Raw genomic sequence first — 55646 nt, forward strand, 5'->3', positions numbered from 1 at the left:
TGCAGACGCAATTGAAGCGTCCACTCCCGAACGGCATAGGCGATAAGATGGCTTTGCTTACCGAGTTGAAGCGGCATCGCATACTTAGCTACACAGCAGAATTCTCAATTTCGGACGAAGATGCGCTGCTCGCTATCCGGCCAACCATCTTGGGCATAGTGTCTAACGACTCGCTAGCTGTTGCTCTCGAAACAGGAGGCATTGTTGACCAAGAAACTTCTATAGAGGAGTTAGAACAATGAAGCTCGACCATTTGGTGCTTGTGAACTGGGGGCAGATGCAGCCCGGCAACTACGAGCTGGGCAACATGACGCTACTCTCTGGCTCAACAGGGGCGGGCAAGTCGACGATGCTCGATGGACTCCAAACCATCATGACGGCAGCCTATCAAGGTATCGTGGCCTACAACCCTGGCCAAGAGGAAGTCCAGCAAAATCATCGCCGTGGCAAGTCAAAACGCACCCTTGAATCTTTCGTGGTTGGAGCCGAGTACAGCCTCTTTTCTCGACCGGCAGGTGCTCAGGGCTACCTCGCTGCGGTTTTTCGTCCGGGGCCTGAGGACGGGGCGGCTAAGATGTTTACTGCACTTGTAGCAGCTTCGGCGCGCGTGGACGGCTCAGGAGAGCGGCGAGGCGCGAAGCTGGAGCGTCTCGTACTGGTTATCGTCGAGGATGTTGCACTGTCGGTTGAACAGTTCTTTGAAGATATGGACCAAGGCATCTGTGTGCCGGTTGAAGACATCGTTAAGCGCTTGACTGCTAAGTATCCCAAAGTTATTACCTACGATGACCATAAGCGCGACTACCTCTGCGGCCTGTATGGACGATTCCGCGGGCGTATCTCCATTCCTTGGGAAGAGGCACAAAACGCGGCCCGGGCATGGTCACAATCGATTGCCTACAAGCCCATTGGTTCAGTTCACGACTTGGTACGCGATGATATTCTGGAGTTCGATGGCAAACAGCTGCAGGAGAGCATCGCTCGCATCAGTGACCTGATGTGTCAGGTGACAAATCTGAAGGTTGAAGGTAAGCGCATTGAAGTGACCGTCACTCGACTTCGCGAAATAAAGGAAGACATCGTCAAGACGACTGTTGCCTTCGAAGAGCAGGTTCAATTTGACTTGCTCCTGGCCAAATTGCAGCTGGCCGCGGACGAAGAGCGCATCGTATCAGAGCGGGAGAAAATCTCGGAAGACAGCACATTGGTCGAGCAGTGCAAGCTGAAGGCCAATACCGAAGGGCAGTTGAAGCATAACGTTGATAGCAGCCGCATTGAAATTGCCGCTAAGTTGAGCGGCATCCCGGCCCACACCGAGAAGGAGACTTTGGACGAGCGTCTTGAACGGGCGACTTCGGCCGCCCGCGGCAAACTTTCCGAATTACAGGTAGGACTCCTAGGCGCTGCACATATCAAGAATGCCGGCGACACTATCGTCAAAAGGCCAGTGCCGGAGCAGTTCCCGAAGCTCCTTGCAGCTGTGGATGCCGTGGGCAAGGCTCTCGCCGCAACCAATGTAGACAGGCTGGATGGATTGCTCAACGCCGTAGCAGATGCGAACCGAGACAACCTTCTATCCATCGAGAAGCTGCTTCAGCTCGCTCCTGCGTTTGACGGCATCGAAGCCGGTCTGGGCCAACTGTACAACTCGCTGGTCGGAACTGAGGACAGTGTACTCATGGCTGTTGCCGCCGAATCTGAATCGCTTGGGCTGCGCATCGAGACAGCGAAGAAAGCCCGCGGCGAGTTGGCCGAACGCAAACAGCGCCTTGCGGCTGGTGCTGGTAACTACAACCGCGACACCATCATAGCGCTTGAGCGCATCCGGGAGCGACTGCCTGACGCGGGCGTCCAAGTGTTGTGTGACCTCGTCGAGCCGGTGTCCGAGGAGTGGCAAGGCGCCATTGAGGGCTACATGGACGGCGCTCGCTTCAACCTCATAGTCAAACCGGATTGGGAAGCTCGTACGATAGAATTCTTGCAGTCTTGGGGTTCCCGGTCGAAGGTTGTTCAAGGCAAGCGGTGCCTAGACCGGGCGGACCTGTCGCGCGTACCCGGTAACTCAATCATTCACGAGTTGCGTACTGACCATCCTATTGCTCGGGCCTACCTCATTGAGCAGTTTGGCTCTGTTGTGAAGGTTTCGGACGCTGAAGAACTCCGGCAGACGTTGCGTGGTGTTACTAAGGATGGCAAAGGCAGCGGTGCAATGACTATGTTTATTTGCGAACGTCGAGACTTCGTCCTAGGTCGAAAGGCACGAGAGCGGGCGTTGCAGGACACTACTAAAAAGCTCGGCGATGCCGACAAGGAAATCGATGTTCTGGATTCCTCGAAAGACATTCTAGAGGGGGTCCGTAAATTGTTAGCAGGGCTGAGGGAACCAACATTCGATGCAACTCCTTTGGCTCTTTATGCTGGTGACCTTGATGCCACCAGACGGTCGCTTTCGCAGCTCGATTTGACTGAGGTCGAACAACTGCGGTCAGAACTTACTAAACTGGAAAATGCCATAGATAAGCACGACGAGCAAATCGAATTAGCCAAAGAGGCCGCCACGCTAGCTGAGCAGCGCATCAAGGCTGCAAAAGAAATGATTGAAAGTATCAACGCAGGTAGGGATGCTCGATTACAAGAACGTGATAAACAGATTTCCCGCCTGAAACAAATCTGCGAAGCCAACACGGAAAAGACATACACCGTGATGGCCCAAGAGGTCGACGACCTCATTACCTCGCAAACGTACGATGTTCCCGCTGTGCGTACTCGGCTAAGTCATCTGCGCACCCAACCAGACAAGCTTTTGGGCGACGTGCGTGAGAGGCTTGCGGAGTACAACGCTGCTGTTCAGACAGACGAACGATTTCAGTCCGCGCTGCCGCACCTGACAGATGCAACGTCCTTCGACCCCTACTATGGTCCCTTGGTCATCCTTGGCCGCTCAGTTAGTACGCTTCATAACGAGCTCGAAAGCATCGGCCTGTATAACAACCGCGTTAAGGTTGAGGAGGCAGAACGCTCCTTCCACGACGTCTTTACCAAGCAGTTCTGTGTTGAAATCAAAAGCAAGGTCGACGAAGGCGTACGCATGCTGCGTCAGTTGAACATTGAGCTTGAGAAGCTGAAGTTCGGTACAGACCGTTTCAACATCGACTGGTCGAAGTGGGAACCCGAGTTCCAGGAATATTATGGCTTCTTCACCGCTGTCGCCGAGTTGGCGGATTCACCAGAAACAGTTGATTTGTTTGGTGAAACGGAGCTTTCTCCCAAGCATATTGAAGTCCGTGACCGCCTAGTCAAGCTACTCCTAGACCAAGACCATGACAGAGCTGGGCGTGAATTGCTGCGAATCGCGGACTACCGCAACTACCGACGCTACGAAATCTGGAATGACTCGGACAGCGGCGGCCGCATCGCTCTGTCGACATGGGGCACGGGTTCTGGTGGCCAGCTGGAGACACCTGCGTACATTGTTCGTGCCGCCGTCGTAACCAATCGCCTGCGCCTTTTCGAGAAGGGAGCAAGCTTGAAGTTGCTTGTAAGCGACGAATCCTTCTCTCGCATGGACGAGTCGCGCGCACGTGCCGTCCTACGGTATCTGCGAGACAGCATGGGGTTGCAGCTGATTAGCGCCATGCCGACCAAGCATGTCGGCGCATTGCGCCCCGAGTTCGACCGCGAGTTCAGTTTCAGCCGCATGAATGTTCCAGACAATGGTGAAATTGATTTCGTATCAGAGTGCGACGAGCGTATTTATAAAAAGGACCGCATGCGTGAAGTTTGGGAGGCTCAGCGTCAAGATGTCCGCGAACAAGCCAAGCAGCTATTTGAGGCGGCTGAGCTTGAAGCACTAATGGGCGAGGCAAAGTGATGGACCAACCGCGTGGGGTGGAATCGGCACCCGTTCAGCAGCTTTTGAACTTGCTTGTAGACCGACTCGATTCAGCTGAGCAGCGAGGAAGTGCTGGCGTTAAGTCTATTGCCCTTGGCGAGCGAACTTGGCCAGCTCTTTATATGGCTCATCGTGAGTCCGAGAAAGAAAACCTGTGGGAGCATATTATCGAGTTGAGCTGTTGGGGCTGGCTCGTAGTTAAGCCGGAAGTTGCTACCCGCTCGCGGTCGGGTTATGCCGATTCACCGCGTGTTACCGTTGCGAACATTTTAGAGGTGCGAAAAGCCGTTGGTCGTTCAACCCGAATCAAGTCAGCGGTAGAGCGCTGGCGCGAAGCGGTGCGTGAAGGACTTCATGGCACTGATGAGGTCAAGGCCGCAGTGTCTGAGTTTTGTATTGATATGCCCGACCGCTCAATGGCCGAAGTTGTTGAGCGATTGAATGTGCTCCCCTCGCTTGTTGGTAAGGAATTATTGCTTCGCGAGGTGTCCTCTCAGCTGTTCTGGGGTATGTCTAAGGTCTTGGACAAGCGGCAAGGGCTTGTAGCTGCTGTATTAGGTGTAGATGAATGCCCCTTTCCAGAGTCTCCAATTCAGTTGCAGGTGTTTCTGCCTGAATCGGGCTACCATGGGGTGCTTTTCATCGAGAACCTCATGTGCTTCGAACGCGCCATTCGCTCTAAAAGTTCGGCTTTCGACGGACTAGCACTGGTCTACGCATCAGGCTACAAAGGCGGCGCTCAACGGCTTCGAACGCATGATGGTTGCTCACTCTTTTACTCGACGCGTGGTGGTTTCAGACAAGACCTTCGAGCGAGCTTCGAAGCTTGGCTGTTTAGCAAGGATGTTATTCCTGCCTTTTTCTGGGGGGACCTTGATTGGTCCGGCATGCGTATTCTGTCTGTTATGCGCACAACTTTTCTCGAACTTGCGGCTTGGGAGCCAGGTTATTGCCAAATGTTGGCTGCTCTCATAGGAGGAAATGGACATGCACCAGAAGCAGCTGACAAGCAAGGACAAAAGGCGCTAGATTTTTCTGGTTGTTTCTACGCGGATACCTATCTGTTACCAGCGCTACATTCCTACAAGAAGTTCGTGGACCAAGAGCAAATCAGGTTCTAGTAACTGACTAAACCCGTGTAACTGCAGGTCGTATCTAATATTCAACAGCCGGTGTACCCGCAGTTTTACTTTGTCTGATGCTGAAAACGAGTCAGTATGTCGATTGTTCCCGGCGATAGCTTGTGAGCTGCACCTGCCGGATTTCCTGCATGAAAGGCCAGGGCGGCGGCATCGTCTCCGGCGACTGGATTGCCGTCGGCTTCGGCAAGAAAAACTTGGTGAATCGTGGTGTTAGATTCGTGCTCAAACACAAATCGTAAGGATGTCGCTATGAGACTCGTTTCTTCATACAGCTCTCTGGCCGCAGCCATAATCGCTAATTCGCCACGTTCAATGTTGCCCCCGGGCAGTAAAGCAATGCCGCTATGAGTGAACGTTAACAGAACCGCATTATCTCGCAGCAAAATCACTGTAGCGCGCTGGCGCTTGGGCTTATTTTTTAAAGCTGTAGTCATGTTTTTCCTTTGGTGCTTATAGAGCATGTTGTTGTCATTGTTGGGTATCTGACGGATAGATATGCAGCTCTAGCAACCGTTGAGCGAGGCGAAAATTCGTTTGGAACTTGCGAATCCAAAAAGTGAACGCTACGTTGAAACACTGGGTACATTCTCGCCCAATTAGATGTGAATTTTAAGGACATTTTGCTTATCCGCTAAGTGCTAGCTCCGCTCGGCCCTATTTATGAAAGGGTATTGAAAGGAGTTGGCGAAATGTTACCTTCCTCGGTATATCTAGCAGCAGCGTTAAATTTCTGGTTTGTAGCGTATAGGTGTGAGCTGACTAGGGACTTCAATGCTCTGAACTTCAAGCGCAGCCAGACAGGAAAACAGGAATGCTGCGGTAAATTTCTTTCGGTTGATTTTCCGGTTTATCTGGTCCGGCGTTTCTTCGATGCCAAATTGCTTAAGCAAGCTAGACAGTTTTTTGAAACTCACTTTCCTTCTTTTCATCTCCGCGCGAAGCAGTTCATACGCACGGTCTTCCCAAGGCTGGAGTGCTGCCTCCGGCCGCAGAGCAACGGCTTTCATTGGCCGAACATCTCGCACGTCGTCACTCATTATCTGTATCCATCTGACCCATTCTCACTATTTTCAGTCATTAGCGACCGATTTGTAAATCATGTAGCCACCGCAACACTAGACGTCTTTATCACCTTTAATTTGTTGATAAAGAAATGTTGAGCAAAGAAGAAATTACTGAGCTTTTTGATAAGCTCGGTATCCCCGACAAAAGCCGTACCTTGGCTTTAAAGGCACGGATTGAAGCGCCAGTGCGCGATGTCAAATCGTATGCTGGTAATGTCATCACCATACTTTCAAGTCGCAAAATGGGCTGTGAGATTGCGACAGAAAGCAGGCACATCGAGTTTGCAGCAGCGGTTGACCATGAGTTTGATAGTGACGTCTTGGAGTATTACGCCCAGCCTGCTGAACTTAAACTCGAATTGATTGATACAGCCACTGGCGAAATCAAAAGCATAAAGCATACGCCGGACTTTTTGGTTATCACTGAAGACGGCCTCACTTTTGAGGAGTGGAAATCTGAAGCAAAACTGATACGTTTAGCTGAAAAATATCCATATCGTTACAGCCAGACTGCGGATGGCGACTGGTATTCCCCTCAGATTGAACAACAGCTTGCCGAACTAGGTTTTCACTATCGCATACGAAGCGAAAAGTCGATTCCACGCCGCCGCGTTGAAAACTTGTTGCATCTCGCGGACTACTTTCATCCTGGTTGCGAACCCCCAGATGAACATGAGTCTGCTCGTTTGCTTGCGGCACTTCGCGAGCATGGCTCACTTTATTTTAGTGAGCTGCTCTCTGCTCCGTTTTGCTTTTCTGCTGATTTACTCAATAAAGCGATAGCGGACCATTTAGTCGCGGCAGATTTAGATAATGAAAAAATAGCGGATATACGTCATTTTCGCTTATATCGCGACAATACATACCGGGACTTTTGTTGCGGCCAAGTTGCGCATCGAAATGTTTTGGGTATTGAACATTTTGTGCTCGATATCAAACCTGGCCTGCGGTTTGAATTTGACGGTAAACAGCTAACGATTGTATTGGCTGGTGAACAAGAATTGGTTTGCCAGAGTCATGACGGTCAAAAATGTAATTTATCCCGTGAGTGGCTGTTCGATGCTTTTGAGCGCGGAGCCGTTAAGACGATTTCTGACCCCGCGAATAGTCTGCTGGATGTCAGTCGCTTTTCCGAAGAAGAGCTCAAATGTGCTTTGCAACGACAAGCAATTTTGCAAAACGGTGTCGTCTCTCAGTACGCTAGCGAGAGAACTAAATTTCGTTGGAGAGCTAAGCAAGACGAAGTTGCTGCAAATGGCGGAAACGAAATACTCGCGCTTGTTCCAAATACAGCTGCGCGTGGGAATCGAAGCGCGCGATTGTCAGATGAGCAACTAAGCACGATACAAAGTGTAATTGAGCAAGACTGGCGTAATAATCGCGCCATCAATTTCAAAGCATGTCATCGAATATTAATCGATATCTGCAATCAAAAAGGGATTCAACCTCCATCATATCCAACTTTAATTTCTTTCATCAAAAGTGAAGAAACGAATCAAGATGTTCGAGTTCGCCACGGAAAACGAATGGCAACCCAACAAAGTGAATTTGTATCGACACTTATGTTAGATACGCCCATTCACGGAAGTCGAGCATTTCAGTACGTACACATTGACCATACGCAGCTAGATATCGAATTGATTTCTAGCCGGACCGGCAAGCCGCTTGGTCGGCCCTGGTTATCCTTTGCGATTGATGCATTCTCACGGCGCATTGTTGGGTTTTATCTAACCTTTGACCCACCGTCATACGTTTCAGTGATGATGATTGTTCGAGATATGGTTCGTCGTCATAACAGACTGCCTGAATTTATCGTCGTAGATAATGGCAAAGATTTTGCGTCCGATGCATTTGAATCTTTTTTGATGATTATGGGGGTGCATTTGCGCTTTCGTCCCGCAGGGCAACCCCGCTTTGGTTCAGTGCTCGAGCGAATTTTCGGCCGTATTCATACCGAATATATTCATAACTTGGCGGGTAATACGAAAGCAACAAAAAATGTTCGTATGACAACGGGCAAGCATTTGCCGGTCAATTTTGCTGAATGGACTCTTGAGTGCATGTACTTTGGCGTTGAGCACTGGTCTATGCAGTTTTACGACCAGGAAACCCATCCTGCTACAGGACTTTCTCCACGTGAAGCCTTTCAAAAAAGCTTGCACGAAAGTGGTGCTCGGCCTCAGCGCCATATCTCATTCAATCAAGATTTTTTGATTGCAACTTGTCCGCCTGTTGACCGGAAAGGTACGCGCTCAGTGAATCGGCAGACAGGTGTAAAAGTGAATCATTTGCTGTATTGGCATCCGATTTTTCGTGACCCCAAAGTTGCGGGGCAACAGTTTCTCGTGAAAGTCGACCCTTGGGATGCGGCAACTGTTTTTGTCCGAGTAAATGGGGCGTGGGTTCAAGCGACTTGCCGAATGTTGTCTGACCTGCGCCAACTTACTCATGCAGAGTGCGCAGCATTGAGCGAAGAATTCACTCAACGACATAGCACTAACTTCACTAATTCTGCTGCTGCACATCGCCTACGTGAATTCATGCAGGTTTTTACACCCGAAGGTGCACTGGCTGATGCGATGGAACGTCAGAGCGAAAACGCTAGTCTGTATGGCGCTTTGGAATTTGGCGGTGTCCAGCCGCAGAAAAATCACACCCTAACTCGCTCAATTGGCAGTTCTTCATCATTAAAAACAACTAATCAGGCTGGCACCGAGATGCCAGCGTTCGAGACGCGCTCTGACTCATACGACGACCTGCCTGATTTTGACTCACTATAAGAATAATCATTATGCAACCCACTCTTTCTAAAATTTCCAATCCAGCGATTCAACTTCAGCAGTTGCGAATCAAGCATAGTCGAATCGACGAAGTGCTGACTGAAGTAGACACCCTTATTTATCCGGGTAACCAAGACAGTATTTTGGTCATTGGGCCAACGGGCGTTGGCAAAACTATGCTGGCAAAACATATGCGCGATTCGGCTATTCAGGCCGCAGCAAACGAGATGCAGGCTGATGCAGGGCATATTCCTGCAGTGTATGTTGAAGCACCGGCTTCGGGTGAAAAGGAATTTCCCTGGCGCCTCTTTTTCCAGCGAATTCTGGCTCAATTGGAAGGGGATGTGAATTTGCCCAAGGTGCATTATGGGATTGACGCGGTAAGTGGCCGATTGGTTAAGCCTCGTGGCCAACCCATTAATTCCTTGGCGGCTTTGCGTACTTCCGTTGAACGAGCTCTGAAAGAGCGAGGCACTCGTTTTTTAGTTATTGATGAGGCTGCCCACATTATTCGTCAGTCGAGTAATCAGCGACTTTGCGTTCAGCTTGATACGTTGAAATCACTTACAAACGCCTGCGGTACACAAATTGTGCTAGTTGGAAGCTATGACTTGTATCCATTAGTTTCACTGTCAGCACAGCTTGCTCGACGTTTGCATGTATTACATTTTGAGCGCTATCGTAAGGACTCCGATGCCGATATTCGTGCTTTCAAGGCATGCATTCGTAGTTTTGAAAGAACTTTGCCAGATTTATGGGAAGGGAAACTCTTACCCCATGCTGATGCTCTTCAAGAAAATACTCTGGGTTGTATCGGAACGTTAAGTTCGGTTTTGACCCGGGCTGCTGTGTTGGCACAACAAGCTGGCAAATGGTCTGATGACATTTTGCGTCGAGCACTTCTTACTGAAGCGCAGCATAAGCAAATATTGTCTGAGACTCTCGACGGTGAAATGGCAATTAACCCAAGTTTGACTCGTACTTTTGCAGAAGTAAAACCTAAGCAATTCGATAAACGGAGTGCCGCATGATGTTAGCTAATCCACGCTCAACCTTGCATGCACTCCGGCCAATCGGCGTCGGTAGTGCTGACATTGAAAGCTTAACAAGTTATCTGTGCCGGTTGGCTGTTTCACACAGCGTTTCGTTGTCATCATTGGCGAAATTAATAGCTGATACGATTCAAGAAACGCTCAGAGAAGATTTTGACTGGCATGAGCGGCAACTTTCGGGGATTAGCTCAACAGCACAAAGTTGGGCGAGTGCAATTTCCATGTTGACCGGTGTTGGCGCGCTTGACAGGTTGACACTCAATACTTGGGCGCAAGTTATTCCAGCCAAGGGATTGATTGCTAAGAAAGTGCAGTGGTGTCCTGATTGTTTCCGTGATGATATCAAGGATGGCCATACGCCATACTATCGTCTGAGCTGGCAAATTGGTGCCGTAACAGTATGCGACAAGCACCATCGACCATTGATTTCAGCTTGCCCAGACTGCGGTCGTGTTAATCAACGTTATAAAGCTTGCTACGTGGTCCCCGGCTGGTGTTCTCACTGCGGATGTAGCTTGGCTGAGCATGACGCACAAGATTTAGGAACAACCAACGAAGTTAAGCCAGAGGCAATGTGGATTGCTCGTCAAATTGGCTTGTTATTAGAACGCCAATCAAGTCAGCAGCATACCCCATGCCTAGCAACAGTACGGGAGAATATTCGTACGATTGTTGCAGGGCTCGACCATGGTATTGGTGCGAATTTTGCGAAACGAATTGGAGTGAGCAAATCAGCTGTTCACTATTGGCTCAGTGATGGAGGGCTACCCACGCTGAATCACTTGCTACAAATAACAGCACATGCCGGCGTTTCTTTGCCAGATTTGTTAACTGAACCATTAAAAAACTGGACGCCACCTATTGCCCACCCGCAAATAGCATTAGACCTTGTCCATATGAACAAAGAACGGGAGTCGGCGCGAGTTTTGGACTGGGAGAAAATAAAAGCGGAATTAATGGCTTTTGCTCGTTTACCGGTTCCAATCAGTGTTGCTGAAGCGGGGAGACGGCTGGCAATTGATGACCGATACTTATATCTACAGGCCAATCGAGAGGCGCGTGTGCTTGGTGAGCGTTGGAAACAGTATGTTGTCAGAAGAAAGCACTTGGCAATGCTTGAAATAAAACCAACGCTAGAATCAGCATGCCGTGAAATTATCGAAGAAGGCCGCTCCATTAATCTTCGCGAAATCGAGCGAAAAGTACCGCATGAAATTCTAATGAGAGTTGAGCATCTCTATGATGTTCTGAATGAGGTAAAGGAAGGGTTGGGCGTGAGCTGACGCCAACAGCACTTAAAGTAAAAAAGCCGACTCTATGTCGGCTTTTTTGTTGCTTACCCTAACTAGTAGCTATCTTCGGTGGTATCACATTTTTACAATAAAGCATAATGTGGCACTTCGAAGAATAAAGCATAAAGTGGCATTACTGCCACTTTATGCTTTACGCCACATGAATAATCAGGGCTTTTTTATTGAGTATTGGTGGAGGTGGGGGGAGTTGAACCCCCGTCCAGAAGCACTCTACAGTGAGTTCTACATGCTTAGTCTAGCCATTTGGATTTAACACTGAGTCACGCCGACCGACAGGCTTGAACAGTGCGAGTTACCTTAAGTTTAACCCCCGGCCAAGTAACCCGACCTGAGGCGATCCCATCTAAATGACTCTACTGCTGGTTTGACCCAGCCCGCCCGATGGGCCTTGCGGTGTAGAGTCTAGCTTAAGCAGCTAGAGCGTAAGTTTCGTCGTTTGCGACTATTTTGGTTCAGTGTTTTACGGGTAGTCTGAGAACCCGGCATGCCCCCATCCGCTTTGCAACCCCTGTCGAAACCATGGCACCCCCGGTTCGAGGTCTTCATGCGGCATGAAGAAAATGGATTGTAACCCGAATTAGTCTAAATGAGCCAGCAATTCCAGCGGATGCGCGATGGCCAGATCGGCGCCCCAGGCTTCGGGCTGGTCGGTAGCGCTGATGTAGCCATAGCGCGCCAGTACGGTGGTCATACCCACTTTGCGGCCCGCTTCGATATCGCGCTCGGCATCGCCCACATACAGGCATTCGGCTGGATCTAGCCCTAACTCGGCCGCGGCATGCAGCATGGGTTTGGCATCAGGCTTGGGTATGCCTACGGTATCCCCGGAAACGCAGGTCTGCGGCGGGATAGGGAGGGGGAGTAATTCCACCAGCGGATCGGTAAAGCGCATTGGCTTGTTGGTGATAATGCCCCAGGCCAGCCCACGAGCATGAATGCCCTCGATCAGTTCGCGTATGCCGTCAAACAGCGTGGTTTGCCCGCAGAGGTCTTGCTCGTAGTGATCGAGAAAGCGCGCGCGTAATTCGGCAAAGCGCGCATCGGCGGGCGTTACGCCAAAACCCAGCTCCAGAAGGCCGCGAGCGCCGTGGCTGGCCAGTGGGCGAATGGCGCTGTAGGGCTGGGCGCTAATGCCTTCTTCGGCCAGCAGGCGGTTTAGTGCGGCGCCCAGATCGGGGGCGGTGTCGGCCAGCGTGCCATCCAGATCGAACAACACGCCACGTATCGGTTTAGACATGGGCTTTCCTTGTGGCCACCAGATAGTTCACATCGGTATCGTCGCCCAGTTTGTATACATCGGTGAGCGGGTTGTAGCTCATGCCGGTGAGGGCCACGGTATCAAGGCCGGCCGTGCGCGTCATGCGCGCCAGCTCCGATGGTTTGAGGAATTTGCTGTATTCATGCGTGCCGCGCGGCAGCATATTCAGTACATACTCAGCGCCCACGACGGCCAGCAAATACGCTTTCGGGTTGCGATTGATGGTAGAGAAAAACACCCAGCCGCCCGGCTTGACCAAGCGGGCGCAGGCGGCAACCACGCTGGCTGGCGAGGGCACGTGCTCCAGCATTTCCATGCAGGTGACCACATCAAAGCTTTCCGGGCACTCTTCGGCCAGCGCTTCCACTGGCACTTTGCGGTAATTGAGCGTCAGGCCGCTGTCGGCGCCGTGCTCTAGGAGGTGCAGCTTGGCGACTTTCAGCGATTTATCGGCCAGATCAATGCCGGTGACGTCGGCGCCATGCTCGGCCATGCCTTCCGATAAAATGCCGCCGCCGCAACCCACGTCCAGAATCTTCAGCCCCGCCAGCTCGGCATTTTGCCCGGCGTGTTGGGCAATAAAGCCCAGCCGCAGCGGGTTGATGTCGTGCAGCGGTTTGAATTCGCTGGTTTTGTCCCACCATTTGTGGGCCAGCGCAGAAAACTTGGCGATTTCTGCTTCGTCAACATTGATGTGTTCGGTGGTTTGCTCTGGGGTATTGCTCACAATGCTAATCCTTATAAGGTCTACGCGCGTATACCTGCGCTAATCTTGCTTTGCCATTGTCGTGCTTTGGCCTGAACTTGCGCCAGATTCAAACTTTGGTGCTGGCCGTGGCGATACACGGCGCGGCCAGCAATCCAGACATCGCTCACCTGCTGGCGATCGGCGGCGTACACCAGATGCGAGACCGGATCGTAACATGGCTGGGTGCCCACCGCGGAAAGATCCACGGCGATCAGATCAGCTTGTTTGCCAACTTCCAGCGAGCCCAGCCGATCTTCCTGCTGCAAGGCGCGGGCGCCATTGAGCGTGGCCATTTCCAGTGCCTGCCAGGCCGGAATCGCTTCCGGATCGCCGCTTTGCCCTTTGGCCAGCAAGGCCGCCAGCCGCAACTCGGCCAGCATATCGAGTTTATTGTTGCTGGCTGCGCCATCGGTGCCAATGCCCACATTCACACCGGCCGCCAGCTGCGCCTGAATTCGTGCCAGCCCCGAGGCGAGCTTTAGATTGCTGGCCGGGTTGTGCGCAATATGCACGCCTTTTTTTGCCAAGAGCGCGATCTCGCTATCGGTGGTGTGCACCATGTGGGCCGCTACCAGCGGGCTATCCAAGAGGCCCAGCCCGGCTAACCGCTCTAGCGGGCGCACGCCGTATTCTTTCTGGCTGGTGTTAATTTCATCCAGTGTTTCGTGGATATGGCAGTGAATGCCGAGATTAAGTTCATCCGCGAGGGTGATTACGCGCTGGAAGGTGGCATCGCTGACCGTGTAGGGCGCATGCGGTGCGAGGGTGAATTGCAGCAGTTTTTCGCCGGTAAATTCGGCCTGGCTTTTTAATGCTTTGCCAATGTAATCATCGGCATTGCTGGCATAGGGGGTGGGGAACTCGAGAATCGAGCAGCCTATGGTCATGCGAAAACCGCTGGCCAGTGCTGCGCGGGCCACGGCGCTGTGATGGAAATACATGTCATTACAGCTGGTGGTGCCGCCGGCAATCATCTCGGCAATCGCCAGCTGCGTGCCATCAAACACAAAATCATCGCTGACATGCGCGCCTTCGGCCGGCCAGATGTGTTCTTGCAGCCAGCGCATCAGTGGCAAATCATCGGCATAACCGCGCAATAGCGTCATGGCCGAGTGGGCGTGCAGATTAATCAGCCCGGGTAGCAGTGCATGTTGGGGTAATTCGTGGTGGCGCGCCGCGGGATAGGCGGCAATGGCTTGTTCGCGCGGCAAAATGGCGCTGATTCGTTCATCAGTGATGACCAATGCATGCTCGGTCAGTACGGTGTGGCGGGGAACTACCGGAATTAGCCAGCGCGGAAAGAGGATATCGGTCGCCATGATGAGCTCGAAAAAGCAGATGGCTTATTTTATCAGGCTGGCAGAGGGCCTGAAATGCAAAAAGCCGACCAATCGGTCGGCTTTTCGCTAATTCGGAAAATTCCGAATTATTTAGCAGCTTCAGAAGCAGCAGAAGCTTCAGGAGCAGCAGCAGCTTCAGAAGCAGCAGAAGCTTCAGCAGCTGGAGCAGAAGCTTCAGCAGCAGGAGCAGAAGCTTCAACTACAGCAGAAGCAGCTTCAGTAGCTTCTTCTTTTTTGCCACAAGCAGACAGAGCAACAGCCAACAGAGCAGCAACGAGCAGAGATTGTTTCATTTTAAAATCCTTTTCGAAAAGATTAACTAAAAAGTTTCGGTAACCGGCCAATTGGCCAATCGCCTAAATTCACTTCGGCGTGAGGTGTTTCACAACCAACGCTGCGAATTCTAATCAGCTCGTCGGTAAATTGCTAGTGCTGCAAGCGGCTTTTGGCCTTAAAAATGCAATGTAAACTGCTACTCCGTGTAACGCCGTGTACATCCTTATAAATCAAGACGTTGAGACGCACTAATCGGTAAGGATTGCGCCCAGAGTGTGGCAAAAAGTTGGCTCAATTGAGTGGCATATTGGCGCTGACTACCCCATTCGCCCCGAAACCAGTCGTAATGATGGCGTTCCAGATAATGTAAATGATCGGCAATCAGCCAGCCTTTTGGCTGATGGCGTAACTCGGCGGGAATTAAGCGCACTTCAATTAAATGCGCAAATCGTTCGGCCAGCTGTGTAAAGCGCGGGCAGCCGGTGCGCAGATAATCTTCGCGGGCCAGCAGCAGTTGCAGCCGCCCCGGCGAGGGCTGGGTGAAAAAGCGGCATAAGCGCTGCTGGTTGGCCGCGCTGCCTAGCCCCATCTCGCTGGCATTGTTCTCGCTGATTTGCAGGGTATGGCTGGCCAGATCAAATAATTGATCGATCCCGGCTTGATACCCTGCTCGGGTATCAAAGCGTTCGCGCTGCGCTGCCGTGTCAGTCATAGTTGGCGGGGGCCAGATAGCCGTATTCGTGATAGGTATATAAGACTTCGAGCAAAGCCTCGTCGTATTCATCGGCAGGCAAGCTGCGCTGATCGGCCAGCGCGCGCAGCTGCGCGAGCTCGGTGGCGCCGAGGCTGGCTAGTTCATCGGCTTCCAATGCTTCGCCATTCAGATAAATGCCTTGCTCGTTGTAGAGCATTTGTGATTTCAGATTCAGCGCCACCCCGTGGCTAGCCACGGCGGCGACAAAATCGTCGTACTCGAGCGGGGCGCTGTGCTGGTCAAAAAACACATGCGGCTTGGGCTCGGAGAAATAGCGGCCGATAAAATCCTGCACCATGTGTTCATCCCAGCGGATTTGCGTGAGCATCTGCTGGATGCGGGCGGTAAATTGTGCATCAATCTGCGCCGGGGTAGTGGTGACTTGCGCGTCGGGGTCGCTGTACATGCCATCGAGGCACAATTCATCCTGCAGGTATTCCAGAAACTTGCTGGCGATTTCCTGGGTTTTCGGGGCGCGGAACCCCACCGAATAAGTCATGCCCGGCTCAAGGGCAACGCCATAGTGCGCATATTTGGGGGGCAGATACAGCATATCGCCATGTTCCAGTATCCATTCCTGCTCAGGGTTGAATTCTTTCAGGACCCGGATTGGGGCGTCTTCGATAAAGCCCATCGCGTCGTCGCTGGAAATTTGCCAACGTTTTCTGCCACCCACCTGCAACAAAAATACATCATAAGAATCATAATGCGGGCCGACTGTGCCGCCGGGTGGGGCGTAGGAGATCATCACGTCATCCAGCCGGGCATAAGGCAGGAAATTAAACTGGTATAAAAACTTGGCGATGTGCGGCACCTGATGGTTCACATCTTGTACCAAGATGGTCCAGTCGGTTTCGGGCAAACGCTTGAGGCGGCTGGGGCTAAACGGGCCGCGCTCGAGCGTCCAGCGGCCGTTTTGCTGGGTAATCAGCCGCGATTCGATGTCGTCGCGCTGGGCAAATTCGCTTAAGCGGGCAAAATCGATCAGCTCGGGAAAGCGATCCCAGGCCTGGCGAATCAGCAGCGGTTTTTTTTGCCAATATTCGGCCAGAAAGGTTTCAGGGCTGATTCCGCCGAGCAGCGGGGCATGGAAAGCTGTTTTACGCATCGCGAGTGACTATAAAGAAAACCATAACAAAGACTATTATCGCACCGACTGGAGAATTCATGCTGAATGCCGGAGACCTGGCACCGGACTTTGCCTTGCCGGATGCCGCCATGGACATGGTGCAATTGAGCCAGTTTCGTGGCCAGCGCAATGTCGTGTTGTACTTTTTTAACAAAGATCACACCCCGGGCGGCATTGTCGAGGCGGTGGAGTTTTCCGATCGGGTTGACGCATTTGCGCAATACCAGACGATTATTCTCGGGGTTAGCTCGGATGACTGTCTGTCGCACGACAGCTTTATCGATGAGCAAGGTTTGGCGTTTGATCTGCTGGCCGACACCGAGCTGGAAGTCAGCCGTCTGTATCATGCCGTGCACGAATGGGAAGCGCAGGGCATGGTAAGATACGGCATTGAGCGCTCTACCTTTGTGATCGATCATGCTGGCGTGATCCGCCACGCACTGTATCACGTATCGCCCAAAGGCCATGCGGCCGAAATACTAAATCTTGTCAAACAGCTAGGATAATCCAACTATGCAAATCGCTAAAAATTCCGTTGTTACACTGCACTATCAGATGTTCGACGCAGAGGGCAACCAACTGGACAAAACCGAAGAGCCGATTGCATATCTGCATGGCGGTTATGACAATATCCTGCCGCTGGTTGAAGAAGCGCTGCACGGCAAAACCACCGGTGATCTGGTGGAAGTGAGCATGTCGGCTGACGACGCTTTCGGCGAATTCGACCCAGAACTCGTACGCGACGAAGAGAAAGATCAGTTCCCACCTGAAGTATCCGTGGGCATGATGTTTGAAGCAGATGATCCAGAAACCGGCGAAATCATTCTGTTCCGCGTGACTGAAATCGAAGGCAACCGCGTGACTGTGGATGGCAACCACCCATTTGCCGGCATGAACATCGTGTTCAAAGCCCAGGTGACTGATGTGCGTGAAGCCAGCGCTGAAGAAATCGCGCACGGTCACGTGCACGGCGAACACGGCCACCACCATTAATCTGTGCTAGCGATGGCAGCATGGCTGTCATCTCTGCGCGGTAATATTTACGGCGATCTCTTTAGGTCGCCGTTTTTCATGCCCTGCCAAGCTGGCGTTTTCGCAGTTGTTGCAAACTTGCAACCGCCTGTCATGTAAGTTTAATGTGAGCACAGCTGAGCCAAGTCCCGCTTTGCTTGGTTTGCCGGCCTACCCACCACCGCTGGTCCGCTAGCACATCGCGCGCCTGTTGCACTAGTCCCCCACTTTCCCCTAGTATTTGTGCCAACAAGGTGAGCTCAACACAAGATGTTGTGTTTCCCCACAAACTATACACAGACTTATACACAAGGATCCGTGCATGTACGCTACGCTTGAAAGTACCCCAGCCAGCCGCAACGAGAATGCCGAAGTACCGGCGCTGTCGCACGATGCTGCGCAGTACGCCAACTACAAGATTATCCGTCGCAATGGCGCGGTGGTGCCTTTTGAGCCCACCAAGATCACCGTGGCGCTAACCAAGGCCTTTATCGCCGTACAGGGTAGCCATGCCGCTTCCAGCGCGGCGGTGCGTGAGCTGGTGGCACGTCTGACGGATGCTGCGGTCAGCGCGCTGATGCGCCGCAAGCCCGATGGTGGCGCGATCCATATCGAAGACATCCAGGATCAGGTTGAGCTGGCGCTGATGCGCTCGGGCGAACACGACGTGGCGCGTGCCTATGTACTGTATCGCAATGAGCGTCAGCGCGAGCGCGCGGCCGCCCGCCAGGATCAGCCAGCCGAGCAGCAACACGCGATCAATGTGCAATACGAAGATGGCTCTAGCCGCCCGCTGGATATCAGCAAGCTCAAAGCGCTGATCGCTTCTGCGTGTACGGGCCTGGAAGCCTACACCGACCAAGAACAAATCTTGGCCGAAACCCTGAAAAACCTCTACGACGGCGTACCAGCCGAAGAGCTGCGCAAATCGACCGTATTGGCGGCGCGTACCTTCCTGGAAGTCGACCCAGCCTACACCCAAGTTACCGCCCGTCTGGTGCTGCACAGCCTGCGCCGCGAAGTGCTGGGCGAAGAGGTGAGCCACGAAGAGATGGCCACCCGCTACGCCGAGTATTTCCCGCGCTATGTGAAAAAAGGCATCGATGCCGAGCTGCTGGATGAAAAACTGGCCCAGTTCAATCTGGAAAAACTCGCGGCCGCGCTGGATCATAACCGCGATTACCAGTTCGGTTACCTCGGCCTGCAAACCCTGTACGACCGCTATTTCCTGCATATCGAAGATCGCCGCATCGAATTGCCGCAAATCTTCTTTATGCGCGTGGCCATGGGCCTGGCGCTGAACGAAATCAATCGTGAAGAGCGCGCCATCGAATTCTACAACGTGTTGTCGAGCTTCGACTTTATGAGCTCAACCCCGACGCTGTTCAACTCGGGTACCCGTCACAGCCAGATGTCGAGCTGCTACCTGACCACCGTACCGGATGATCTGGATGGCATTTTCGAAGCACTGAAAGAAAACGCCTTGCTGTCGAAATTCGCCGGTGGCTTGGGCAATGACTGGACCAACGTCCGCGCGATGGGCAGCCACATCAAGGGCACCAATGGCAAGTCACAAGGCGTGGTGCCATTCCTGAAAGTGGTGAACGACACTGCCGTGGCCGTAAACCAGGGTGGTAAACGTAAAGGCGCCGTGTGTGCCTACCTGGAAACCTGGCACGCCGACATCGAAGAATTCCTCGAGCTGCGTAAAAACACCGGTGATGATCGTCGCCGTACCCACGACATGAATTCAGCCAACTGGATTCCTGATCTGTTTATGAAACGCGTGATGGAAGGCGGCGAGTGGACTTTGTTCAGCCCATCCGAAGCCAGCGATCTGCACGATAAAGTCGGCAAAGCCTTTGAAACCGCCTACCTGAACTACGAAGCCAAAGCGGCCCGTGGTGAAATGCGCGTGGCGAAGAAAATCCCGGCGCTGACGCTGTGGCGCAAAATGCTGACCATGCTGTTCGAAACCGGCCACCCATGGATCACCTTCAAAGACCCATGCAATATTCGCAGCCCGCAGCAACACGTTGGCGTCGTGCATTCGTCGAATCTATGTACCGAAATCACCCTGAACACCAACGACGAAGAAATCGCCGTATGTAATCTGGGCTCGATCAATCTGTACAACCACCTGAAAAATGGTCAGCTCGATGCCGAGAAACTGTCGCGCACGGTGAAAACCGCGATGCGCATGCTCGACAACGTGATCGACATTAACTTCTACCCGGTGCGCAAAGCGCGCAATGCCAATCTGAAACACCGTCCGGTGGGTCTGGGCATTATGGGCTTCCAGGATTGCCTGCACGCCCTGCGCGTACCGTATGCCTCAGAGGCGGCGGTGGAATTTGCCGATCTGTCGATGGAAACCGTGGCCTACCACGCTTACTGGGCCTCAACCGAGCTGGCGCAAGAGCGCGGCACTTACGGTAGCTACAAAGGCAGTCTGTGGGATCGTGGCATCTTGCCGCAAGACTCATTGCGCCTGCTGGAAGAAGAGCGCGGCGGCTATCTGGAAGTGGATCGCAGCTCGCGGCTGGATTGGACCATGCTGCGCGACCGCATTGCCGCCTACGGCATGCGCAACTCGAACTGCCTGGCCATCGCGCCAACTGCCACCATTTCCAACATCATTGGCGTGGATGCGTGTATCGAGCCGACTTACCAGAATCTGTACGTGAAATCGAATCTGTCGGGCGAATTCACCGTCATCAACGAACACCTGGTGCGCGATCTGAAAGCACGTGGCCTGTGGGATGAAGTGATGGTGTCGGATTTGAAATACTTCGATGGCTCGGTGCAGCGCATTGATCGTATTCCGCACGATCTGAAAGAGCTGTATGCCACCGCCTTCGAGATGGATCCGAAATGGCTGGTGGAAGCCGCTTCACGTCGCCAGAAATGGATCGACCAAGCGCAATCTCTGAACATCTACATGGCCGGCGCTTCAGGTAAAAAACTGGACGAGCTGTATAAACTCGCCTGGACGCGTGGCCTGAAAACCACTTACTACCTGCGCACGCTGGCAGCTACTTCGGCCGAGAAATCGACCGGCCGTGGCGGTGAGCTCAACGCCGTACCGGTGGATGGTGGCTACAACGCTGCTGCAGCAGCCCAAGCGGCGATTGCGGCCGCTGCAGTGGCGGATGCTACGCCAGCGACCGATGCGAAGTTCTGCTCGATTGATAATCCGGATTGCGAGGCTTGCCAGTAATCAGCTGATTTAAGTGGATACCCGCAAGGGTATTCACTTGAAGCATTGATACGCTGTTTGTTTGGTAGGTATACCCATCGTCATCTGTAAAGGTGACGATATTTGAGATCATTGAAACAGTGATTTCAAATATCGTGAGATGAAGATCTTCGGCAAGTTGCAAGCGCAGTGGCTGCGATTGCTTGGCGTAGTCGCCTTCCGCGGGGGACGTACTTTCTTTGCGTCGCCAAAGAAAGTACGCAAAGAAAGGCGACCCGGGCGAAAAGCGCTCCGCGCTGCCCTTGCTTCGTCGTGAGCCAAACGATGCAACTGTTTGTCTCTCTCCTTGCTGCGGTTTTCGCTACACGGGGATAAAAGCCCCAGCGCAATCAGCGCGGTACTGCCGTAGGGTGGCGTAGGACGTAACCCACCATTTGATGCTTGGTGGGTATGTTGCTGTAGCCTTTGTATTGATTTGCTTCAATGAATATACCCCGGTGCCGCATAGCGGTGCCGATATTTAAGACGGTTCGGTGAGGCGTTTTAAATATCGGTGATCCCGATTTTAAATTTATGCAAAAGTCGCCTAGCAAGGCAGTTTGTCGCAGCCTGTACAAGTCGTACGGCCAGACAAAGTAACGCAGCTAGGTGAGTTTTGTTTTAACAGATAGGAATGATTGTGACCCAACACCCGCTCGACCTTCTCATCGCTCGCCTGCCTAAGGCTGAGCTGCATCTGCATATCGAAGGCTCGCTCGAGCCCGAGATGATGTTTGCGCTGGCGCAGCGCAATGGCGTGGCTTTGCCTTACGCCGATGTGGCGGCGGTGCGGGCGGCGTATGAGTTTGATAGCCTGCAATCCTTCCTCGATCTTTACTATGCGGGCGCCTCGGTGCTGCTTACCGAGCAAGATTTTTACGATCTGACTTGGGCCTACCTTGAAAAAGCCCACGCCGATCAGATCGTGCACACCGAAATTTTCTTCGACCCGCAAACCCACACCGCGCGCGGCATTGATTTTGCCGTGCCGCTCGCAGGCATCCGCCGCGCTTTGCGCGATGGCGAAGCCAAGCTTGGCATGAGCTTCAAGCTGATCATGTGTTTCCTGCGTCATCTGTCGGAAGCCGATGGCTTCGCCACGCTGGCGCAGGCCGAGCCGTATCTCGATCAAATCGACGGTGTCGGGCTGGATTCCAGCGAAATGGGCCACCCGCCCAGCAAATTTGCGCGGCTGTTTGCCCGTTGCGCCGAGCTGGGCTTGCCCGCCGTGGCGCATGCCGGCGAAGAAGGCCCCGCCAGCTATATCTGGGAAGCGCTCGATCTGCTCAAATCACGTCGCATCGATCACGGTGTGCGCTGCACCGAAGACCCGGCGCTAGTGGCGCGCCTGGCCGCCGAGCAAGTGCCGCTCACCGTCTGCCCGCTATCAAATTTAAAACTCTGCGTGGTCACCGATCTGGCGCAACACAATCTGCGCCAGCTCTTGCAAGCCGGCCTGTGCGCGATGGTGAATTCGGATGATCCGGCCTATTTTGGCGGCTATCTCAATCAGAATTTCTACGCCTGTCGGCAGGCGCTGCAACTGAGCGCCGACGAAATTGTCCAACTGGTGCGCAATAGTTTCGCCGCCAGCTGGTTGCCCGCGGCGCAACAAGCGCACTGGCAAGCCCAAATTACCCAAGTGCTGGCCGACCATCAGGCCGCCCACGCTTGAACCGGAAATGGCCGCCATGTTCAAACTCTGCCAACGTCTATCCCTCATCGCGCTGCTGGCCATGCTGACGGCCTGCGCCAATCTGGCCGCGCCCAAGGTGAATCTGGTGCAAGATGGCCAGCTGCAGCCGCCGGCCGGGCAGGGGATTGCCGTGCTGGCTTTTACCGCCCAGAGCTTTGATCGCGATACCGCCGAAGCCCGCCTGCAGCTCGATGGCCCCGCCGGCCGCCAATGGCTGCAGCTGCGCTTGGTCACCGACTTTATCCGCGCCCCCGGCCAGCAGAGCAACCCGAGTGGCCGGCTGTTTGTGCTGCCGCTGCCCGCCGGTGAATATCGCCTCGCCAATATCTACGGCAGCTGGCGCCGGCCCGGTAATAGCTTTGATTTATTCGGCAACTGGGAAAACGTCTTTGTGCCGCTCGATCAGCGCTTTACCGTCCGCGCGGGCGAAGTGCAATACCTGGGCGAAATTCACCTGCAGATGAATTACCAATCCACGGTCGATTACCGGCAGGATTTCGCCCGCGACCAATACGAATTGCAGCAACGCCATGGCGTGAGCCGCACCGAGAATATCCGCCAGCAGCCGCTGGCCAAGCCCTAAACCTGATTCCTCCACCGCATGCGCAGCCCTCGCTGCCACTCGGTACCGAATCAACCGTAATGAACAGCAATCAACAATAGTCAGAACAGAAAGGAACCACGATGCTCAGCTTTGACGACGCCATCACCACCCGCACCGCCAGCGGCCAAGCCCCAGCCCAAGGCGGCCAGCCTGTACCGGCCCGCATCACCGCCGACGACAAACGAGTGATCAACGGCACCACCGACGTGAACCAACTGGTGCCGTTCAAGCACAAATGGGCGTGGGAAAAATACCTAGCCCAGTGTGCTAACCACTGGATGCCGCAAGAAGTAAACATGCAGCGCGACATCGAGCAATGGAAAACCGGCCAGCTCACCGAAGACGAAATGCGCATCGTGAAGCGCAACCTCGGCTTCTTTGTCACCGCCGACTCGCTCGCCGCCAATAACATCGTCTTGGGCACCTATCGCCAGATCACCTCACCCGAATGCCGCCAGTTCCTGCTGCGCCAAGCCTTCGATGAGGCCATCCACACCCACGCCTACCAATACATCGTGGAATCGCTGGGTCTGGACGAAGGCGAAGTGTTCAACGCCTACAACGAAGTGAAATCGATCCGCGACAAAGATCATTTCCTGATGCCTTTCATCGACGTACTGACCGATCCGGCCTTCAAAACCGGCTCGCTCGAAACCGATCAACAGCTGCTGCGCTCGATCATTGTCTTTGCCTGCATCATGGAAGGCCTGTTCTTCTATGTCGGCTTCGTACAAATCCTGGCGCTGGGCCGCCAAAACAAAATGACCGGCGCCGCCGAGCAATATCAATACATCCTGCGCGATGAATCGATGCACTGCAATTTCGGTATCGACCTCATCAACACCATCAAGCTGGAAAACCCGCTGCTGTGGACTGAGCCATTCAAGCAAGAAATCTACGGCCTGTTCCAAAAAGCCGTCGATCTGGAATACGCCTACGCCGAAGACACCATGCCACGCGGTGTATTGGGCCTGAATGCCAGCCAGTTTAAAGAATACCTGCGCTTTATCGCCAACCGTCGTTTGGTGCAGATTGGTCTGAACGAGCTGTTCCCGGGCGCGAATAATCCATTCCCATGGATGTCTGAGATGATCGACTTGAAGAAAGAGAAGAATTTCTTTGAGACTCGGGTGACGGAGTATCAGACTGGTGGGGCGTTGAGCTGGGATTAACAAAGAAAGGTCGCTGAAATGCGGCCTTTTTTATTGGAGTTTATATGAGTAAGCAAATAAGAAGCGTGAAAAGTATTCGTGAGCTTGTTGGTGAGGAAAAAGGATTTCGGATTGCTATAGAAATAGAGGGAAATGAAGAGGGAGTGATTAAGGCTGGATTTGAAACTAGCTTTACCCTTGGTGATGCAATAGTACCTGCTAAATTGGGAAAGTTTACTGCATTTAATGCCGATGGCCGCGAGGTTGTAAGAAAAGACCTTCCAAAAGAAAGTGTTTCAAGAATGGTTTGGGGGGCAAGTAGGGATTGGCATGGAAATATCCATACAGGGCTAAGACGACGAACTTTCGAAATGTACCCTCGTGAGTGGGAAGCCGCACCTGAAGAGCATTTTTATATCGCAGGTGATGGTGCTAAGAAATATGTCGTATCGAGGGGGCTAAGCTTTTCGAAAAATAGTGAGCAAGAAGTATTGTTCTTGGTAAATCTATTTTTAGAAACGTTTGGGGATTACATCGTACTTGATGAGAAGCTGGCAAATTTTAATGGTGTTAAGATTAAAAAATTAAATTGGGCAATACTCCCTGAAGGTGAGCATCCATTTGAAAGGGTCGAGTCCTTTGTTGATAAAATTGCTTCTGATATGTCAGACGGTGACAAAAAGGTTGTGGGATATAGAATCTCGACAATATTGAGCCATAAACCAGATTTTGTTGCTGTTGGACGCGGTGGGTTTCATGGCTATGTTGTTATGGGATTCGCTAAAAAAAATTTGTTTGTATTAGAGAGCCCAATTTTTGGAAACGCTACTTATGTTTTTGATGGTGAATGGGAAGATGTTTCCAAGTTAACCAAGAAACAAATCCTTACCAATCAATTGCATAAATTCCGTTTTGTCCATAGCTCAAAATGGCGAGCAGACATTCGGCAAATTTTAATGTAACCGTGTAGGGCTGTGGGGTACCGCTCATATTGTCACAGGGAAACACCAGGGTAAAAGCGAGCGCAAACCCAATGAATTCGCGGCTTAGTAGCCTATTTCGGGTGCGCTCAGCGAAATGCTTAGATTTGCGAAATAATGAACAGCAAGCATAAAAAAATTGCGCAAACATTGTCATTTTGTGCGCAAAATCGGCGCTGCTTTGCTCAGCGACTGGACAATCCCAGTATTCATCATTAGCCGCCACTCCGGTGCATCCAAAGGCCGCATTGCAGGCGTTGGTATAGGGCGAGGCTTGGTTAGGGGCGTGAACGCACTTCAGGCGGCGTTCTGCGCGCAATTCCAGCTTTAGAATTGCAAGACCCAAGATAGTTTCTACTTGTTTTTCGTTCATACTGGCTTGCTCCCTTGCGTGAAAAGCATACCAGTTTGCCAAGAAAATAAGGTAAAACCTCTATTTATAGCTGACGTATGGCAAAGATCAACCTAATTGTTTTTCAAGCTCCAAAATTTGTTCTTCCGTAAGATTTCCCTTCATTCCCTTCATTCCCTTCGCTACGCCTAAGTTGTAGATTAGCAAAGCAATTTCAGCCTTCATCGCCGGATCATAGTTTGGGTTTCGTGCGTACATCTTCTCTGTTAAACGCACCGCAACCTTAAATAGCGCAGGGTCTACAGCGCCGCCTGCCGCTATGTCAGGCTGTTGTATCGGCTCACCACGTTGATCTGCTGGCTCGCCTTGTTGGCTGGCCTGACGCGCCAGATAACGCTCAGGTATTTCATATACCTTTCGCCGTCCGCCAATCCCAATTCGATCTTCGCAGTACCAACCCTCACGATCAGCGCGCTCAATCACTTTGCCTTTTGATCCAGGAAGGCCAGGCAGCTTCATTTTTGCAATATCTGCGGCTGAATACAGCGTTCTCATCGGAACAGTTACTCCATGCAAAGCGTTCCGCTCGTGGAACACTTAAAAGCACAAAACATTTTGCTTTAAAAAACAAAGCCTTGTGCAAATTCAAATCAGAAAAACGACAAAGCGAAAGCGTTCCATTTGACGGAACACTTAATATGCACTCATCTTCTAACGAACGAGGCAAGCAAAAATGACAAATAAAGTCATCGGCCAAGACTGGCATCGCGCCGACATCATTGCGGCACTGCATAAGCGCGGCCATAGCATGCGTGCGTTGGCCATCGCCAATGGATACAGCCCGACATCACTTAAAAATGTCATGGATCGCTCATGGCCAAAGGTTGAGCGCATCGTTGCCGAGGCAATTGGTTGCGAACCCGCGCAAATCTGGCCGAGCCGATATGCCCCCGTTAAATCAGTAGCTGAGGTGCTGGCTGAAGTGAATCGAGATCTGCATATATCGGCACAGTTTAATGCAGTTAGCGCGATTAATGGCATAAAACAATCACCCATCTGTGAAGTTTCCCACGTGAATTAAGGTGATTGCAGTTTAGGGCGTGGCACTTAGTGCGGCCAGAAGTGGATTACTCGGAGCAAAAAACATGGCAGTGAGTAAACGAAATTGGAAACGTAAACGGCCTGAAACATTGCAGGATGCGTTCAATTTGTGCTGCGAATATGCACTGGAAGTAAAACGCCGTCCTGCAAAGCAAATGTGGGATTTGATGGCGACAACTCAGCAAACATACTCTCGCTGGGTCTCAGAAGGCGTGATGCCGACCAACCGAATCCTTCAGTTTGAACACCTGTGTGGCATCCATTTTGTTAGCGATTACCTCACGCTAGCAGGTGGTCGGATGCCCATTGAACTGCCGACAGGCCGTAAGGCGGATCAGGTAGAAATTAGTGATTTGCAGACACAGCAGGCCAATGCAATGGCTTTGCTGATTCGCTTTTATCAGGGTCGGGCTGCTTTAGATGAAACGCTAGAGTCGCTCGATGAAGTGTTGCGAGGTTTTACGTTCCATCGCGCCAATGTACTGAAAACGGCTGAGCCAGAGCTGGATATGTTTGCTGAGGAACAGGTATGAAACCCGCAGCAATCAAAACCCACTATAGCGCCAGTGAGTTGGCCGCGATGAAGCTGGCAGGTTTGCCAGCAAGTAAGGGGAAGGTGCTTGCTAAAGCTGAACGTGAATTATGGCCGGTGGTCGAAGTAAAAGGGATTGGAGGAACTCGTCGCGAGTACGCCCCTCCGGTCGCGATCATGGCGCAGATTCGTGAACGTGCGATGCAGGGTGTTATCGACGACTCTCAGTCTTTGCCAGTACCTGCGGCATTGAAACCGATTGCTGCTGAACCATCAACCAGCAAAGCACTGGTGGCGAATGATGTTGAATTGCCTTTAACCAGCGCAGAGCAGCTGCAGGCCGATTGTCGCAAAGGCGTTTTATTAGCTATCAAGCGTGTCATGGCAGGCTGTGGCGTTGGCAAAGAAGCCGCGATCAGCGCGGTACGTGTTGAGGCAATGAAAGAACCGAATGGCACGTTGGCGCGCATGTTCGCAGGTGCCGAGGATGTACGTGGCCGCAAAAATGACGGTACGGTGGCATCCAGCCGCACGATCAAGCGCTGGTTTGATCTGGAAAAAACAGGCTCAACAGCAGCAAAAAAACGTGCCAAAGACATGACGATCCCGACTTGGGCTGCGCAGTTTTTCGCATGCTGGCGGCCAAAACAAGGGCAAACCGTAGCTGCCGCCTACAAGATATTCGAAGAGGAGTGGGCAGAGGGCGAAATTCCATCTGAGCATGCAGTGCGCCGCTTCCTGAAAAAGCTGCCGCCTGAAATGTTGTATCGCCTGCAGCACAGCGGTGCGGCCTTGAAGGCCAAGATGCCTTACGTTGACCGCGACTGGACGGTATTTGATACCGGCGAATGCTGGGTTGGCGATGGTCACGGCATGAAGATGAAAGTGGCACACCCCGACCACGGTCAACCGATCAAGCCTGAAGTCACTTTGGTGATGGATGCGCGTAGCCGCAAGGTGGTGGGCTGGTCAGTGAGTTTTGCTGAGAACGTGCTGGCTGTCGCTGATGCAATCCGCCACGGCGCGACAAATCACCCGCTGCCACTGATTTATTACTCAGATAACGGCGCTGGTGAGACAGGAAAAATGTTGGATGCACCCGTGGTCGGTATGTTTGGCCGATTGGGAATTGACCACCAAACCGGTATTCCAGGCAACCCGCAAGGCCGTGGTTTGATTGAGCGCTTGTGGCAAACGCTGACCATTCCGCTGGCGCGCAAATTTCCTACTTTTCATGGCTCTGGCACTGATCAAGAGACTTTGCGCTTGGCAACTCGCGATATTACCCGCGCCCTGAATGCAGCAAAAAACAGCGATGAAGTGAGCAAAATCCCGCATCTGGTGAGCTGGCGTGACTTTATTGCTGCTCTTGAAGAAGCGATTGCGGATTACAACGCCAATCACCGTCACAGCGCATTGCCAAAGCGTAATGGTCGGCATTTAACGCCCAATGAGTTCTGGCTGGCTAATCCGCCAAAAGCTGGCGTAGTGATTGAAGAAGCTGAACTGCGTGAATTGTTCCGTCCGCACGTTATTCGTACCGCACGGCGCGGCAAGGTGCCTTTGTGGAACAACAGTTACTTCAGCAAAGAGCTGATGCTGGTTGATGGGCAGGAAGTACAGGTTGGCTATGACATTCACGACGCAGAACGTGTGGTGATTCGTACTTTAGAAGGCGAGTTTATTTGTGAAGCCGAGTTTGAAGGTAACAAGGTCGATGCCTTCCCTGTGCCATTCATCGACAAGCTGCGTGATGCACGTGCTGACGGCATTGTGAAGCGCGCCGAGAAGAAAATCAGTCTGGCCGAGGCCGAAAGACGCCCTGCGCTGGAAGTTCAGCAAACCATCGAAATACCAGGCATGCGTGTGATGACTCGCAGCCAACTGCATGAACAGGCCGCAGAACTGGCGGTGATTGATGTGCAAGCACTGCCACCAGTGTCAGCGCAAAGAACTTGGGAAGATTGGTCGGCCAGCGAGCGGTATGCCGCCTGGTGCGAGATTGATCAACGAATCAGAGAGGGGAAACCAATTAGCGACGACGAAGCAACAAAACACCGGATGTACCAACGTTCGCCGCAATGGCAAGTGCAGCACGACATGCACTGCACAACAAACGCGGACGAGCTGCAACTCGCCCGTGCTTGAAAGCAATTACCAACCACAACAACGATAAGGATTAGATCAAATGAGTACCCCAACCGTCAATCACGAACTTGAAGCTGCAGGTTTAGCGCAGATCGGCAACCTGACTTTGGTACAGGAAGCTTTGATGAGCGCCGTAGGCCGTCACTCTGGCCTGCCTGGTCTGGTGTGTTTCTATGGCCCTTCTGGCTGGGGGAAAAGCGTGAGCGCCAATGTGGTCGCCAATCGCACCCGCGCTCGCTATGTGCAAGCCAAGTCAGTCTGGACGAAAAAGCACTTTCTGAAGGCGGTGCTGTTTGAGATGGGGATTAAACCGGCTGGCACCGTCGCAGAAATGCTCGATCAGGCGGCAGAAGAAATGGCAGCCAGTCAGCGTCCGCTGATTGTGGATGAGATGGATCACCTCGTTGATAAGAATGCAGTTGAGGTGGTGCGCGACCTTTACGAAGCGAGCCATGCGCCGATTCTGCTGATCGGTGAAGAGCAGCTGCCACACAAGCTCAAACGCTGGGAGCGGTTCCATGGTCGCGTATTGGCTTGGGTGCCAGCACAGCCGGTTGACTTGAGTGATGCCCGCGCCTTGCGCTCGGTCTACAGCAATGACATTGAAATTGCTGACGATTTACTCAATAAGACGCTGGAAGCCGCACACGGCTCAGTACGTCGGGTCGCGGTGAATCTGAACAATATCCGCAAAGTCGCGCTGGAACTGGGGCGTGAATCAATGGATTTGAAGGCTTGGGGAAGTCGGCCTCTGTTTACTGGCGATGCGCCAAAACGGAGAGTGTAACGATGGGTGCGAAACGCAGTTATCGCGCAGCAAAACGCATGGAAAGCGCTGGTGGCCGTGGTTCCTTTCAGCGTATTTGGGAAGCCATTCGAGCACGGCGCGAGGATTTCACTCCCTTTTTGCTGCACAGCGATTCGGGTGTTGCAGCGGGCACGATTGGTAACTACCTCAGTGCCTTGCGCCGTGGCGGGTATATCGAACGACTAAATCAACGCCATAAAGCGGCAGATCAACAGCATTTCAAGCTGGTCAAGGATTGCGGGATTGAATATCCGCGCCTGAATGCAAATGGCACTCCAAACCTGCGGGAGCTGGGTACCGAGGCGATTTGGCGCACGATGCGGATCATTGGCGAATTTAGCGTTAGAGAACTAACCAATTTTGCCAGCACACCAGAGCGGCCACTGTCGCAGGATACCGTGAAGCTGTATGTGCGGCACATGGTGCATGCGGGCTATGTGGTGCGTACATCGGCTGGTCGGTACCGCATTGTGCTGGCCAAGTATTCCGGCCCACGTCCGCCCGTTGTTGGTAAGGCCAGCTATGTCTATGACCCGAACCTGGACAAGGTTGTTTGGGAGGAAAGCGTTAATCATGTCGACCTATGACAAATCTCGCGAATTAGCCAAAAAGTATGCCGATGAACATGGCTTTACAGCGCTCGGCAAATTGATTGGCTACAGCCGTCCTACTGTCAGCTTGTTTGTGCGTGGGCTTTATCCAGGTGATGCCGCTGCAGTGAGCAAGGCTGTACTGAAAAAGCTCAATACCGTGGTTTGCCCGCACTTACGCCGTGATATCGGTCTGCCAGAGTGCCAGGCAACCTCGTCTAGCCGAGCACCCATGCATAACCCAATGAAACTGCAGCACTGGCGCACTTGCCAACGCTGCCCAAAGAAGTCGGAGGTGGTATGAGTGCCAGAGATTGTTTACCGCAAGGGGCTACATTGTTGGCCGATACCGAGCGCGTAGTACCAGTGATGCGCTGGTGTATTCAACAAGGTGGCATGGTGTTGCAGCAAAACGCAGGGTATCGCAGTCGGCCATCGGTACTGATCCAGGCATCGAAATCCAGCCACCTGATTAAGCAATTGAAAGAGGCTGGCGCTGAAACTGTCGGGCACCAGTATGGAGTTAAAGGGCGAGAAAACTTGTGGCAGGCGGTCATTGATGAATGCCTGATTCAATGGTGGGAACCGGAGGTGATCTGATGAAAGTGCTTAATGACAATTTTGTGCAAAAACTCGGTCAAGTCAACGACGTGATCCGCCGCCTGCGCCAAGCGGGGGTGACCACCTTGGCCAATGATTTTGGCGGCCAAAGCTGGGGGCTACTGGTTGACACCCGCCCACCCGAAACCGTGGTGCCAGTCAGCATTGCCAAACGAGCTGGGAAGCCGGTGACTTTTATGAACGGCGTGCAGCTGAAGTGGGGTGAGCAATGATCCCTACTGGACTAGATACATGGCGGCAATATCGCGCTGAAACCGAGCGGGCCTTGATGACGGTCTATCGACCCGAGTTGGAAAAGCGCCGCGAAGCGCGGCATGGCATTGAAGATTTGGAATACACCCGCCGTAGCCGAGAGGTTTGGGAAATCGCAGAACAATTGGATCGGAGCATCCCACGTGCGTGATTTGCCCAACCACGTCAAAGCCGAACTAGCGGCAGCAGTAGAAACGATGGTGGCGCAGGGTGTTGACCGGCTAATCGCCCGTCAGAAAGTTTGGCAGAACTACCAGAACGAATTGGTGGCCATTGCCGAGACCATGCCCAGCGTCGCAGATCGTGCGGTGCCAGAGCTGCCACCACCCAAGCAAGACTGGCGAGGCCAGCAAGATTTATCTCGCCACGGTAACAAACCTTTATTCCGGCCTCGTGCCGATAGCGGCGAGCAGTATTGGACGCCAGAGCGCAAGGCCAAAAGCCAAAGCGAGCTGGATAAGGTGAAGCAATTACTCAGGATGAAGTTATGAAACAAGAAAATTTTATGGAAGACGCCAAGGGTCGCTTGGTGCCAATGGACATGATTAAGCCAGTCGATTTGCAGCGCAATGAATTGGTGCTGGAAATCGTCGCTAAAGCGCAAAAGGTCAGCGAGACCTTGGCCCAGTTCAAGAAAGAAGTATTTGACGATATCCAGGCATTCGCTGAGCTGTCAGCCGAACGCTACGAAGCCAAAGTGGGCGGCCAGAAAGGCAATCTGACGCTGACTAGCTTTGATGGACGCTACAAAGTCATGCGTGCAATCAGCGATACGTTGACCTTTGATGAAGGCTTGCAAGCCTCCAAATCGCTAATCGACGAATGCGTGCACGAATGGACAGAAGGCGCTCGCAGCGAGATCCGCGCACTGATCAATGACGCGTTTAACGTCGATCAGAAAGGCAAGATTAGCACGGGGCGCATTTTGAGCCTGCGCCGTTTGGATATTACCGATGAGAAATGGCAGCGCGCCATGAAAGCACTATCTGACTCAGTCACGGTGCAGTGCTCCAAGTCTTATGTGCGCGTGTATGAACGGGTCGGCAATACCAGCGAATACCGTTCAATTCCGCTTGATGTGTCGGGGGTGTGAAATGGCTGATATTTCAGTCAGTTGCACACGTTGCAGAAATAAACACCTTGAATCAGAGCGCATTCAGGTGCCAGCGAAGAATGGGATGTCACATCTTGTATGTCCAAGATGTAAATGCCGATCCTACTTTGATTTGACCCCATTTTCTGCATGGTGCTTTGCAAGTGGCTTGATCGAGTTTGGTCTTGAGGAAGATAAGCCGGATGGCGCAATTATTATTGCAAGAGGTGAAAAATCAAGCATCAAGGCGGTTGTTGATTGCCTAGCTCGACATGGTAAAGGTGAGAGCGCTGGAAAATTACTCGTGCCAGGTGTACCAGAAGCTGTTGATCAACATTCTGGTATGGATGCTTTGATTGATTGGCTTAAATGGTGCGCGAAAGGAAATGGCCATAAAGGTCGTTTTGGCGTCGAATTTTGTAGTGGGGTGTGACATTAAGCCCGACGTAGCCCGTAACAACCGCATGCGGCTGGCGTTAATCAGCCGTAAATCGAAACCCAATTTTAACGCCAAGGAGCTAGACCATGAACAAACCAGAACTCATTCAACTGATTGCAGCCAATGCCGACTTGACCCAGCGCCAAGCAGAGGATGCGCTGAACGCATTGACCAGCGCAGTGCTTGAAACAGTGCGGGCCGGTAACGAGATCCGCATTCCTGATCTGGGCAAATTCAGTGTGGATCAAAAACCAGCTCGCCCTGGTCGTAATCCACGCACCGGCGAAACCATCCAGATCGAAGCCAAGCGCGCCGTTAAGTTTACCGCCGCTAAGGCGCTAAAAGACTGGGCGAATCGCTAGGTTTACAGCGTATAGCGGCTTGCCTGCAGGTCGCTATGCGAAGTGAATCTGGCCAGATGCTTCTCCCAACATTTTAACGGAGCTGAAGATGGATAAGGCAACAGCGATCAGCAAGATCAGGAAGTGTCTGGCGCTTTCAAAGAGCGCCAATGAGCATGAAGCCGCTGCTGCGCTGAAGATGGCGCAAAAACTAATGGCTGAATTCGGCGTGGACGATGAAACCCTGCTGGCAGCAGAGGCTGCCGAAGCAAAAGCCAGGGCGAGTGCTAAGAAAGACCCCTCGAAGTGGGAAACGAACTTGGCACATATTGTTTCGGATGCATTTGGCTGCAAGCTGATATTTACCATGAGCTCAACCGGTGGTTTTTGGGGGTTCATCGGTTGCGGCGCCTCGGCAGAGATTGCGCAGTATGCATTTGAAGTCCTGCTTAGGCAGGTAAAGAAAGAGCGTGCAGCCTTCACAAAAACCGAATGTAAGCGTCTGAAGGCAATTAACAAAACCCGCCGCGCTGATTTGTTCTGCGAAGCATGGGTTTATTCGGTTTCTCGGCAGGTTCATAAGTTCGCAGGAACAGACGCCACCGTCGCCGCAATCGATGCGTTTATTGCCCAAAAATATGGTGAAAAACTCAAAGAGTCGGAGGTAAAAGATCGCAATAAAGATCGCAAGTTAAAAGATAAAGATTGGGATGCAATTGATGCCGGAATGCAGGCAGGTAAAAAGGCCCAACTGAATCACGGTGTCGGCAGCCAAGCAGGCGCGCAAGCGCTGCTGGCTTAAGGGGGCGATATGCTTTGGTTTAGAAATCTACAGATTTACCGTTTGGCCGCCGATCATGCGCTGACTGCCGATCTAATTGACGCCGAGTTGGCCAAGCGCCCATTTGTGCCATGCGGCAGCATGGACATGGACTCGTGCGGCTGGATTGCTCCTGCCAGGTTTGCGCAGGACAGCTTTGCATTTGCCCGTCAAAACGCCGTGCTGGTTTGTCTCAAATCAGAAGAGAAAGTGCTGCCCGCCGCAGTGATCAAGGACGAGCTGGATTATCGCGTCGAACAAATCGAATCGGCAGAAAACCGCAAGTGCGGCCGTAAAGAGCAGCGTGAATTGAAAGATCGAATTGTCGAAGAGCTGACCCCGCGAGCCTTTACCCGTTCCCGTGTGCGGCGTGCTTTGCTTGATCTGGAAAATGGGCTGGTGATTGTTGATTCGGCCAGTGCGGCCAATGCCGAGTTCTTGCTTTCAACCCTGCGTGAAACGCTGGGCAGTTTGCCAACTCGCTTGGTCGAAACTGAGATCAGCCCTGCTGTGGCCATGACCGATTGGTTGTACGGCGCAATCCCTGATGAATTCTCACTCGGTCAAGCTGCCGAATTAAAAGCACCAGGTGATGAAGGAGCAATTGCGCGCTTTAAACGTCAGGTGATGGATTGCAAAGAGGTCAGCGAGCACCTGAAGGTCGGCAAGATCGTCACTGGCCTCAGTTTGGCCTTCGGCGAACGCCTGACCTTCACGCTGACCGAGTCGCTGGAAATCAAATCGCTGGCGATGCTGGATGTCTTGAAAGACGAGCTGAAAGATATGGATGCCGAAACGCAGGATGACTTGTTTGAATCGCAATTTGCGCTGCTGATTGGTGAGTTGCGTGGGTTTATTCCCGCTTTGCTTGATTCCTTGGGGGGTGAACGAAATCCGTAACCTTAAGCATGTCTGATTCCCTGCCTGTAGCCCGTTAGCCATAGCGGGTTATGGAGAGTGAATCTACCGAGACTGAAAATGCTAGATAAAGCCCAACTTGCAAAAATCCACATCGCCAAGAAAGAGCTGGCGATGGACGATGCGACCTATCGCGCCATGCTGCAGAACGTGGCTGGCGTGGATTCGGCCTCCAAGCTCACTGTGCCGATGGCCATGAAGGTGCTCGCGCACCTGCAAAGCTGCGGTTTCAAACCCAAGGCTAATCCAAAGCATGGCAAGAAACCGACTAAGCCTGCTGCTGGCAAGGCCGCGCTGATGAGCAAGATCGAAGCCTTGTTGGCTGAGCGTGGTTATCCCTGGGAATACCTTACCCGCGCTAGCAAGTCTGGCCAGAGCATGGTTCAGCGGATTTGCAAAGTAGATGCGCTTGAATTTGCCACGGCGGAAGGCCTGGGCAAACTGGTGGCTGCGCTGAGCTATGACCTGCAACGTAACGGACGGAAAGCATCGTGATTACCATCGACCAAATCCACCAAGCTGACGTGCAACTACTGCCATCCAGTGTGCAAGAGCTGGTGCGGGTTATCGGCCTAACCGCCGCCCTGAAGTTGGTTGAGCTGCATGGAGGGACGAGCATATTAATTCCCCAAGGTAAAAAGCGTGCAGGTCAAATCGCTTATGAGGCGCTCGCAGAAATCATTGGGTATAAGGAAATGGCGCTGCTGGCCGAGCATTACCGTGGTGACGATGTGCTTTATATCCCTAGTTGCAAAGCGGCGGTACGTGCGGTACGCAATCGTCTGATCCGGTCAGACTTTGATGCGTACACCGGCGAAGAAAGTGCTAATCGCGCTGTGATGAAGCTGGCGCGTGATCATCATCTCAGTGACCGTCGCGTGTGGGAAATTTTGAAAGAAGTTGATCTGGTACGTGTGGAGCAAGTCAGCTTGTTTTAAGATTTGGCCTATCAATCATAAAGGCCTCATCATGAAACAAATAATACTTCCCGCTATTTTGGCTACGGCGCTTATCGGTTGTGGAAATTCTCAAGAAACGGAGCAACTAAGAAATTCGCTTTCTGATTCTCAGGCTCAGAACCAAACACTGCAGAATGAACTAAACCAATTCAAGGCCGCAAAAGAACCCCACGAACAAAAAGCGATGGAGGCTTTCTATACCACGTTGCGTAATACGACTACGTGGGATGAGTTTCCAGATAAACCTGCAATTGCAGGATATGAACAGGCAAAACGTACGCTGGCTACGATTGCGCTAGTCAAAGGAACGATGAAAGAAGCTGCAGCTAAACCTGAAACGCTGCAAACGTTTATCGGTGTTCTGAGAACCATGGAGCAGGCATGGCCAGAACGGTTTAGTGAAGATGGGAAAAAAATCCATGATGTCCTTTGGGCTTGTCGAGATGCTGTGATGTTGTCTCGGTTAACGCTTGAAGGTGTATCTGATTCACGAACTAATGATGTCGTGCGGCTCGCATCCATCCAGACTGATGCCGTTAGCCGTTGCTCCATGGGCTTGGCGCTGATGGCAAAAAGTGAAAAATAGTCTTTCGACTACCCATACCTAGTAAAGCCAATCTAGCAACCCACTGAACCCCATCCCCCCGATCACCACGCGCGCGCGAGCTGAAAATGACAGGCATCTACCAAGGAGCCTGTCATGCCCAGTCGCAAAATCGAAGACCTCCATCCTGATTTGCAGCCCATTTGCCGCGAGTTTTTACGACGCTGTGCAGCAGCAGGCCTCAATATCCTGATTACTGGCACTTATCGCAGCAATGCTGAGCAGGACGTGATGTATGCCCAAGGGCGAACTACGCCTGGGCCAATCATTACTCGCGCTAAAGGTGGTCAGTCAGCGCATAACTTCACCATCAACGGTCAGCCAGCAGCACGTGCATTCGATATTGTTCCCGTCAAAAAAGGCGCGGCAGTTTGGGATAGCGATGACCCGCTGTGGCAAAAAGCAGGCCAAATTGGCATGGATTTAGGCCTGAATTGGTATGGCCGTCCAGGTGCACCATTCCGTGAGTTCCCGCATTTTGAATTAAAGGCGGGCTAATCATGCGATTAATGCTTTCAATGGCTGCCGCAATGTTGGGTGCTTTGCCACAGATCTCAGTTTCTTATGGAGACTACCAGGGCAATATCAAAGCCAAAGACTCCCCTCAGCCTCATCGCCACAGCGGTGTACGCGCAGCTCGTCGTCATGCTGCTAAACGTCGCAATCAACGTCGGGGGCGAAAATGAAACTCTCCGATCTGATTACTGATGCCCAGGGCGAGCGCCTATCTCACTCCAAAATCTGGGCCAATGTGGCCTGCGCTGCTGGCACTGCTGTGTTTATCAAGCAAGGCTGGGCTGGCACGCTGACTGCTGATGTCTGGTTTGTGTATCTGGGCGTGGTGGGCGGTTACGCCGTGGCTCGCCGCTGGCTCGCGAATAAGGGGGCTGCGCAATGAGTTATCCACAACTGATTTGGCTTGCGCTCAACGGTATAGCGCTTGGCATTGCGCTGAGCGAACACGGCAAGCCTAAAACCGGCAAACACAGTTTCTGGAGCACCTTGATTGCTGTTGGCTTGGGCTATTGGATCGTCAGCGCTGGCGGCTTTTTTAGCGGGGGCCACTGATGAACTTGCTTGATCTTCTTCTCAATCGCTGGACTAGAACCATTGTTCTCGCAGTGAGTTGTGCTTGTGTCGGTGCTTATCACGGCTATCAATGGGGCCGCGCTCACGGCGATACCTTATTGGCCGCCCAGGACAAGAAACACTCAGAGCAAATGCTGACCCAGCTGCAGGCGCGTGAGTCTGATCTCAAAACAGCGATCCAGATCCGCGACGATTTAACACAAGCATTGTCGCTGGCCAACGCCGACTTGGCCGAGCAGCGCGTGCAACTTGCAAGGAAAGTACCTCATGTCACAACTGTTTACCGTTCCGCGCCGGATGCTGCGCCTCAGCCTTTGCCTGCTTGCGTGTTCACTACTGGCTTCGTGCGCGAGTGGAACTCAGCTCTCGGATTGCCCGAAGCCGGTAGCACCGCCGAAGGCGCTGACCAGCAAACCAGCAAAACCGAAAGCACTGACGGCCTCGACGCCAGCACCGTCACCCAGGCCGACATCCTCTCCAATCACATCGACAACGCCATCCGTTGCCGTGCCATTGAAAACCAATTGACAGGCTTGATTGATTGGCACCGGAGCCAGCCATGACGGACATCTTTGATCGGGCCAGCGATCTGGAGCAGTGGCAGCGTGATAAAGCGATTGCCATTGCCCGCGAGCAAGTTGAGTCGACGGTAACTTCGCTGGGTTGCCACGATTGTGGTGAGCCTATACCAGAGGCGCGCCGCAATGCTCAGCGACACTGTACGCGCTGTGTGCCTTGCCAAACAAAATATGAAAAAGGGAGAGCCTGATGGGCGACGTAAACAATAGCGATTTGGCAATGATGTTGGGTCGCCTGGAAGGCAAGCTTGATATGGTGCTGGCGAATCAGGAGCGCTTGAATGGTCGCGTTGATGATGTAGAAACGCGCCTGCGCCACGTTGAAGTTCAGGCTGCCAAGTCGGGTGCGATTGGTGGTGGCATTGCTGCCGTAGGAACAGCTATTGCAATCAAAATGCTTGAGCGAGTGTTTATGTAATGGCGCACCCAAAGGAAACCCGCGACAAATTACGCCGACTCTTTATTTTTGACCAGCAACCCATCGAAACGGCAGCCTTGCAATGCAATGTGCCAATTGGTACTGCACGGCGCTGGAAAAGTGATGCGCTGGCTGATGGTGATGACTGGGACAAGCTGCGTGCTGCACAGACCTTAGCTGGTGGCAGTATGGAAGAGCTGGCGCGGCAAATGTTGGCGGGTTTCTTGCTGCAATATCAGACCGCGATGGAGTCGTTAAACGCTAACGATAGCGAAGAAAAATTAACGGCCATGGCGCGGGTCAACATGCTGGCTAGCCTGGCAGACTCATACAACAAGACGGTGGCCGCCAGCCGCCGTGTCTTGCCAGAGACCAGCCAACTGGCGACGGCGATGGAAGTTGTCCAGGCGCTGGCCGGATTTATCCGTGATCGCTATCCGCAGCATGCCGCTGCCTTTATTGATGTGCTTGAGCCATTTGGCGAAGAATTAGCGAAGCGTTATGGCTAAAAATAAGCGCGATTTCCTCAAAGACTTAGCTTCACTCGCCGCCGATCTACGCCGCACCATTGAAGCTGAGGTGTGCGGCTTTGACCCAAGCCCAGCAGCAATTGCCGAGCGCCGCCTCAAGGTATTTGATCCGGTCAATGGCTTTGCATTTCTTGTTGAGAACTACTTCCCACACTACGTGAAGTTTCCAGAGCGTAGTCAGTTGCATGAGTATCTATTTACGCGCTTGCCGCAAATTGTGGCGAGCGATAAAAGTGAAACCGATGCAATTGCCGCCCCACGTGGAGAGGCCAAATCAACGCTGGTTTCGCAGTTATTTGTCATCTGGTGCGATATCACTGGGCGCAAGAAATATCCTGTGATTGCGATGGATAGTATCGACCAGGCATATCCGATGCTTGAGGCGATCAAAGCTGAGTTGGAGTTTAATCCCCGCCTGATAATGGACTTCCCTGAAGCCACTGGCCAAGGCCGTGTGTGGCAGGCCGGTACCATCGTGACTCGCAACGATGTAAAGATTCAGGTCGCTGGTTCGGGTAAAAAGCTGCGCGGTTTACGGCATGGCCCGCACCGGCCTGATCTGGCCGTGCTGGACGATATCGAAAATGATGAGCAAGTCCGTAACCCTGATCAGCGCGACAAACTGCAAGCATGGCTGACTAAAACCGTGCTGCCATTGGGTGGCGCTGCAGCCAAGTTTGACGTGGTCTATATCGGTACGATTTTGCATTACGACTCGGTACTAAGCCGAACGCTGAACAACAAGCTGTGGAAGTCGGCGCGCTTTAAGGCTGTGCTGCGCTGGCCAGATCGCATGGACTTGTGGGAACGCTGGGAAGAGCTGCTGCGCAATGATGGCGAAGATGTAGCCGATGCCTTCTATGCCGCGAAGAAAGCGGCGATGGATGAAGGATCAGTGGTGTCCTGGTCGGCACGTCCGATTGAAAAGCTGATGAAAATCCGTGCGCGTGATGGTCACTCTGCTTTTGACTCCGAGTACCAGAATGATCCAGTGGCTGGTGATGCTGCGCCTTTTGCGACATGCATCCAGTTCTGGGTCAACCGGCTTGCTGATTGGATTTTCTACGGCGCGTGTGATCCATCCTTGGGTAAGAAAGGCGCGAGCCGTGACCCGTCAGCACTCTTAGTCGGTGGTTTCAATCGCAGTACTGGCGTGCTTGATGTCGTTGAAGCCGCTATCCGTAAGCGCCTGCCGGACAAAATTATTAGCGATGTGATCAGCATGCAGCGTGAGTATCGCTGCCTGCTGTGGGTGGTGGAGTCGGTGCAGTTTCAAGAGTTCTTGCGTACCGAGTTGGTCAAGCGAGCCGCAATCGCAGGAATTCCTGTGCCTGCTCGCGCCATTATTCCGAGCACTGACAAGCTGCTGCGCATTGAAAGTCTGCAACCGCACATGGTCAATGGGCTGATTCGGCTTCACCCCAGCCAAACCACCTTGCTGGATCAGTTGCGACACTTCCCGATGGCCGATCACGACGACGGCCCTGATGCCTTGCAAATGCTGTGGATGGCCGCGACGACTGGTTTTGGCCAAATTGATTTTACACCTGTGCAACACCACTCCAGTTTTGGTGGTGGCGGTGCTTGGTAAATAAAGAGTGACAAATATGCCGAAAATTTTAGATCAGTATGGAAACCCCATTGAGCAAGCCGTGTTGCGAGAAGCGCAATCGGCCAAGCTAACCCATACTCCGCGTGAATTTGCGCAGCATCCGGCCAAAGGATTAACGCCACCACGCCTGGCGCAAATTCTTGAAATGGCTGAAATGGGCAATCTGGCTGCACAAGCCGATTTGTTTTGTGATATCGAAGAAAAAGATGCGCATGTGTTTGCCGAAATGAGTAAACGCAAGCGAGCTTTGCTGACTTTGGACTGGCGTGTTGAGCCGCCACGCAATGCCACGCCTGCCGAGAAAAAACAGGCCGAGCAAGTGCAGGAATGGCTGCTGGACATTGCAGACTTTGAAGATGTGCTGTTGGATTGCCTGGATGGGATCGGGCATGGCTTCTCTGCATTGGAGATTGATTGGCAGCGGCTTGGCAGTACCTGGCATCCACAAAGCCTGACGCACCGGCCGCAACGCTGGTTTCAAACGTTGCTGCATGATGGTAATGCTTTGCGCTTGCGTGATGGTTCTTTGGAAGGTGCTGAGCTGTGGCCATTTGGCTGGGTAATTCACAAACACAAAGCAAAAAGTGGCTATCTGACCCGTGCTGGCCTGCATCGCGTCTTGGCGTGGCCGTACCTGTTTAAGAATTACAGCGTGCGTGATTTGGCTGAGTTTCTTGAAATTTACGGCTTGCCATTGCGACTCGGTAAATACCCTAGTGGTGCGACCGAAGCTGAAAAATCGACTTTGCTCCAAGCCGTGGCGAGTATTGGCCATAATGCTGCAGGCATCATTCCAGAAGGGATGGTGATTGAATTTGTTGAGGCTGCCAAAGGAAGTTCAGACCCATTTCAAGCCATGATGGATTGGTGCGAGAAGTCGCAGTCGAAAGCCATTCTCGGCGGTACGCTCACCAGCCAGGCCGATGGTAAAACCAGCACCAATGCCTTGGGCAGTGTTCACAATGAAGTGCGCCATGATTTGATGGTATCGGATTCGCGCCAGTTGGCCAGCACGCTGAGCCGTGATTTGATCTATCCGCTGTTGGCGCTGAACGCGGGTGATATCGACCCGCGCCGTTTGCCCCAATTCGTGTTTGATACGCGCCAGGTCGGTGACATGAAGCTCTATGCTGATTCGCTGCCGAAACTGGTGGGCTTGGGGCTGCGGGTCAAAACCGACTGGGTGCATGACAAATTGGCGATCCCTGTGGCGCAAAAGGATGACGAAGTATTGGTTGCGCCACGTCCAGAAATGGCATTGCCACCTGAACTTAGGCCAAAGCCAGGTGTGGCTGATGCCAAATATCGCGCAGTGCTCACCAATGCCCAGGGCGAAGTTGTTTATCCTGATCAGCATGCGATTGATACCGCAGAGCTGCCCGATCTGGATGCGGCCATGCAAGCCTTGCTGGCCCCGCTGGTGCGTCAAATCCAGTCAGGCGACAGCCCTGAAGCGGTAAAGGCTGCACTGTCTAGTGCTTGGCCAGAGCTGGACGATGCCCAATTGCAGTCCATGTTGACACGTGCTTTATTTGTGGCCGATGTCTGGGGGCGCATTAATGGCGCTGCCTGATTTGGGTTATGCCATCGGCCTACCGCCTGAGAAAGCCATCGAATACTTTGAGACTAAAGGTTACGCGATTGGTTTTAAGTGGCAAGAGGTATGGGCGGAAGCTCATGCGAAAGCCTTTACGGTCGCTGGCGTGACAAAACTCGACGTGTTGGAAGACATCAGGGGCGAGCTTAATGCGCTACTGAAAAGTGGCGGCACGCTGCAAGAGTTTAAGAACAATTTGATTCCTAAATTAAAGCAAAAAGGCTGGTGGGGTAAGGGAAGGATGGTTGATGACGATACCGGCGAGGTCGTCGGTAAACGGCTTAATCCCCGCCGACTGGAGACAATTTTTCGCACTAATCTGCAGGCGGCGTACAGCGCTGGGCGTTATCAAGCGCAGCTTGAAGACACCGATCTGCGCCCATGGTGGGAGTATGTGGCGGTGTTGGATAATCGTACACGGCCACGCCATCGTGCGCTGTCTGGACAGATTTTTCGCTATGACGATTCGTTTTGGCGCAGCTTTTATCCACCTAACGGTTGGAATTGTCGCTGTCGCGTTCGGACTCGTAGTGAACGCGACATCGAACGAAAGTCACTGGCAACCAGTAGTAGCGAAGGCCGCTTAGGTGAAACCGAGCAGATCATCGACAAGAAAGGCACTACTCGGCATGTGCCAAGCTACACAACGCCGAGTGGCGAGGTGTTTACCGCTGATGCTGGTTTTGGCTACAACCCTGGTCGAGCCGCCTACCAGCCTGAGCTGGATCGCTATGACAAAGATGCTGCAAGACAATATGTGAAGGGAGCGCTTACTGGGCCTGCTTTTAAAAACTGGTACCAAGGTATGGATCAGGCCGTAGGTGCATTGCGCCAGGCTATGCCAGCAAGCAGCAAGAGTGAGTTGGCGAGAGTCGCTCGTCAGCAATTGACCGTTGGGCAGCGTTATCCAGTTGCAGTGTTGTCGCCGGAGTATCAGACGCTGTTGAAAGCAGAAGCCCAAACTGTTTGGTTATCCGATGACACGCTGGCTAAACAGTTGGTTAATCGGCATGGGCAGGATATTGAGTTGGCCGATTACTGGCGGGTGCAGGACGTCATCGAGCAAGCGCAATTGATCGTGCAGGATGGCGAACAAAGCCTAGTCTTTGTGCGCCAAGGTGATCGCGTATATCACGCAGCAGTAAAGGCTACACAGACAGGCAAGGCTATGTTTTTGACGTCGTTCAGAGAGAGTAATAAGGATGCTGCAGAGGCAGCAATGAAGCGCGGTAAGGTCGTGAAAAATGACCTGATAAAGAAATAGCCTCGGGAGAGACTCCCACTTCCTCTCACGCGATCCGTCTTGCGACGTTCTACGGCCGGGAGATTCACCGTGTTTCCGAGGCACAAATAGAGTATAGCCATGATTCAAGTAGAAATCGATACGTCCCGACTGGAAGCCTTGTTTGAGCGACTTGCTAAAGCTGCGGCCAGCCCTGCGCCAGCGATGCGGGCTGTGGCTGGTGTGATGCTTGATGCCGTCGAGGAAAATTTTGTTCAGGAGGGTCGCCCACGGTGGTTGGGGTTAAAGCCTGGCTATCGCACAGGTGGGCGAATACTGAACAATACAGGTCGCTTGGCCGGTAGTCTCGTGAAGTCGAGCGATGCAACAGGTGCTCAAGTGAAGGCGGGAAATTCAGAGGTTAAGTATGCCGCTATTCATCAATTTGGTGGGCAAACACGACCGCATTTGATAGTGGCGCGTAATGCCAAAGCGCTCAAATTTGGTAATCGCTATGCCAAGTCTGTAAAGCATCCAGGCTCAAAAATACCGGCTCGACCATTTTTAAAGTTGATGCCTGAGGATGAGGCTGAGATTGAATTCACTGTATCGAACTATCTACGGCAAGTGATTGAGCGGTAAGGCGGTATAAAAGCGCGGAGAGCCATTGCTGGTGAAATTTGGTGGCATTGGTGTAGTGCTGGGCGGTGTTGCGATTTTAACGCGGTATTAACGCCAGTATTGGGCATTCTTTGATTTGACATCGTACTGCCAAAGGCGTGTCAGGTATATTTCCTAAGTGTTCTTTGATGAGTCGTCAGAAAAGGAAATGTGCCATGCTGTACTTTATAGATCGAATTGATTTTGTCGGTGATGCTCCTGAATGCCATTTTCAAGACAAGGGTGTGAGGCACAGCGTCAGAAAAGGTATCGCGCATATCGTGCGTGATGAAAATGGCCAAGAGTTCGTCGCTGGCCCTTCTTGCGCTAGGCGTCATACCAAAGACACAAATTGGGGAGAGCGTGTACCTGACTTTACGAAGGGGGCGCTAATGGTGCCCGTTGAGGCTCATCCTGGTGGTGGGGGTGGAGCTGCAGGGCCGCGAGCAGATGATGATGGTGAGCCACTTGAAAATGTTGATGACTTTGCCGTGGCTTATTTGCGTTTGCGATTTGAAAAATTAGCAAAAATGGGGTTTGTAGGTGCCGCCCACGCCAAACTCGAGCCCCGTTACCAAGAGTGGCTGCAGCATAAAACTTTGAGTGAAAGTGCAAGAACTCACATCAAAAATATAGAAAAGATGGAGGGTCAGCAATACGATACGTTTAGGATGGCCAGACTTCAAAAGTGCTATGCAGTGGCATTCTTGATTCAGGCGGCTTTAAAAAATCCGATCAAAGATTATGACCGCAAGTACTTGGATTCATACAACACATGGATTAAGAAAAATTACATGCTGACCGTCCCTCAGATGGACACATTGAGAAAGATCTTTGCCAATTTGAAAGATCCATTGTTTTCCAGGGTGCAACTCACCAATTTCTAATTAACTACTGAACCCCTTCCTCCCGATTTAACCCTCTCATAGCCCCGACAATCGGGGCTATGTCGAATCTAGCTCATCTCTTCGCCGCACTGTCGGTCGAACTTAATCCCGAAAAGCTCAAAGAGCCAATCAAGCTTTTGCCAGCGGGTGAATTCCGTGCGAGCGATGGGCGGCCAGCTGAGTGCGCTGCTTGGGTTTTGGACGCAGCAAATGCAGCCGTATTGGTTGCGACAGCTGCCGCCAAAAAAACCAAAACAGTAGTCGATTACGAACATCAAACATTGCTCGCCGCCGAGAACGGAAAGCCCGCACCCGCTTCTGGCTGGTTTACCACGCTGGAATGGCGAGAAGGTGATGGCCTGTACACCGTTGTCGATTGGACTGCGGCAGCTGCTGCCGCGATAGAAGCCAAAGAATATCTCTATATTTCCCCAGTTTTCACTTACGGCAAAGATGGTCGCATTCAGCGACTGCTGCATGTTGCTTTGACCAATACGCCAGCGCTTGATGATCTTCCCGAGTTATCAGTCGCCGTACTTTCCCGCATGGCGTTTCTTTCTACTTCAACCCCAACCCAACCGGAGACTGACATGGATGAACTCCTCGAGCAGCTGCGCTGGTTACTTAATCTGCCCGTTGGAAGTACGGCAGAAGATGTAAAAGCGCAATTACAAAAATTAATGGATCAATTGAAAGGTGGCAATACAGCCGCTGCCAGTGTTGATCTGGCGGCATTGCTGGTTGAGCAGCAAACGAAGATTGCTGCCCTGTCCGCTAATCAAGCCGACCCAGCCAAGTTCGTGCCAATTGAAACCATGCGTGAGCTGCAAGGCCAACTGGCGGCACTGACGCTGCAAGTTCAACAAGGCGAAGTCGAAGAGCTGATTCAGGTTGCGCTGTCTGATGGCCGCCTGCTTGGCGCACAAGAGGCTTGGGCGCGTGATTTGGGTAAAACCAATCTGGCCGCGCTGAAGGGTTACTTGGATACCGCACCAGCTATTGCGGCACTTTCACGGCCACAAACCAAAGGCAACAGCCCTGATTCTATCCCCGCCAGTTCCGCTGGTTTTGTTGTGCCAGCGGGCTGCGAGGTGAATCAAGCTTCACTCTCATTGCACCAAGCCGCGCTGGAATATCAGCGCCTGAATGGTGTGCCTTATGAAACTGCCGTATCCATCGTGGAGAAACAGAAATGAGTCAGCAAGCTATTTCAGTGCTTGATTTGCCTTTGCAGGCTTCAGGTGCGGTGCAGGAATACCGTTGCGTTGGTTTTAACGGTGCGCAAGCCACTGTGGCCGGTCAGAAAATTCACGGCGTCGCTCGTCGCGGTGCTGCGAATGGCCAATGGTTTGAATCCACAGTGCTGGGTACCGCCGTGGCCGAAGCCGGTGGTGCGTTTGGCGCAGGCGTTGCACTCGTAACTGACGCAAATGGTCGCGTGATTGCAGCTACGGCCCTGGGCGCAACAGTTGGCACCTTGGCGGTCGCGGCTGGCGCTACGGCAGTGACATCTGCAGTGGCCAATGGTGCGGGTTCAGTTACGGGTACGCCAGCACTTGCTGGTTCAGATCTACCGCAGCACATCATCGGTTTTTCACTGCAAGCAGCAACTGGTGCAGGTGACTTTGTCGAAATTTTGGTGCGTTAACGACCGCTCGTTCAATTTTTAGGAGATACAAATGCCACAAACGAATGCCGGTGTACGGATTATTGATCCAATTCTCAGTACCGTTGCCCAAGGTTATGCCAACCAAGAATACGTCGGGATGAACTTGTTCCCAGGCGTACCGGTTTCGGCTTCCGGTGGTCAGATCTTGGAGTTTGGTCGCGAGGCCTTCCGTTTGTATTCATCAGCTCGCTCGCCTGGTTCTGGTACTCGTCGCGTGCAATACGGTTACTTGGGCCGCCCGTTTGCGCTGGAAAACCATAGCCTGGAAGGTATGGTGCCGCGTGAGCATCAGCGTGATGCGGCTCAAGTGCCTGGTATTGATCTGGGCAAAGGTGCCGTGAAAAAAACCATGAAGGCGCTGCAGTTGTCATTGGAAGTAGCCCAGGCAACCGTTGCAACTAACGCGGCCAATTATCCAGGGACAAACAAAGTTGCATTGGCTGGTGCGGCCAAATGGTCTGATCCAGGTTGCGACATTGTCGCAGGGGTCGATGTGGGTCGTGAGGCGATTCGCTCTCAGTGTGGCCTGTATCCAAACGTACTGGTGTTGTCACCTGTCGCATTTAACGCGGCCAAAAACAATCCGAAGATTGTGGCGCGTTTTCAGTACACCAGCGCGCAGTCCATTACGCCAGAAATGCTGGCAGGCATCTTCAACGTGAAAAAAGTGGTCGTGGGTGCGGCAGTGTATTGGACTGACGCCAACGTGGCCACGGACGTTTGGGGCAATAACGCGGTACTGGCGTATGTGCCAGAAGGCCAGCTCTCTGATGTGGATGAACCCTCTTATGGTTACACCTATACCATGGATGGCAATCCAGCTGCTGAGCCGCCGTATTACGACAACAACTCTAAGAGCTGGATTTATCCAGTGACCTATGAGCGCGTACCAGTCATCAGCGGGATTATCGCTGGTTATCTGATCCAAAACCCTGCGTAAGGAGTAGGCCATGTACCGCGTATTGCAACCAGTTTTGCATGGTGTTCGTGAAGGTGACGTGGTGGTTGAGCGTCGCTTTGAAGCAGGCGACTGGGCTGATTTTCCAGCCAAGGATGCCAAAGAGCTGTTGGCAATTGGTGCCATTGAGCAGGTGCCAGAACGTCCGGCAGATCGTGCCAATGAGGCTGCTGTGATAGAGGTGTCTGCACCGCAGGCCGGAAATGTTGCTGCCCCAGCGGAAACACCTAAAGCTGATGCGCCATCGGAAGCGCCTAAAGCCGACGAGGCTAAAGGTGGTGAAGAAAAAGCCAAGGCGTCAGACGCTGACAAGGCAGCTAAATAATGAGCTACGCCACTTTAACTGACATGGTATCGCGGTTCGGTGAGCGTGAAGTGATTGCGCTGACTGACCGTCACTATGCAGGAACGATTGATGATGGGGTGCTGTCAGGCGCGTTGGCCGAGGCTGCAACTGAAATCGACGCGCATCTGGCAGGTCGTTACAACACTCCATTGCAGCCCGTTCCTAGCTTGTTGGTTGGGGTGGCGTGCGATCTGGCTCGTTACCGCTTATGTGGTGCCGCTGTGGTGACGACGGAAGAAATCCGCAATCGCTACAAGGACGCAATCAAGCTGCTGGAAAAAATCTCCGAAGGCAAGCTGACCTTGGGTGGTATGCCTGCTGATGGTACTCCAGCCGCAACAACAAGCACGATTCGCTTTGTATCCGCAGGCTCGGTGTTTGGGCGGGATTCATTATGAGTACGCCAATCGCATTAGAGCAGATTGAGGAAGCGATACTGAATCGCTTGCGTCAAGGGCTTGGCCGACTCGCATTGTCAGTTGAAAGCTACGGCGGCGAACTGGATGAACTGACTGCGGATGTGGTTCGTTCTTTCCCTGCTGTTTGGGTGACATTCGGCGGTATCACAGAGTCGGCACCAACCAGCACAAGCAAGCAAATCGATAAAGTCACTGGCCAGTGGGTTGTGATGGTGGCAGCTCGTAATGTCACGACCCACAACGCCGCACGGCAAGGCTCAGCGGGTGAAGTTGGTGCTTACCAATTGGTGCGTGCAGTGCGCCGCTTGTTGCGACGGCAGGATTTAGGCATTGCCATTGATTATTTAAAGCCTGGTCGTGTACGCACGCTCTACAACACGCGAATTGCTAATCAGGCGATGTGTGTTTTTGCTTGCGAGTTTTCGACGGCGTGGCTGGAGCATGCGATGGACAACGGCGCATGGCCAATCGAAGGCAAGCCAGAAGATGCTGTCTTTAACCAGAGTCACGGAAAGAAAGACACAGAAGCGCCTGATCTGCTGCGTATCGGTGTTGATTATGACCTAACCCCTCCAGGTGACGGCAAGCCTGATGCCGCTGACCTTATTACTTTAAAGGAGTCACAACTATGAACGTGATTGCTGCACCAGGCTTGGAAGTGCCGATGGAAGAAAAACCGCGCGTCTTTATTACCGATGCGGCGGCGGTTGATGTACCCGAAACGATCTATTACCAGCGTCGTTTATTGGACGGCGACTTGTTACTGGCAACTGCATCTGCAGAAGCTCAGGGTGTTAAAACTACTCGCGCTGCAAGCGCAGATTAACGGGGGTAATCATGGCATCACGTGATATTCAGTTTGATGTTATCCCAGGCAGTATGCGAAAGCCTGGGAAGGTTTTTGAATTCAATTTGAAACTGGCGGTACGCTCGCTGCCTGGCAATCAGCAACGCTTGGTGATTGTTGGCCAGCGTTTGGCGGTTGGCCCAGTCGCAGCAGCAGCGCCGATTGATGTGTTCAGCGATGTCGAGTCTAGCACCTACTTTGGCCGTGGTTCTGTTATTGGCCAAATGGTGGCTGCCGCGCTGGATGCAAATCCTTATGTACAGCTCACCTGCGTCGCACTGGACGATGCACCAGCTGCAACTGCAGCAACAGCCACGATTACGATCACTGGCACCGCGACAGCGGCAGGTTCGTTAGGCGTCTTGATCGGCAACGTGCAAGTCAATGCGGCCATCAGTGTCGGCGATACGCCGACTATTGTGGCTACGGCGGTTAAGGCTGCGTGCGATGCCAATCCTGATTTGCCAATGTCGGCTTCAATCGCCGCTGGTGTCGTGACTATGACAGCGAAGAACAAAGGCACATTGGGAAATCAGATCAAGCTCTCAACAGTTCAACTCTTGGGTACTGGTATCACTGCGGCAACCTCTGCGGTGGCCGGTGGCACGCTTGACCCAGATATCAGCGTAGCGACGACGCCAATTTTTGCTGCAGGCCACAACATCATTTGCTCCAGCCTGAATGACAGTACCAACCTGACCAAGCTGCGGACTTATCTGGATAGCGTTGCTTCGCCAATGGAGCAGCGTGGTGCAATCGGTGTGTATGCGCTGGCCAGCACTCTGGCAGCAGCAACGACACTGGCCAACTCAATCAATAGTGGACGAATCACCGGTGCTTTATTGCCTGGCACGATCAGCTTGCCTTGGGAGGTCGCTGCGGCGTATGCCTCAGTCATCGCGGGCGAAGAAGATCCTGCGCGTCCGCTGAATTTGTTGCCATTGGTTGGGATTGCAGCACCACCGTTGGTTAACCGTCTTGGCCGTACCGAGCAGGAAAATGCGCTTTACAACGGTGTTTCTCCGCTGGAAGTTGGCCCGGGTGAGAAAGTGCAGATTGTCCGCGCTATTACGACCTACACCAAAGATCCGCAAGGTGTTGCTGATATTAGTCTGCTGGATTTAACGACCATTCGGACGTTGGATTATGTGCGTAAAGCATTCCGCGAGCGTTTCTCTTTGCGCTTCCCGCGTGAGAAAAAAACCAAGCGGGTTCTCAAGCAGATGTGGTCAGAAGCGTATGACTTACTGCTCAAGCTCCAAGAGCTGGAGGTCGTTGAAAATGTCGAGGCCAATAAGGACAAGCTGCTGGTGCAGGAAGATTTGCAAGATCCAAACCGCGCCAATATTCGTATTCCGTGTGATGTCGTGAATGGCTTGCATGTGATTGCGGGTGTGATTGATCTGTACCTCTAATCTAAGTCGGCCGAGCGCGTCTCGGCCAAGGAGCTGCAAATGGCTTTAGAAGAATACGTTGGCGCGATTGTGTTGGAAGTGGGCACAACAGAGGTCGAAGTGATCGACTTGTCCGTCACGGTTAAAACTGGCAAGAAAATCGTTAAAACCATGAACCGGACAGGTAAGCCGCGAGGTTTTACCAAAGGTGTACAAGAAATTGATTTGGATATTTCAGTGGTGATCCCACTTTCTGGTGATTTGGACTGGAAGTCAATTCAAGGCGCAAAAATCACCGTTTTCCCAGTTTCCGAAGGTGGCAAGCGTATGTCCTATCGTGATTGCGTGGTGACAGAAGTTGGTCATAAATACACCGTCGAAAATGAAGCGCACCGCTCGCTCAAAGTCGTCGCAATGGATGAGGTGGAAGAATAATGGCTGAAGTGACAAAAGACGCGAAATCGGGCGGCGAAACAAACTCAGGCCAAAGCCTCATCAAGCGCCTAATGTACGGCGTTGAGTTTGACGGCAAGCTGCACAGTGAGTTTGATCTGCGCTTGCCGACCATGGGTGACAATATTGCTGTGTTTCAGGCTCTGCCTGAAGCCAGCGGTATGGAAGTGCATGTCTCTGTGATTGCGCGCTGCTTGACCCGACTGGGTGAAATTCCAGTCGATGTATTAAGCAGTCCAGGGTGGTTGGCTGAGCGGCTGGTCGATGATGATTATGACCTACTGTCAGCTGCAATCTTGGAGGCTAAAAAAAAGCGCAAAGAGCAGAACAGCGCCTCCTTAGTCTCCGACGCGACTATCTAATGCTTCGCCAAGTCGGGTTTAGTGGCGCTGAAGTCTCCGAAATGTCGGAGGAAGAAGCCGCTACTTACCTGACTTTCTTGCGGCCAATTGTTGTGCCTGCAGCGCCGGAGCCTCCTCCTCCTCAAGCCGATGATGCTGGCGCAGACGGCGCGCCAGTCCGTCGAATCAAATCTCTACGGCGTAAGCCTGCTCAGCGGGGTTCATGATGTCCGGCAATATGCAAGTATCAATGACCATTAAGGCCAATGATCAAGCCTCTGCAGTTCTGAATCGCTCCAAGCAAGCAGCTGTCCAGGCGGCAGAACAGGCGGCACGCGCCAGCACTACTAGCCAATCAAAAGTACAAAGCGCTTACCGTAAAACAGCCGAAGTCTATAACCGGAGCGTGACTGAGCAAACGCGCCTGGCACAGCGAGCCGCTCAAGCACGCGAGCAACTGGGTATTCGGTCTGAAAATGCCATTCAACGCGAAATCAAAGCGACTGAAGATGCGTATACACGATTGGCACGGGCAAGCAGTTTAAGCGCGTCCGAGCAGGCACGGGCTTATAGCGCCATGACCAATAAAGTAAAAGCGCTACGGACGGAAATGAACGGTGTTGAACAGCAGCAAAAGCGCATGCGCCAAAATAGTGGCGGCTCTGGTTTGGTAGGCGCAGCTGCGATTGGCACTGGCGCGGCTATTTCCCGTGATGTGATGGCCACAAATTTGCGCTTTGAGCGCGATCTGCTGGAGATGAAGCAAACCGGTGAAATGTCAGCCGCAGAGAGCCTGGTTGCCCGTAATAAATCAATGCAGGTCGCAGGCAATCAAATGCAAATGCCGTCCGATGTTTTGACCGGCCTGCGTGCATTTACATCGGCAGGTGAGAAGTTTGATTTTGCGATTAACTCAATTGAAGAGTCTGCTCGAGCAGCTACAGCATATTACTCATCAGCAGAAGTGGTCGCCAAACTGGATGTCGATGCCAAGCAAAAACTGGGTATTGCACCAGACCAGCAAAAAGCCATGCACAACATGCTGCTCTACCATGGCCGCGCCGGACGCTATGAAGTTGGCGCGATGGCACAGGATGCACCTAAAACCTTTAACACCATGGCGAATGCTGGGTTTACGGGTATTCAGGCGGTCAATCTAACTGGCGCATTAACTCAGCAATTGATGAAATTGGCACCGGCGACGCAGCCGGCTGAAGTCGCCACGTTCATGGAACACTTCTTTGGTCACTTGACCCAAAAGCACTATGTCAAAGGCTTGGCCAGCAAGGGTATCAACATCAAGAAATACATGCCCAATGGTTATTTTGGTGGTGTTGATAAGAGTGGCAAGCCGATTGGCGGCGATGCTGCTGTGCGTGATTTGATGGCTTTCTTGCGCGAATTAAAGGCTAAGAAACTGGACGATCCATTCAAGCTGTCTGAGGCTGGTTTTCGCGATATGTACACCGGAAAAGCCGCTAAGCAGATGCTGACGAATGTGGATGCGCTTGAGTCGGAAATGAAGAACGGTGCCAATGCGGCTGACAAAGACTTGGTTGGCCAGGCGGTATCAGAAATCAAAGAAGCCAATTTCGGCAAAATCAAAGCGGCTGAAATTGAAGTTGAAAAGATGAAGCTGTCCGAAACTGCGACCAAGGGAACAGGATGGATTGCTGAGCATATCCCATTGCTCGCCGCTGAAAATCCATTGTCTGCAGGTGTTGTTGGCGGCGGGATGTTGGCGAGTGCCGGTGCAGCATGGAAGTTCTTCGGGCGTGGCGGCGGCGGAGCGGCAGCGGCTGAAGATGCTGCTGGGCCATTGGCTCAGCGTGCTTCGTCATTGGCCAGCTTTGCAAAAATGCTTGGCCCAATGCTGGCAATCAATAGCATTGCCACGATGGGTTCTGATGCTGAAAACGATGAAGTATTGAATGGCGATGCAAAGTGGAAAAAGCTTCGTTCTCAATATTCGCAGCAAGACATTGATGCGGCCAGGCAGAAGTACCAGCCTTGGTACCAGTTTGGCTCTGGCTACGCTTCTGAAAATGAGCAGTGGCTGAAGCAATACAAAGCTCAGCCTGCGCCAACGACACAGCAAGATGCTGAACGGATGCTGCAGTACGCGGATAAATTCAATTCAGCCGCCGACAAAATGATATTGGCTGCAGATCGGTTGGCCAATCCTGCTCCGATTGATGTACGGGTGCAGGGTGGCGATATCGTCGCTCAGATGAATCAATGGCACATCACACGGGCAGGGAGAGGCTAATGGGAGGCGATGCAAGTGGCTTGGAAAGATAATCTGCTGGATGGCCGTTATCGGAATGTTGCGCTGGAAGTCATTTCTTGCGAAGAAAGTGGCGGCCATGATGTAGCTAGGCACGCCTACCCATACCGCCCAGGTATTGAAGCTGAGGATTTGGGCTTAAAGGAGCGAACCTTTCATTTTTCGGTTGCCTTTTGGGGGGATGACTACGAAACACCGCTGATGGCGCTAACTAAAGCATTGTCAATGGAAGGCATTGGTGAGTTGGTGCATCCAGTGTGGGGCAGCATTTGGGTGCAGCCTACGGATTGGAGTTCAGTTTTTCAGGCCGAAGATCCTGATTATGTTGCCATCAAGATTACGTTCGTAGAGGCAGCTAAGCCGACTGAGCTATTCATTCGACAAACTCCAACACTGGTTGCCGAGGCGGCATTGATCGCTGATGAGCCTGTGCTCGAGCACGCAACCAATGCGCTGGATTCGTCGATCGACAAATTAAAATCATCGCTGCCGCTGGATCAATTGAATGCCATGTCAAGCCTGATGAATGACACTTTGGGCGGTATCCAGGGCGAAATTACCGGAGCCATTCGCACAGTACAAAATGCGATTGATGCGCCTCGTGCCTGGGCAGGCGAAATGCTGGATAGTGTTTATGGCGTTGTTTCGCCATTGCGCCTTAATCCCAGCAATCTATTTGGTGGCTGGCGTAATTTGCTCAGCGATGCTCAGCGCATTGGCCGAATGCCAAAGCAAATTAAAACCGGTTCGCTTTCATCTAATACAGGTGCGAGTGTGCCGGTCAATACGGCCTCCATTACGGCTCATCCACGTGATGTTCAAACGGTTCAGCGTTTTGTCCAGGCGGGCAGTGCTGCGGCCTTGGCCAGTAGTGCCGCAACAGTGTTGGTGGCCGAGGCCAAAGCGCCTACTTTAACGCCGCCACAGATTGAGCAAATGGTGGGTGATGTGCGCAGTGAAATTATGAATGCGGTTGAGGCACTGCAAAACGATACCGAGGCCAATACGGTTGCAAGTGAAGAAGCCGGAGAGCGATTGCTGCAATATCGACCAGTGGTTGAAGCGCTCAAGACGCTGGCATTGGCGGTGCAGGATGCTGGCCGGGCAGTGCTGTTGCGTCGGCCACCGTTAATTAATCGCGAAGTGCCATTCCCCGCCAATCTGCGCTTGCTGGCTCATCACTGGTATGGCGATCACAGTCGTGCTGAAGAGCTGATGCGCCTAAACCCACAAATTCGTAATCCAAACGATATTCATACTGCTGAGGTGCTTCGTGCCTACGCCAAATAATGTACAGGCCGAGCGCCTTACTTTGCTGATTGATGGCAAGGCG

Annotated in this window: 66 protein-coding genes and 1 other RNA gene (2 of these 67 only partly in view); 56 read left to right on the top strand and 11 right to left on the bottom strand. The window is 52.6% G+C overall.

Going from position 1 to position 55646, the window contains the following annotated elements; all coding sequences use genetic code 11:
• The 3 genes in view from L991_RS13360 to L991_RS17050 are tightly spaced (each overlapping or abutting the next) and all read left to right on the top strand, a layout consistent with a single transcriptional unit that may run on beyond the window.
• Positions 1-242: the final stretch of a DUF4194 domain-containing protein gene (locus tag L991_RS13360; RefSeq protein WP_047396449.1), read on the top strand. It extends 430 nt beyond the left edge of the window; 242 of the gene's 672 nt are visible here — the last part of the coding sequence; the start codon falls outside the window, past its left edge; the stop codon is at positions 240-242.
• A complete protein-coding gene (locus L991_RS13365) occupies positions 239-3871 on the top strand; it encodes an SbcC/MukB-like Walker B domain-containing protein (protein ID WP_047396451.1) in 3633 nt (1210 codons plus the stop codon). Before L991_RS13360 ends, L991_RS13365 begins: the two co-directional genes overlap by 4 nt.
• Positions 3871-5013, top strand: coding sequence for a DUF2220 family protein (locus L991_RS17050; protein ID WP_081986682.1), 1143 nt, complete (start codon positions 3871-3873; stop codon positions 5011-5013). Before L991_RS13365 ends, L991_RS17050 begins: the two co-directional genes overlap by 1 nt.
• A 65-nt stretch (positions 5014-5078) precedes the next feature.
• Here L991_RS17050 and L991_RS13375 read toward each other — a convergent pair whose 3' ends face one another.
• Together L991_RS13375 and L991_RS13380 are read right to left on the bottom strand one after the other, a co-directional pair.
• Positions 5079-5468 (bottom strand): NUDIX domain-containing protein, encoded by a 390-nt coding sequence (locus tag L991_RS13375; RefSeq protein ID WP_197053897.1) that lies wholly within the window; start codon positions 5466-5468, stop codon positions 5079-5081.
• A 288-nt stretch (positions 5469-5756) separates the two neighbouring features.
• Positions 5757-6071, bottom strand: coding sequence for a DUF6471 domain-containing protein (locus L991_RS13380; RefSeq protein WP_197053898.1), 315 nt, complete (start codon positions 6069-6071; stop codon positions 5757-5759).
• Between the two features lie 116 nt (positions 6072-6187).
• Between L991_RS13380 and L991_RS13385 the strand changes: the two genes are divergently transcribed.
• Genes L991_RS13385 through L991_RS17055 form a run of 3 tightly spaced genes read left to right on the top strand, consistent with a single transcriptional unit; the run spans position 6188 to position 11213 of the window.
• Complete coding sequence (locus L991_RS13385; RefSeq protein WP_047396453.1) at positions 6188-8878, top strand: DDE-type integrase/transposase/recombinase; 2691 nt, start codon at positions 6188-6190, stop codon at positions 8876-8878.
• 11 nt (positions 8879-8889) lie between these two features.
• A complete protein-coding gene (locus L991_RS13390) occupies positions 8890-9909 on the top strand; it encodes a TniB family NTP-binding protein (RefSeq protein WP_052190888.1) in 1020 nt (339 codons plus the stop codon).
• Positions 9906-11213: a TniQ family protein gene (locus L991_RS17055; RefSeq protein WP_047396456.1), complete on the top strand. Its 1308-nt coding sequence runs from the start codon at positions 9906-9908 to the stop codon at positions 11211-11213. Before L991_RS13390 ends, L991_RS17055 begins: the two co-directional genes overlap by 4 nt.
• 199 nt (positions 11214-11412) lie before the next feature.
• Here L991_RS17055 and ssrA read toward each other — a convergent pair.
• From ssrA to L991_RS13425, 7 genes are all read right to left on the bottom strand, one after another.
• Positions 11413-11773: a transfer-messenger RNA gene (gene ssrA, locus L991_RS17060) on the bottom strand.
• A 47-nt stretch (positions 11774-11820) separates the two neighbouring features.
• Positions 11821-12480, bottom strand: a complete 660-nt coding sequence (locus L991_RS13400; RefSeq protein WP_047396459.1) for an HAD family hydrolase — start codon at positions 12478-12480, stop codon at positions 11821-11823.
• Positions 12473-13195, bottom strand: a complete 723-nt coding sequence (ubiG, locus tag L991_RS13405) for a bifunctional 2-polyprenyl-6-hydroxyphenol methylase/3-demethylubiquinol 3-O-methyltransferase UbiG (protein ID WP_047396730.1) — start codon at positions 13193-13195, stop codon at positions 12473-12475. The genes L991_RS13400 and ubiG overlap by 8 nt, the downstream gene beginning before the upstream one ends.
• Positions 13196-13248: 53 nt before the next feature.
• A complete protein-coding gene (locus L991_RS13410; protein WP_047396462.1) occupies positions 13249-14568 on the bottom strand; it encodes a TRZ/ATZ family hydrolase in 1320 nt (439 codons plus the stop codon).
• 107 nt (positions 14569-14675) lie between these two features.
• Complete coding sequence (locus tag L991_RS17065) at positions 14676-14882, bottom strand: hypothetical protein (RefSeq protein ID WP_034619865.1); 207 nt, start codon at positions 14880-14882, stop codon at positions 14676-14678.
• A gap of 206 nt (positions 14883-15088) precedes the next feature.
• Entirely contained in the window at positions 15089-15577 is a 489-nt protein-coding gene (locus tag L991_RS13420; protein WP_047396466.1) for a hypothetical protein, read from the bottom strand.
• On the bottom strand, positions 15570-16727 hold the full coding sequence (locus L991_RS13425) for a cupin domain-containing protein (RefSeq protein ID WP_047396469.1): 1158 nt from the start codon (positions 16725-16727) through the stop codon (positions 15570-15572). The genes L991_RS13420 and L991_RS13425 overlap by 8 nt, the downstream gene beginning before the upstream one ends.
• Positions 16728-16786: 59 nt before the next feature.
• Between L991_RS13425 and L991_RS13430 the strand changes: the two genes are divergently transcribed.
• The 7 genes from L991_RS13430 to L991_RS13460 all read left to right on the top strand — a co-directional run bounded on the left by L991_RS13430 (position 16787) and on the right by L991_RS13460 (position 25410).
• Positions 16787-17254: a peroxiredoxin gene (locus tag L991_RS13430; RefSeq protein WP_047396471.1), complete on the top strand. Its 468-nt coding sequence runs from the start codon at positions 16787-16789 to the stop codon at positions 17252-17254.
• Positions 17255-17261: 7 nt separating this feature from the next.
• Positions 17262-17741, top strand: a complete 480-nt coding sequence (locus tag L991_RS13435) for a peptidylprolyl isomerase (RefSeq protein ID WP_028450805.1) — start codon at positions 17262-17264, stop codon at positions 17739-17741.
• A 340-nt stretch (positions 17742-18081) separates the two neighbouring features.
• Positions 18082-20979 (top strand): ribonucleoside-diphosphate reductase subunit alpha, encoded by a 2898-nt coding sequence (locus tag L991_RS13440; protein WP_028450804.1) that lies wholly within the window; start codon positions 18082-18084, stop codon positions 20977-20979.
• A gap of 658 nt (positions 20980-21637) precedes the next feature.
• Positions 21638-22672, top strand: coding sequence for an adenosine deaminase (locus tag L991_RS13445; protein WP_231550560.1), 1035 nt, complete (start codon positions 21638-21640; stop codon positions 22670-22672).
• Between the two features lie 16 nt (positions 22673-22688).
• Complete coding sequence (locus tag L991_RS13450; RefSeq protein WP_156129085.1) at positions 22689-23276, top strand: hypothetical protein; 588 nt, start codon at positions 22689-22691, stop codon at positions 23274-23276.
• A 101-nt stretch (positions 23277-23377) separates the two neighbouring features.
• Entirely contained in the window at positions 23378-24469 is a 1092-nt protein-coding gene (locus L991_RS13455) for a ribonucleotide-diphosphate reductase subunit beta (RefSeq protein WP_028450801.1), read from the top strand.
• Between the two features lie 44 nt (positions 24470-24513).
• Complete coding sequence (locus tag L991_RS13460; protein WP_052190890.1) at positions 24514-25410, top strand: hypothetical protein; 897 nt, start codon at positions 24514-24516, stop codon at positions 25408-25410.
• Here L991_RS13460 and L991_RS17365 read toward each other — a convergent pair.
• Positions 25334-25801 carry a hypothetical protein gene (locus L991_RS17365; RefSeq protein WP_156129086.1) on the bottom strand — a complete coding sequence of 156 codons (468 nt, stop codon included), beginning with the start codon at positions 25799-25801 and terminating at the stop codon, positions 25334-25336. The genes L991_RS13460 and L991_RS17365 overlap by 77 nt on opposite strands.
• Before the next feature lie 87 nt (positions 25802-25888).
• Entirely contained in the window at positions 25889-26335 is a 447-nt protein-coding gene (locus L991_RS13465) for a hypothetical protein (protein ID WP_047396481.1), read from the bottom strand.
• A gap of 178 nt (positions 26336-26513) precedes the next feature.
• Between L991_RS13465 and L991_RS17950 the strand changes: the two genes are divergently transcribed.
• The 43 genes from L991_RS17950 to L991_RS13675 all read left to right on the top strand — a co-directional run.
• Entirely contained in the window at positions 26514-26861 is a 348-nt protein-coding gene (locus L991_RS17950) for a helix-turn-helix transcriptional regulator (RefSeq protein ID WP_081986683.1), read from the top strand.
• Between the two features lie 64 nt (positions 26862-26925).
• Positions 26926-27414 (top strand): hypothetical protein, encoded by a 489-nt coding sequence (locus L991_RS17370; protein ID WP_156129087.1) that lies wholly within the window; start codon positions 26926-26928, stop codon positions 27412-27414.
• A complete protein-coding gene (locus tag L991_RS16640; RefSeq protein WP_052190892.1) occupies positions 27411-29561 on the top strand; it encodes a Mu transposase C-terminal domain-containing protein in 2151 nt (716 codons plus the stop codon). Before L991_RS17370 ends, L991_RS16640 begins: the two co-directional genes overlap by 4 nt.
• 40 nt (positions 29562-29601) lie before the next feature.
• Positions 29602-30348 (top strand): AAA family ATPase, encoded by a 747-nt coding sequence (locus L991_RS13485; protein WP_047396484.1) that lies wholly within the window; start codon positions 29602-29604, stop codon positions 30346-30348.
• 38 nt (positions 30349-30386) lie between these two features.
• Positions 30387-30956, top strand: a complete 570-nt coding sequence (locus L991_RS13490; protein ID WP_047396735.1) for a hypothetical protein — start codon at positions 30387-30389, stop codon at positions 30954-30956.
• The gene (locus L991_RS13495) at positions 30943-31263 is read left to right on the top strand and encodes a hypothetical protein (protein WP_052190894.1); all 321 of its coding nucleotides are present in this window, start codon (positions 30943-30945) and stop codon (positions 31261-31263) included. Before L991_RS13490 ends, L991_RS13495 begins: the two co-directional genes overlap by 14 nt.
• Positions 31260-31559 (top strand): hypothetical protein, encoded by a 300-nt coding sequence (locus tag L991_RS13500; protein ID WP_047396487.1) that lies wholly within the window; start codon positions 31260-31262, stop codon positions 31557-31559. The genes L991_RS13495 and L991_RS13500 overlap by 4 nt, the downstream gene beginning before the upstream one ends.
• Positions 31559-31792, top strand: a complete 234-nt coding sequence (locus L991_RS13505; RefSeq protein WP_047396491.1) for a hypothetical protein — start codon at positions 31559-31561, stop codon at positions 31790-31792. The genes L991_RS13500 and L991_RS13505 overlap by 1 nt, the downstream gene beginning before the upstream one ends.
• Positions 31789-31983, top strand: coding sequence for a hypothetical protein (locus tag L991_RS13510; protein WP_047396494.1), 195 nt, complete (start codon positions 31789-31791; stop codon positions 31981-31983). Before L991_RS13505 ends, L991_RS13510 begins: the two co-directional genes overlap by 4 nt.
• Positions 31976-32323 (top strand): hypothetical protein, encoded by a 348-nt coding sequence (locus L991_RS13515; protein WP_047396496.1) that lies wholly within the window; start codon positions 31976-31978, stop codon positions 32321-32323. The genes L991_RS13510 and L991_RS13515 overlap by 8 nt, the downstream gene beginning before the upstream one ends.
• Complete coding sequence (locus L991_RS13520; protein WP_047396500.1) at positions 32320-32925, top strand: DUF3164 family protein; 606 nt, start codon at positions 32320-32322, stop codon at positions 32923-32925. The genes L991_RS13515 and L991_RS13520 overlap by 4 nt, the downstream gene beginning before the upstream one ends.
• 1 nt (position 32926) lies before the next feature.
• Positions 32927-33358 (top strand): hypothetical protein, encoded by a 432-nt coding sequence (locus L991_RS17075; protein WP_081986684.1) that lies wholly within the window; start codon positions 32927-32929, stop codon positions 33356-33358.
• Between the two features lie 92 nt (positions 33359-33450).
• Complete coding sequence (locus tag L991_RS13525; protein ID WP_047396503.1) at positions 33451-33726, top strand: HU family DNA-binding protein; 276 nt, start codon at positions 33451-33453, stop codon at positions 33724-33726.
• A gap of 88 nt (positions 33727-33814) precedes the next feature.
• Positions 33815-34507: a DUF2786 domain-containing protein gene (locus tag L991_RS13530; RefSeq protein ID WP_047396507.1), complete on the top strand. Its 693-nt coding sequence runs from the start codon at positions 33815-33817 to the stop codon at positions 34505-34507.
• A 9-nt stretch (positions 34508-34516) separates the two neighbouring features.
• On the top strand, positions 34517-35425 hold the full coding sequence (locus L991_RS13535; RefSeq protein WP_047396510.1) for a recombination-associated protein RdgC: 909 nt from the start codon (positions 34517-34519) through the stop codon (positions 35423-35425).
• Between the two features lie 78 nt (positions 35426-35503).
• Positions 35504-35938, top strand: a complete 435-nt coding sequence (locus L991_RS13540; RefSeq protein WP_047396512.1) for a gp16 family protein — start codon at positions 35504-35506, stop codon at positions 35936-35938.
• Complete coding sequence (locus L991_RS13545; protein WP_052190895.1) at positions 35935-36381, top strand: Mor transcription activator family protein; 447 nt, start codon at positions 35935-35937, stop codon at positions 36379-36381. The genes L991_RS13540 and L991_RS13545 overlap by 4 nt, the downstream gene beginning before the upstream one ends.
• A 31-nt stretch (positions 36382-36412) precedes the next feature.
• Positions 36413-36988 carry a hypothetical protein gene (locus L991_RS13550; RefSeq protein WP_047396515.1) on the top strand — a complete coding sequence of 192 codons (576 nt, stop codon included), beginning with the start codon at positions 36413-36415 and terminating at the stop codon, positions 36986-36988.
• A gap of 114 nt (positions 36989-37102) precedes the next feature.
• On the top strand, positions 37103-37504 hold the full coding sequence (locus tag L991_RS13555) for a M15 family metallopeptidase (RefSeq protein WP_047396517.1): 402 nt from the start codon (positions 37103-37105) through the stop codon (positions 37502-37504).
• 184 nt (positions 37505-37688) lie between these two features.
• Positions 37689-37904 (top strand): hypothetical protein, encoded by a 216-nt coding sequence (locus L991_RS13565; RefSeq protein ID WP_047396520.1) that lies wholly within the window; start codon positions 37689-37691, stop codon positions 37902-37904.
• The gene (locus L991_RS17375) at positions 37901-38074 is read left to right on the top strand and encodes a hypothetical protein (protein WP_156129088.1); all 174 of its coding nucleotides are present in this window, start codon (positions 37901-37903) and stop codon (positions 38072-38074) included. Before L991_RS13565 ends, L991_RS17375 begins: the two co-directional genes overlap by 4 nt.
• Positions 38074-38658 carry a hypothetical protein gene (locus L991_RS16645; protein ID WP_052190896.1) on the top strand — a complete coding sequence of 195 codons (585 nt, stop codon included), beginning with the start codon at positions 38074-38076 and terminating at the stop codon, positions 38656-38658. Before L991_RS17375 ends, L991_RS16645 begins: the two co-directional genes overlap by 1 nt.
• Positions 38655-38864, top strand: coding sequence for a TraR/DksA family transcriptional regulator (locus L991_RS13575; RefSeq protein WP_047396523.1), 210 nt, complete (start codon positions 38655-38657; stop codon positions 38862-38864). The genes L991_RS16645 and L991_RS13575 overlap by 4 nt, the downstream gene beginning before the upstream one ends.
• Positions 38864-39091, top strand: coding sequence for a hypothetical protein (locus L991_RS13580; protein WP_047396525.1), 228 nt, complete (start codon positions 38864-38866; stop codon positions 39089-39091). The genes L991_RS13575 and L991_RS13580 overlap by 1 nt, the downstream gene beginning before the upstream one ends.
• Positions 39091-39600, top strand: a complete 510-nt coding sequence (locus L991_RS13585; RefSeq protein WP_047396528.1) for a DUF1804 family protein — start codon at positions 39091-39093, stop codon at positions 39598-39600. Before L991_RS13580 ends, L991_RS13585 begins: the two co-directional genes overlap by 1 nt.
• Positions 39593-41212 carry a phage terminase large subunit gene (gene terL, locus L991_RS13590; protein WP_047396530.1) on the top strand — a complete coding sequence of 540 codons (1620 nt, stop codon included), beginning with the start codon at positions 39593-39595 and terminating at the stop codon, positions 41210-41212. The genes L991_RS13585 and terL overlap by 8 nt, the downstream gene beginning before the upstream one ends.
• A 16-nt stretch (positions 41213-41228) precedes the next feature.
• On the top strand, positions 41229-42806 hold the full coding sequence (locus L991_RS13595) for a DUF935 domain-containing protein (protein ID WP_047396532.1): 1578 nt from the start codon (positions 41229-41231) through the stop codon (positions 42804-42806).
• Positions 42793-44094, top strand: a complete 1302-nt coding sequence (locus L991_RS13600) for a phage minor head protein (protein ID WP_047396534.1) — start codon at positions 42793-42795, stop codon at positions 44092-44094. Before L991_RS13595 ends, L991_RS13600 begins: the two co-directional genes overlap by 14 nt.
• 99 nt (positions 44095-44193) lie before the next feature.
• A complete protein-coding gene (locus L991_RS13605) occupies positions 44194-44694 on the top strand; it encodes a phage virion morphogenesis protein (RefSeq protein ID WP_047396535.1) in 501 nt (166 codons plus the stop codon).
• Between the two features lie 194 nt (positions 44695-44888).
• Positions 44889-45599 carry a hypothetical protein gene (locus L991_RS13610; protein ID WP_047396537.1) on the top strand — a complete coding sequence of 237 codons (711 nt, stop codon included), beginning with the start codon at positions 44889-44891 and terminating at the stop codon, positions 45597-45599.
• A 59-nt stretch (positions 45600-45658) separates the two neighbouring features.
• Positions 45659-46795, top strand: coding sequence for a phage protease (locus L991_RS13615; RefSeq protein WP_052190897.1), 1137 nt, complete (start codon positions 45659-45661; stop codon positions 46793-46795).
• Positions 46792-47247, top strand: a complete 456-nt coding sequence (locus L991_RS13620) for a capsid cement protein (RefSeq protein ID WP_047396539.1) — start codon at positions 46792-46794, stop codon at positions 47245-47247. Before L991_RS13615 ends, L991_RS13620 begins: the two co-directional genes overlap by 4 nt.
• 31 nt (positions 47248-47278) lie before the next feature.
• Entirely contained in the window at positions 47279-48208 is a 930-nt protein-coding gene (locus tag L991_RS13625; protein WP_047396541.1) for a hypothetical protein, read from the top strand.
• A gap of 10 nt (positions 48209-48218) precedes the next feature.
• The gene (locus tag L991_RS13630; RefSeq protein ID WP_047396543.1) at positions 48219-48551 is read left to right on the top strand and encodes a hypothetical protein; all 333 of its coding nucleotides are present in this window, start codon (positions 48219-48221) and stop codon (positions 48549-48551) included.
• Positions 48551-48970, top strand: a complete 420-nt coding sequence (locus tag L991_RS13635) for a gp436 family protein (protein WP_047396545.1) — start codon at positions 48551-48553, stop codon at positions 48968-48970. Before L991_RS13630 ends, L991_RS13635 begins: the two co-directional genes overlap by 1 nt.
• Positions 48967-49623: a DUF1834 family protein gene (locus L991_RS13640; protein WP_052190898.1), complete on the top strand. Its 657-nt coding sequence runs from the start codon at positions 48967-48969 to the stop codon at positions 49621-49623. The genes L991_RS13635 and L991_RS13640 overlap by 4 nt, the downstream gene beginning before the upstream one ends.
• Positions 49620-49817, top strand: a complete 198-nt coding sequence (locus tag L991_RS13645) for a DUF2635 domain-containing protein (protein WP_047396548.1) — start codon at positions 49620-49622, stop codon at positions 49815-49817. Before L991_RS13640 ends, L991_RS13645 begins: the two co-directional genes overlap by 4 nt.
• A gap of 11 nt (positions 49818-49828) precedes the next feature.
• Positions 49829-51253, top strand: a complete 1425-nt coding sequence (locus L991_RS13650; RefSeq protein WP_047396550.1) for a phage tail sheath C-terminal domain-containing protein — start codon at positions 49829-49831, stop codon at positions 51251-51253.
• 39 nt (positions 51254-51292) lie between these two features.
• A complete protein-coding gene (locus tag L991_RS13655) occupies positions 51293-51667 on the top strand; it encodes a hypothetical protein (RefSeq protein WP_047396553.1) in 375 nt (124 codons plus the stop codon).
• Positions 51667-52047 carry a phage tail assembly protein gene (locus tag L991_RS13660; RefSeq protein WP_052190899.1) on the top strand — a complete coding sequence of 127 codons (381 nt, stop codon included), beginning with the start codon at positions 51667-51669 and terminating at the stop codon, positions 52045-52047. Before L991_RS13655 ends, L991_RS13660 begins: the two co-directional genes overlap by 1 nt.
• Positions 52048-52276: 229 nt before the next feature.
• Positions 52277-54295 (top strand): hypothetical protein, encoded by a 2019-nt coding sequence (locus L991_RS13665; RefSeq protein ID WP_156129089.1) that lies wholly within the window; start codon positions 52277-52279, stop codon positions 54293-54295.
• Between the two features lie 15 nt (positions 54296-54310).
• Positions 54311-55603 carry a DNA circularization protein gene (locus L991_RS16650; RefSeq protein WP_197053900.1) on the top strand — a complete coding sequence of 431 codons (1293 nt, stop codon included), beginning with the start codon at positions 54311-54313 and terminating at the stop codon, positions 55601-55603.
• Positions 55587-55646: the 5' end (the start) of a phage baseplate assembly protein gene (locus L991_RS13675; protein WP_047396556.1), read on the top strand. The gene runs 1047 nt beyond the window's last position; 60 of the gene's 1107 nt are visible here — the first part of the coding sequence; the start codon lies at positions 55587-55589; the stop codon falls past the right edge of the window. Before L991_RS16650 ends, L991_RS13675 begins: the two co-directional genes overlap by 17 nt.

Origin of the sequence: Chitinibacter sp. ZOR0017 (assembly GCF_000799095.1) — a bacterium.
Classification (GTDB): Bacteria; Pseudomonadota; Gammaproteobacteria; order Burkholderiales; family Chitinibacteraceae; genus Chitinibacter; species Chitinibacter tainanensis.

Bases quoted from the DNA above. Each gene is read 5' to 3' on its own strand.
- L991_RS13365 (WP_047396451.1), top strand. From the start codon at position 239: ATGAAGCTCGACCATTTGGTGCTTGTGAACTGGGGGCAGATGCAGCCC.
- L991_RS17050 (WP_081986682.1), top strand. From the start codon at position 3,871: ATGGACCAACCGCGTGGGGTGGAATCGGCACCCGTTCAGCAGCTTTTG.
- L991_RS13375 (WP_197053897.1), bottom strand. From the start codon at position 5,468: ATGACTACAGCTTTAAAAAATAAGCCCAAGCGCCAGCGCGCTACAGTG.
- L991_RS13380 (WP_197053898.1), bottom strand. From the start codon at position 6,071: ATGAGTGACGACGTGCGAGATGTTCGGCCAATGAAAGCCGTTGCTCTG.
- L991_RS13385 (WP_047396453.1), top strand. From the start codon at position 6,188: ATGTTGAGCAAAGAAGAAATTACTGAGCTTTTTGATAAGCTCGGTATC.
- L991_RS13390 (WP_052190888.1), top strand. From the start codon at position 8,890: ATGCAACCCACTCTTTCTAAAATTTCCAATCCAGCGATTCAACTTCAG.
- L991_RS17055 (WP_047396456.1), top strand. From the start codon at position 9,906: ATGATGTTAGCTAATCCACGCTCAACCTTGCATGCACTCCGGCCAATC.
- L991_RS13400 (WP_047396459.1), bottom strand. From the start codon at position 12,480: ATGTCTAAACCGATACGTGGCGTGTTGTTCGATCTGGATGGCACGCTG.
- L991_RS13410 (WP_047396462.1), bottom strand. From the start codon at position 14,568: ATGGCGACCGATATCCTCTTTCCGCGCTGGCTAATTCCGGTAGTTCCC.
- L991_RS17065 (WP_034619865.1), bottom strand. From the start codon at position 14,882: ATGAAACAATCTCTGCTCGTTGCTGCTCTGTTGGCTGTTGCTCTGTCT.
- L991_RS13420 (WP_047396466.1), bottom strand. From the start codon at position 15,577: ATGACTGACACGGCAGCGCAGCGCGAACGCTTTGATACCCGAGCAGGG.
- L991_RS13425 (WP_047396469.1), bottom strand. From the start codon at position 16,727: ATGCGTAAAACAGCTTTCCATGCCCCGCTGCTCGGCGGAATCAGCCCT.
- L991_RS13430 (WP_047396471.1), top strand. From the start codon at position 16,787: ATGCTGAATGCCGGAGACCTGGCACCGGACTTTGCCTTGCCGGATGCC.
- L991_RS13435 (WP_028450805.1), top strand. From the start codon at position 17,262: ATGCAAATCGCTAAAAATTCCGTTGTTACACTGCACTATCAGATGTTC.
- L991_RS13440 (WP_028450804.1), top strand. From the start codon at position 18,082: ATGTACGCTACGCTTGAAAGTACCCCAGCCAGCCGCAACGAGAATGCC.
- L991_RS13450 (WP_156129085.1), top strand. From the start codon at position 22,689: ATGTTCAAACTCTGCCAACGTCTATCCCTCATCGCGCTGCTGGCCATG.
- L991_RS13455 (WP_028450801.1), top strand. From the start codon at position 23,378: ATGCTCAGCTTTGACGACGCCATCACCACCCGCACCGCCAGCGGCCAA.
- L991_RS13460 (WP_052190890.1), top strand. From the start codon at position 24,514: ATGAGTAAGCAAATAAGAAGCGTGAAAAGTATTCGTGAGCTTGTTGGT.
- L991_RS17365 (WP_156129086.1), bottom strand. From the start codon at position 25,801: ATGAACGAAAAACAAGTAGAAACTATCTTGGGTCTTGCAATTCTAAAG.
- L991_RS13465 (WP_047396481.1), bottom strand. From the start codon at position 26,335: ATGAGAACGCTGTATTCAGCCGCAGATATTGCAAAAATGAAGCTGCCT.
- L991_RS17950 (WP_081986683.1), top strand. From the start codon at position 26,514: ATGACAAATAAAGTCATCGGCCAAGACTGGCATCGCGCCGACATCATT.
- L991_RS17370 (WP_156129087.1), top strand. From the start codon at position 26,926: ATGGCAGTGAGTAAACGAAATTGGAAACGTAAACGGCCTGAAACATTG.
- L991_RS16640 (WP_052190892.1), top strand. From the start codon at position 27,411: ATGAAACCCGCAGCAATCAAAACCCACTATAGCGCCAGTGAGTTGGCC.
- L991_RS13485 (WP_047396484.1), top strand. From the start codon at position 29,602: ATGAGTACCCCAACCGTCAATCACGAACTTGAAGCTGCAGGTTTAGCG.
- L991_RS13490 (WP_047396735.1), top strand. From the start codon at position 30,387: ATGGAAAGCGCTGGTGGCCGTGGTTCCTTTCAGCGTATTTGGGAAGCC.
- L991_RS13495 (WP_052190894.1), top strand. From the start codon at position 30,943: ATGTCGACCTATGACAAATCTCGCGAATTAGCCAAAAAGTATGCCGAT.
- L991_RS13500 (WP_047396487.1), top strand. From the start codon at position 31,260: ATGAGTGCCAGAGATTGTTTACCGCAAGGGGCTACATTGTTGGCCGAT.
- L991_RS13505 (WP_047396491.1), top strand. From the start codon at position 31,559: ATGAAAGTGCTTAATGACAATTTTGTGCAAAAACTCGGTCAAGTCAAC.
- L991_RS13510 (WP_047396494.1), top strand. From the start codon at position 31,789: ATGATCCCTACTGGACTAGATACATGGCGGCAATATCGCGCTGAAACC.
- L991_RS13520 (WP_047396500.1), top strand. From the start codon at position 32,320: ATGAAACAAGAAAATTTTATGGAAGACGCCAAGGGTCGCTTGGTGCCA.
- L991_RS17075 (WP_081986684.1), top strand. From the start codon at position 32,927: ATGGCTGATATTTCAGTCAGTTGCACACGTTGCAGAAATAAACACCTT.
- L991_RS13525 (WP_047396503.1), top strand. From the start codon at position 33,451: ATGAACAAACCAGAACTCATTCAACTGATTGCAGCCAATGCCGACTTG.
- L991_RS13530 (WP_047396507.1), top strand. From the start codon at position 33,815: ATGGATAAGGCAACAGCGATCAGCAAGATCAGGAAGTGTCTGGCGCTT.
- L991_RS13535 (WP_047396510.1), top strand. From the start codon at position 34,517: ATGCTTTGGTTTAGAAATCTACAGATTTACCGTTTGGCCGCCGATCAT.
- L991_RS13540 (WP_047396512.1), top strand. From the start codon at position 35,504: ATGCTAGATAAAGCCCAACTTGCAAAAATCCACATCGCCAAGAAAGAG.
- L991_RS13550 (WP_047396515.1), top strand. From the start codon at position 36,413: ATGAAACAAATAATACTTCCCGCTATTTTGGCTACGGCGCTTATCGGT.
- L991_RS13555 (WP_047396517.1), top strand. From the start codon at position 37,103: ATGCCCAGTCGCAAAATCGAAGACCTCCATCCTGATTTGCAGCCCATT.
- L991_RS13565 (WP_047396520.1), top strand. From the start codon at position 37,689: ATGAAACTCTCCGATCTGATTACTGATGCCCAGGGCGAGCGCCTATCT.
- L991_RS17375 (WP_156129088.1), top strand. From the start codon at position 37,901: ATGAGTTATCCACAACTGATTTGGCTTGCGCTCAACGGTATAGCGCTT.
- L991_RS16645 (WP_052190896.1), top strand. From the start codon at position 38,074: ATGAACTTGCTTGATCTTCTTCTCAATCGCTGGACTAGAACCATTGTT.
- L991_RS13575 (WP_047396523.1), top strand. From the start codon at position 38,655: ATGACGGACATCTTTGATCGGGCCAGCGATCTGGAGCAGTGGCAGCGT.
- L991_RS13580 (WP_047396525.1), top strand. From the start codon at position 38,864: ATGGGCGACGTAAACAATAGCGATTTGGCAATGATGTTGGGTCGCCTG.
- L991_RS13585 (WP_047396528.1), top strand. From the start codon at position 39,091: ATGGCGCACCCAAAGGAAACCCGCGACAAATTACGCCGACTCTTTATT.
- terL (WP_047396530.1), top strand. From the start codon at position 39,593: ATGGCTAAAAATAAGCGCGATTTCCTCAAAGACTTAGCTTCACTCGCC.
- L991_RS13595 (WP_047396532.1), top strand. From the start codon at position 41,229: ATGCCGAAAATTTTAGATCAGTATGGAAACCCCATTGAGCAAGCCGTG.
- L991_RS13600 (WP_047396534.1), top strand. From the start codon at position 42,793: ATGGCGCTGCCTGATTTGGGTTATGCCATCGGCCTACCGCCTGAGAAA.
- L991_RS13605 (WP_047396535.1), top strand. From the start codon at position 44,194: ATGATTCAAGTAGAAATCGATACGTCCCGACTGGAAGCCTTGTTTGAG.
- L991_RS13610 (WP_047396537.1), top strand. From the start codon at position 44,889: ATGCTGTACTTTATAGATCGAATTGATTTTGTCGGTGATGCTCCTGAA.
- L991_RS13615 (WP_052190897.1), top strand. From the start codon at position 45,659: ATGTCGAATCTAGCTCATCTCTTCGCCGCACTGTCGGTCGAACTTAAT.
- L991_RS13620 (WP_047396539.1), top strand. From the start codon at position 46,792: ATGAGTCAGCAAGCTATTTCAGTGCTTGATTTGCCTTTGCAGGCTTCA.
- L991_RS13625 (WP_047396541.1), top strand. From the start codon at position 47,279: ATGCCACAAACGAATGCCGGTGTACGGATTATTGATCCAATTCTCAGT.
- L991_RS13630 (WP_047396543.1), top strand. From the start codon at position 48,219: ATGTACCGCGTATTGCAACCAGTTTTGCATGGTGTTCGTGAAGGTGAC.
- L991_RS13635 (WP_047396545.1), top strand. From the start codon at position 48,551: ATGAGCTACGCCACTTTAACTGACATGGTATCGCGGTTCGGTGAGCGT.
- L991_RS13640 (WP_052190898.1), top strand. From the start codon at position 48,967: ATGAGTACGCCAATCGCATTAGAGCAGATTGAGGAAGCGATACTGAAT.
- L991_RS13645 (WP_047396548.1), top strand. From the start codon at position 49,620: ATGAACGTGATTGCTGCACCAGGCTTGGAAGTGCCGATGGAAGAAAAA.
- L991_RS13650 (WP_047396550.1), top strand. From the start codon at position 49,829: ATGGCATCACGTGATATTCAGTTTGATGTTATCCCAGGCAGTATGCGA.
- L991_RS13655 (WP_047396553.1), top strand. From the start codon at position 51,293: ATGGCTTTAGAAGAATACGTTGGCGCGATTGTGTTGGAAGTGGGCACA.
- L991_RS13660 (WP_052190899.1), top strand. From the start codon at position 51,667: ATGGCTGAAGTGACAAAAGACGCGAAATCGGGCGGCGAAACAAACTCA.
- L991_RS13665 (WP_156129089.1), top strand. From the start codon at position 52,277: ATGACCATTAAGGCCAATGATCAAGCCTCTGCAGTTCTGAATCGCTCC.